The sequence below is a fragment of the Haloarcula sp. CBA1131 genome, assembly GCF_008728975.1.
Classification (GTDB): Archaea; Halobacteriota; Halobacteria; order Halobacteriales; family Haloarculaceae; genus Haloarcula; species Haloarcula hispanica.
This window is the reverse complement of record NZ_RPCY01000001.1, coordinates 664,832-721,511: the sequence shown is the minus strand read 5'-3', so window position 1 is coordinate 721,511 and position 56,680 is coordinate 664,832. Positions and strand designations below refer to the sequence as shown.

The following is a 56,680-nucleotide window of genomic DNA, read 5'->3' as shown; positions in this document are numbered from 1 at the left end:
ACCATTCAGATTATGAACCAAAATCTTTGACTAATCGAGTTGGTTCTAAAACACCAAATCAAACCTATGAAGCTGTTTCTGGCTTAAATAATGGCAAATCTCCTGTTGAACCAGAAGAGGTTGATATTATTCAGCGGACGCAAAGCACCTCAGATTACCCAGTAGAGTTTGATGATTCGGCTGGAAATATTGTGATTAATGAAGAACATAGCCTATACAAATTGCTTGTTGAAGATCAGGATATTGAGCCAAATTTAAGAGAGACTTTCGGAGAAGTCTATGCCAGTTCTTTACTATTACTGGGATATCTAAGATTCAATCTTTCTGAGGAGGACTATGGCACCATTGATCAAGCTGAAGAATTCTTTGATTATGCATTACGCAGTGCTGCCGACAGTTTCCGACCACATGTGGATTATCTTAAGACCGAAATAGAAACTGCAGTGTACGAAGATGATCGGTCCATAATTGAAACTGTAGCTGATGCATTCCAACATATTCGTTTTGGAAATGTGAACCGTTCGGCAGGTGGTGAACATCGATTTATCGAGATTCCTTTATCTTCGACCAATCCTGAAATCAAAATCCAGTCGATAGGGGACCGTGGAAAGGTGAGGATAGATGACGACCTATCTATTTTAGCACCTGGTGAGCGATTTGATCGCACATTCTGTGTTGCCAGAGAATACGGAAAAGATTCAGATGAACTCGATCAAATCAGGTCTGCCTCACCTGACGGTGTTACTTTTGCAACAACCGAGGCAGTCAAATATATTATTGAATGCCATTACAAACGACGTTTCACCTACTCACAAGTGGTCGACATCCTGCATTATGAGGGGACTCCTGACTCAATGATTAGTCACATTGATGATGTTTGGGGCCAGACTCCTGAACAGAAACTGGTTCTCAAGGTGTTGAAAGAAGCACATCGTATCCAAACTCAAAGAGAAAACGTGACCCCATCAGTGGGTGCGCTGACTATTGCAGATAGTTTGAGTGAGTACAACAGAGAGGACATTGAGAACACCGTTGAAGCCTTATCAACCCTAACAAACCGAGTTAGACAATCCAGCCAATCGGACGAATTTTATCTTAACTCTTCACCAGACGATATACTTCAGGAACTCGGGAATACTACCGGTATCACAGGAATTGAGAATAAGAACGCACAACTTTCTGACTATTAGTCATCAGAATAGTTGTCTATACCTGTAATTTCAGCAATTTCATTGTCTATACTTCTAACTATCTCGGAGATTTTTGACTCCGATTCATTTCGAGATGCATCACATAAATCCTCAAATAGCATCGATAGACGCTTTGATGTTTCCTCATGTAGATCTCGTGGATCGACCACTGGAATTCGTTTCAATTCATTTGGTTCCACTTTGCGCAGCTCTTCTGAATAGGTTCTTCCACTCTGCTGTATGATTTTGTTCACCAGCTCGCTATTTAGATACGCTAATAAAGCTCTCCTGTGTTCTTGAGTGAAGCTATCATCAAGATAGATGTTATGTAGATTATTCAAAGATCGGACTCCCGAGTTATTTTCATAAAACGAAAAGCCGGTCTGAGACATATAGTCACAGAGAATATCGGGGATTTCTCGACGCTCAACCTTGTACCATGTCCCTCGATTACTGGTGAGATATCCCTGATCAACACCTTCTCTTTTTCCACGGTCTATATATTCCCAAAGTAGTTTCTTCTCTTCATCCATCTCATCTTCGAGCCCCTCTCCTGTATTCCAATCCACATGGTCAACATTGTAGAGTAGATAAACTTCTTCGCCATTCTCTTTCCACTCTTCCCAGTCGTCATCAATTATATCGTGGTACTCTAAACCATGGGTTCGTCGAATAATCGGAACCAACTCTCTCTCTTCCACTAAACCATAGCATTCCGCTTCATTCTCGGAAAGACAAAAGAAATCGTTGTTGCCCGTTGCGATGCCTCGCTTGATAGTAGCTATATCACTGAATTGCTTCAGCTCTGGAAGATTATCGATAGATTCGGGGTCCATCATATTAGTCCAGTTTTCGTCTGGGTCAAGGTCATCTTGATCCACCTGATTTACGTATGCCCAATCCGGAGAACCCTGTTGCTCTGGAGTGATTACGTCAAGCAATTCTTTGACATCCGGCCATGAACCATTGGAGACGCTGATGAAGGTCGTTCGTGATCCCTCTCGATCCTCACATTTTTCCAACAGACAGATACATGCTGTAGTCCGCCCTGTATCGAAAATTGAGGAATCTCGGCTTGGCATTACTACCGCACGAATATTGAATCTGTCCTGCAGGAATTCTTTGAGATACGTCCCATATTCCGTTTCTAAAAACTCGGAGGGGGTCAAGAATGCCATCTTTCCGCCTTCACGAAGCATCTCTGCTGCATGAATGTAGAAATAGACGTACATAGGAGAACGAAGAGAGATATCCAAGGATGAGCTAGCACGGGCTCTCTCGTTCATTCTCTCTTTTTGCTCGGAGAAGTTATTGTGTTGTGAGTACGGTGGATTAGAAATTATAGTATCAAACTGCTCGGCAAAGAATTCACTGGGCTCAGTGTCGAGCTGGGAATTCCTTTGACCCATGACCTGTGTATCGAGAAAATCACTACAGCGGAGGTCTGGAGAGCCTTCGCCATCCAGTATCTTGAGTGCCGTGGCGGACATGAGGATAGCCAGTTGACTGAGATCAACCCCAGAAACCTCATCAATGCTCGCATTACCGCTATATCGCAATTTCTCCTGATAGGCCCGTGTTGTCAAGATCCCTGCGCCCATACCAGGATCAAGAATACGATCTGTTCCTTCGTCGACAGCCCACTTTACCATGAAATCCGCTACATTATCCGGTGTGCGAAACTGCCCTAATCGTTTCCGTCCCTCATTGGGGACTAGTGTCTCGAATATACTACCGATAGTCTCACTCACTCCTTCACCCCGAGATAATTCAGCAGTCTGATCAACAACTTCAGTCAAACTCTCAGGATCTGCCTTCTGAGTTGGAATATCCAAAGCATATTCTTCGAAAGCCCTAATTGAGAGTTCAGAATCCATCTGCTGAAACGCCTCAAAATAATCTTCAACTCGATCAATAGGTGGAAAAGGTTGTTGCTCTCCACGATATTCTTCGTACAAGGTTGATTTTAAATAGAGATTGAAGGCTGAAAGATGACAAACTATCTTATGGGTTTGTGAAAGATCACAAAGACCATGTTTGTCTATCCAGTCAACCATATCGGTTTCCTTCTCCAGGGCTTTCTCCCCTCCAATATCTTCATAGATTTTGTCGCCAGCATCCTCTAGGAGCGAGACAATATTTTCTTCATCCATCATTTCTGGCCTAACTGATTCATCGTAGAGACCGGTTGCTGGTGTGATGTGGCGTCCCCTTGGTCAAGAGAATATCGAAAAAGGGCAGACATCAACGCCACCTGCTTTCGATATTCGTCCGATACCGTAACCCGATCACGCTCGTGTTGAATCGCTGGATCGTCTCGGGGTCCAACTCTCCACGCGCGTCGTCGATGTTCTCCTCGCTCTCGACAAGGTGGGTCAGTGCTGCATCGAGTACGTCGGACATCGGTGGGTCGTCGTGGGGGTCGCTGGCGACAATCGCACTCGCCTTGTCCAGTAGTCGCTGCCGTTCGTCAGTGATCTTGAGGCTGGTTCGTCGGGTCATGGTTTAAACTGGTGTATGTACGGGGGGTTGATTCGCGTTGTTCGCGAGTGAGCGAACGGATGGTTCTTGATAAACGGTGGTCGGGCCGTCGACGTGATCGGGTCAAACCCCTGTCCCAACTGGCCCGATTCTATGCACCGTAGCCCACGGCCCACAGCCCACAGGTGCATACATCGAGGATTGGCGTTACATCTGAGTCGAACTCCGTGGGGTCGGGCTCGCATCATGGGCTGACCAACTCTAATCGGTAGTCGCCTTCGTCGTCCTGGTCAAGACTCTCGACCTTCGCCCAGTGGTTGCCCACCAACTCGCCATCCTCGTCGACGACACCGCGCTCGCGGAGATCGTCTATCGGTATCGAGACGGTCACGCACCCGCCTGCCGGAGAGAGTTTTCGCATCTCCATGCCACCGGCGGTGCAGTCCCGATACTAAAATTTACTGAGTCCCGGGAATACCGCGATTCGGTGCTTTCTAGCCAGCAGACTGCACGGCCGGAATACGGTCGTACTCACGGCCGGTGCAACCCATGTTCGGAAAGATAGACATCGAAGACGCCCTGGCCGGTGTGATTTTCACCGCCAGTGCGTTCGTCACCAACGGTATCGCATCGATCAGTCTACTCGGCTACGACCTCGCAGCCTCTGTATTCACTGTCCAGGGCACGAGCGTTGACCTCGCGTTTCTGTTGTCGCTCGCCGCTCTGGCGATGGCTTACGCCACCAACCGCGTCAACGAGAGTCGTAACAAGAACTACCAGCTCGACACCGACCTCGTGGATATCGCCAAGGGCTCGGCCACTGTCGAAACCTACCTCGCACTCGGGACACTCGTCATCGTCCTGTTCACCGGGCTAAACATCCTCGGCGCGCAGGATATCGTGGTCGGTTCGGCCGCTATCGGTCTTGTCGTCGTTGGCGTTGAGGCCGCCGGCTACTACGTCATCAGCTACCTGGGGTGAATCCGATGGACCGCATACTCAGCTATGGGCTTATGGGCGTCATCGGCGTCTCTGGGTCCACAATCGCCGCGGCTGTCATCGGCTCCCCGCTCCCCGTCGTCAGTCCCGCCATCGTCGCCGGCGGCGTGATCGCCGCGCACCACGCACAGCAGAAGGACACCGCAGCTGGCGCTGACGACCAGGAGGTTCGTGCCAGCGTCGAGCAGGTCGAAACCAACGGAGGGTGCGAACAGTGACCCGTGCTCGCTCGGTCCTGCTGGCCGCGCTCATCATCTGTTCCGCCGTTGTCGGGGCCGTCGGTCCCGCACTGGCACAGACAGCCACCGACAGCGGACCAGTCACCTACGAGTACACCGGCTCCCCAACGACGCTGATTGTTGATACCAGCAATCTCGACGGTGGCTCGGAGTTCACCGTCGAGTACACCACGCAGGGCGGCCCATCCACTGGGACGACCGTCTTAGCCCGTGAGACGTACAACACCGCGAACCTCAAAGAAGACCAACTCCTGTTCTTCAACGACGGCGCGTATGAATCCGTGAACGTCACGGTGTCGGACTACTCCGGTGGCGAACCGACGTTCGACTCCAAGAGCGGGCTTCTCGGCGGTGTGAACCTCGTTCGGACCGTCGTCGGGACGACCGGCGGCGACTCTGATTTGACCTGCGACACGTCCGACCGAATCGGTAACATGGTTTCCGGCGTCGAGAATCTGGACTGTACGGCACAGCCCGGCAGTACAACCGTCAACACGACGGGAACGGACGCCGCACAGACCAAACTCGACATCTACCAGTCTGCTCAGAACAGCAAGGCACAGGCTGACAACTACCAGACCACGCTAGAGAATTATCTGTCGGATACAAAGACTCAGGCCCGAATTATCGGCAAGAACGCCTATATCAAGTCCTTGAACAAAGGCAGTAGCAAGTCCGCGGCGAAAACTGCGTCAAAACAGGCCGTAGCGGACTACTACGCCAAAAAGCAGGTCAACCTAATGAACGAGTATGCGGTGCTAGCACAGAACTACGACTACCTCCATGGTATCGCTAACAACGAAAGCAGCATTTCATCGACTCTAGACAGCAATCAGGACACGTTCGTGGGGACGTACCACACCCACCCGTACGGCGACGGCGGTCAGATTGAGTATCAGGGCCTCAATTCGGTGAGCTATACCCTCACGAACGGCAGTAGCCACACGTACCAGGCCCCAAAGGTGTTCGTCGATGCTGGTTACGATAGCGGAGATAACATCAACCCAACACTGACGGCCCACACAGCACCGAACAATGTCGAATCGTCTGCTGGTTCTGGACGATCCAGCGTCCACCTCGAATCGCTGATGATTCGTGCCCCGAACGACAACTATCAGAACCTCAAAGTCGTCCAATGGCAGGAGTTCAACACCCTGAACTCCGAGATTCAGAGCCAGAACAGCCAAGTCCAATCCGACATGGACACGCTGGCAGAGAATACCTACAGCGCCTATCAGGCCGGCGAAATCAACAATAGCGACCTCGTCGATCCCTACGTACTGGCAAACCAGCAGTCCGCCGGCGACGACTTCCAGGGTTGGACTGCCGCACAACTCACCCTGATGGGACAGAACTCCCCGGAGAACTTCGACCAAATCGGGAGCTTCAACATCACCACCGAATCCGGCACGCAGTACGAAGGCGTGCTGTTCTCTCAAGAAAACCCTGCCAGCGGACAGTTCGAGGCGAACAACACGTACAACCCGAACCAGATTGGTGGCACGCAGTACGTCGTCACCAGTGACCGCATCGTGGAACTGGAGAGTAACTTCACGGTGGACGATATCACCACAACGGACGGCCAGACCGTCCAGAACGTCACTATCCAGAAAACCACCTACGAAACCTCGAACGTCACCGAACTCAAGCAACAGTACGAGGATCTGGCATACAAGCGTGCACAAATCGAAGCCCGCGAAAAGGCGCTGAAGCAGTCTGCCGGCGGTGGCTTGCTCGGTGGCGGCAGCGTTCCGCCCGTCGTTGCATTGGCCGTCATCGGCACGCTACTGACTATCGTCGTTCTCCAGAACTAACCCACCCATGCGTTCCATTTTCTTCGTCGCGCTGCTCGTGGTCAGCCTCGGCTGCGTCAGCGCTCCGACCGCCGCACAGTCCGCGGGCAACCTCCCCGCCGAAACACCCGGCCCACAGCCCACAGCCAACGCTACTGATACCACGCGCATCGACGGACAGACCGAGATCGTCGGCTCGGAGTACCTACCCGAAGAGGGTATCGCTCGCATCACCCTCCGGTCAAGCGCAGTCCAGACCGTGACGATCTCCGACGCCGGCCGCTTCCAGGAAGGCGGGAAGATCCCCGTCCGCACGGTTGCCATGCGCTCGGACGACACCGCCACCATCGAGATTCCCGTCACCGAGAAGGACGGCTACGTCGGTGTCGCCATTTCCACGGCGAACACGCCACTGTACGCCGAAATCGTCCAGCAGCCCTCCGGTGGCGGGCTCGACATCCTCCGCGCGCTCTCGTCATTGCAGGCGTGGCTCGCCGGGGCAACTGTCGCGTTCATCTGGATGATCGTAGCTGGCTACAACGTAATCCGCGGCGAGAACGGCCGTCCGGAGGTAGCATGAAGCCCGCACCGACCTTCCAGAACAACCGCGACCGGCTTGTCTACCTGCTTGCCGAGTACAAGCTACTAATCGGCGGGATGCTCGTCGGTGCGGCCGTGCTGTTCGCCTACTACCAGCCGCAGCTGCCGACCCTGCCGACGTGGATTCCCGCCATCGCCGTCGGCTGGCTCGTGCTGGCGATCCCCTGCTATCTTGTCGGTGCGAAGATCGCCCGCTGGCTCCGTCGACGTAACTGGGTCGAAGTTCACCACGTCAACGCCGTCGAGGACACGACCGAGAAGTACTATGTCCCGCCGGAACTCTGGCGCGAGAAAGAGATCGACGGCCCCGATCCGTACCCCGTCAACGGTGGCAGTGCGTGGGCCGTCCGCGAGTACGAGTATCTCGAAGACATCGGCCAGCTCCGTGTTGAAGGCGTCTGGCTGGAAGGCTGTCAGGACACCCAGCTGATGACCAGCAAGAAACAGATGCAGGACATCCATGGCTGGCTCATCGACCGCGCTGAGGAACTCGCCGCAATCCGTGGTCGGTGGTCCCGTGGGTCCGTCGAGTTGCAAAAGAAGCTCGTCACCGCCGACGCCGAAGCCAACGAGCGCGGCCAGATGATCCAGAAGACAGCGGCCAAGGAGACCTTCGGTGATCTCATCGAAGACGGCGAAAATCCAGAAGACGCACCCACCATCCACGACCTCACCGACGCACCCGATCCCACAGCAGACGCCGCTGTGGGCTATGGGCAGGACGAACCGACCAGCGAGCAACCCCAGGACCCACGACTAAACGATGACTGACGACGGTAACGACCTCTACACGCCCGCACAGTTCCGCGAGTATCAGGACGGCTACGGCCAGCGTGATCCCGACGAGGTTCACCAGCACGCCGGAATCGTTCGTGATGAGAAACTATCGCGCTACCTCTCGATTCTCGAAACCCACTACGACCCGCGACACTGTGACCGGCCAGAGAAGATGCCGGGACAGGCGAAGGACCTCTCGCACGTTCGGGAGATCGTCCGCATCGAAGGCACTGAAACAGCACGGCGGGCCATGGCGAACGGTGATATGCAGTCGCTGAAGCATTTCACCGGGGACGCCGGCCAGCGAGCCGATATCTCGGGAATCAAAGCTATCGACCAGCTCCGTGCCCAGATGACCGGCCCCGCACCAATGTTCTACGAATGGGCAGAACCCGGTACAGGAAAGTCGAACTTCGCCTGTCTACTCGGACAGCTCTGGAAGGAACAGCAGCCCTCGGAAGCTCTGGTTGCATCGAACATCCGGACGCTCGAAGAGACCGACGAGTGGGCCGACTCGGACGGAGATCGTCGTGACGGCTGGCTGGCGAACTACGGTGAGCTGAATGAGTGGCTGAAACAGGACGGTGACCCGATGCACAACGAGCAGGTCCCGAAACTGTTCATCTTCGACGAGGCCAGCAGCAACGCGGGCGGAAGCGGGAAAGACGGCTACGACACAAAAACCAAGCTCGGGCCGCTCACGTACAAGATCCGGAAGTACGGCGGTTCGCTCATCATCATCGGCCACGACGGCCGCGACGTCCACCCGCTCGTTCGGGAACTCGGCGTCTGTGTCCACAAGGAGGGCCTGAAAGAAGCGACCTTCTACGAAGACGTGCGAAACCGGAAGGGCGTCAACCCGATCTTCTCCGTGTCCGGTATCCCCGAAACGGACTGGCGATATGACGACAAGGAACCGACTACGTGGTCGTGGTCGAGCGGCGAGGATGACGGTGACGAGGTAGACCCGGAAGACCTCTCTCGGAAGCTCGCGATCTACACAGTCATCACGGCAAAGGAGTCTGAACCGGACAGACCAAACCACGAAATTGCCGATTTCGTGCCGTACAGCGCCGAATGGGTCCGTCAGCGCTGGAACGAGTATCAGGACGATGGCAAGCATCGAAATGTAGTTGGTGAGGTGACGGAGCTAACCGCATGACAGCGGAAGGATTCGACCAACCCAACAACAACCAACCCCCCGGCGTAGCCCTGTTGTTGGCCCATGGCGTGCGCTCGCGGTGCGAGCACGCGCGAGCCATGGGCAACGGCCGGGAACAGCCCGGAGGAGTATCTATATATGACGCACGCGAGGTGCGCGAATGAGTCGAAGCCACAAAGCCAATCACTACGGGACGCTCGTCGAGCGCAACGCCGCTGACCGGTACAATCTCGAACTAGATCGATGCAGTTGGCACGACGCGAAGCGGCCAGACGGAGCCCCGGTCGAAATCAAGGCCGCTATGCACCGCCATGCCGACGGCCAGCCCGGGACGTTCAAGCTCTACGACCAGTATCACGAGAAGCTACGGGCAGCGAACGGATGGTACGTGTTCGGGGTTTATCGGGTTCGTGGGAAGGGTGTAGAAGTACTTGACTGGGAGATTCGTCATTCATCAAGATTACCCCGCACAGAGTGGCATGGAGGCGGTGCCCACCGAAATGCTCACCAAGCTAAAATTGGGATACAGCAGATTTTCTGAGGCGATAGATTGCATACGCTATTTCAATCCACACATGATTTAATCAGAGGGCAAGAGATCAGGAGTTGTATCTAAATCAGTATGCAGTATTATTTGTTCCACTCTCCGAGGAATTCAACTCTGAGGCCAACCTGTGAGGCGAGATCTTTAATGCGGTCCATCTTTTCCCGCTTGTTCAGGGCTGTGAATAAATAATCACCTGTGGGCAGCTCTTTCTCCCCCCTCATCTCGCGTCCATCAGGCTGTTCAGGGATGGAATTGATACTGCAATTTTTCCGTGCGAAACCTGGACTGTACGGGAGGTCTATCTCCTCGAGCAGACCATGCTCATCGATTAAATAGACAACCGCTTCGTACATATTCTGCTGCTGCTGGCTGTGGGCACCCCCTTCCGGAATTTCTTGAGCATCACCGAATCGGATAGTGTAACCGGAGTGTAAGGATGTGCTACTGTTGTTCTTCGAAGAGGTCACATCTGTCGAATCTCCGGAGGATGGTGTGCTGGGAGTACCGGGATCGGAGTCGCCAGAAGACAGGTCTGCTGCATACAGGGTGACGCTCTCCAACCCGTTTTTATTCGTTTCTCTGCTTAGTCGGACCTGCTCAAGATTGAGTAGTGGCACCTCGTCGTGCTTGAATCGACCTTTTTCGATCCATTCTGGATCTTTCCAGTCAACTGGCTTTTCATATTGGAACAGAATTTCCTCGTCATCAAACATCATCAGTGCGAAGCTATTGAGCGGTACATCGGTTTTTTCAGGAGTCTGTTTCTCTGATTGACTCATGCATCTAGGCCATGCGCCTAAATGCATAAAAAGCCTCTCCTGCATGGCATGCAGGAAATGCATTTGGATCAGAGAGATATTTCAAGGACTGTACGGCCAGTCAACGTCGGATGAATCTACTGGCCCGAAGACTCGTTAGATGAAAACTACGCTCATCGTGATGGCTACAACACTATTTCGACGGTTAGCTAATGCGGGCCGTGCGGTGTATTTTGATGATGTGGCCTTAGCCACACCTCTAAACGGAATCACAACCCCCCGGGTTTGATTCCGTTCGGGCGACGGCCGAGCTATGGGCTCGGTCAAGCCTCGATCACGCCGGCGGCCATGCCGGTCTGGGAGAAAATCGGCAAAACAAGCGGTGTTTTCGGGGTGCTGGACAGTGATGCCTCTCAGCAGGCGGGCCGCTACCCGGTGGCGAGCCAGCGCCAGGCCGTCCCTCGCGAGCCGTCCGCGAGCTGGACCTGGGCCTGCCGGTAGCGCTCTTCGGGCATTCCCGCGTCTTTCCACACCCGGAAGCCTTCACGAATCGCTTTCCCGTGCTTCTCGATCTCTCCGAACCGCAGGGTCATCTGTGCCTCTCGGGCGTCCTTTACATCGATACCATGGCGGGCTGCCCATGCGATGAACGCGCTCATCGTATTCTCCAGCCCACGTTCGGCTGCTTCCGCGGCCTTCGCCGCGGTATCGACAGCACGGCGAGTGGCTTCACGCGCCTCGTCGACGGCGGCGTGAACCATCTCTGCGACGTACTCCGACCGGAGCGACACGTCGGCATAGTCCGATATCACCAAGTCTTCCATCTCTCGAAGCGCTCGACGGACACTCTCGACATGACGGCTGTACTCGTCGGCTATATCCGCCGGAGCAACCTGCCCGCCGTCTGCCACCAACATCTCCAGTGCTTCCCACTGCACCGGCGAGAGCCCGTCTGAGAGATGGCGCACGACGACACTCTCCTGCTTCTGCTCGACTCGCGTCAGATCCAAGCCCACCGGTTCGGGGCCGGAGTGGTCTACCTCCGGCTCGAAGTACGAATCTTCGACAAATGGGCCGGAACCAGATGGTGCGATGTCGATACCCGCATCGGCCAGTACCGACAGCACAGTCTGGTCTAACTCCCGTTCCAGCGTCTCCAAGTCGCGCCACCGGACAGTTTCGTCATCATCCAGCAGCGAGGCCTGCAGAGACGAGCCGACTTTCGGGTGGGATAGCGGATGGTCGTCGGGCACAGACAGCGCCTCGCGGGCGTAGTAGTGCTTCACCTCCTTGGGGAGGTGGTGGTCGGGGAACGCCTCTCGAATCCGCTTCGGGCCGAGTGTGGCCGTGTGGTAGTATCCTGGCAGGTTCCGCCCGCGCTCGTCGTCATCGTTCTGGACGATCTTCCGATAGCCACGACGATCTGACTCCAGGAGGTGACCCATCGCCGCAATCGGCCCATCGCGAGCATGGACCGGTCCACTGGCGTCGCGATGAACCCGGGCATACTTCTCGGCGTCCTGAACGTTGCTGTAGGAATGTGGCTCCTCGAAGTACCGACCGGTGACACCGATCTCGATGGCTGCCCGCTGCAGTAGTTCGGGATATCGGCGAAACTCGATATTCGAACCCTTCACGCGGACGTTCACACCTTCGCCGAAGCCGTCCGGAACGGGAATCTCGATACGGCTGCCGTCGTCACGCTCGCCCTGCATTCCGGGCCAGCGTGGGGCAACATGGGCTACGAAATCCTGCTGACCGACCGAATCCTCTTCGGGATGACGGGCGACCTTCAGCCGGTACTCGCGCATATTCTGCAGCTGCCAGTCCGTGCCCTGTGGCGTCCGCTCGCCGGGGTGAACGATATTGCTGTCCTGGTAGGAGAGGCGAACGACCCACCGCTCGCCGTCCTGCAGGAACTCGCCGCTCTTTGACCCCTCACCAGCCTTGACCTCACTGTCCAGTGCGAAAAACGGCGCAAGGCCGTCGCTATTGAACAGGAGATTGGCGTGGAGTTCGTGAGGGGCCAGCCCTATCGTTCGCATCGCCCCCCGTCAGTTTCGACGGCGGCCACCGCCCGCTCGACCTCGGCTTGACTCTTTGCGAGAGGTTGGAAGTTTGTCCAGTCGAACTGAAGGGGTTCGCCTGCTTCTACGTCATATAATTCCGAAGCACGAACGAACCCAGTCACGCCGGAACCACCTCCAGTTTCTCGCGAGCACGACCAAGGAGGTTGCCAACAGTACCGGGTGAACGGCCAGTCTTGCGGGCGTACTCCCGTGGCCCATACTGGCCCATGCCCACAGCCTCGTACACCTCTCGCTCGGCGTCAGTCAGTGACGACAGGTCTGGTTCGTAATCGAAAAGCGACGACTGTGGACTCACAGACTCTCACCTCCGTCAGTCCGTGCTTCCACTCGACCGCCCTGATTCCGCTGTGGCTGGTCTTCCGGATCGGGGTAGTCGAGTTCCTTCCCAGCTGCAGTACCCCGCGAGATACGGGGCATACAGTCACAGGCTGGACAGCGGTGGGCGATATCATCGCCGTCGCCGAAGGTGCGCCGGAAGTCACGCGAAACGTGTGCCCCGCAGTGCTGGCAGTTCGACTTCTCGATAGTTGCGTTCTCGACAAGTCGGTTACTCAAGAGAAACCACCCCCGCTCGGGAAGCGGCCAAATCCTTCGCAAAATCGCAAGACTGCACCCCAGATGATTCGTAACTGTTCGTGGTTCGATTTGATTTCGAGTTTATACGCAGATGGATCTGCGAGTAAGATTCAGTTAGAAGGGCGTAGCTGACGCTTTTCCGGATAGTTCGCCAGAACGAAGTAACGCCATGGACTCGCCGGGATTTGAACCCGGGGCCTCTTCCTTGCGAAGGAAGCGATCTGCCACTGATCTACGAGCCCGCGTGGTCTGCCACTCGAACGCGGAGTTATAAAAACCCTGCGCGTGAGAGCGGCCTTCGATAGCGATTCACACTGTCCCGGCCAGCGGTTCGGTCGGGCTACACAACGACGCTGTCGCGAAGCGACAGGTCCCGAGGCTCAGTCCTCGAGGACGATCTCGATGGAGACGTCGTTGGGAACCTGGATGCGCATCAGCTGGCGCAGTGCCCGTTCGTCGGCGTCGATATCGATGAGCCGCTTGTGGACGCGCATCTCCCAGTGTTCCCACGTCGCGGTCCCCTCACCGTCGGGGGACTTGCGGGTGGGAACCTCCAGCGTCTTGGTGGGGAGCGGAACCGGACCGGAGAGTTCGACGCCGGTCTTGTTCGCGATCTCCCGCACGTCGGCGCAGATGTCGTCGAGGTCCTCGGGGCTTGTGCCCGCGAGCCGAACGCGTGCCTGCTGGGACATACGTTATCGCTCGTTGACGCTGAGGACTTTGCCGGCGGCGATGGTCTGACCCATGTCGCGGATAGCGAACGAACCGAGCTCCGGAATCTCGGAGGACGGCTCGATGCTGAGCGGCTTCTGTGGGCGGACCGTCACGACGGCGGCGTCCCCGTTCTGGATGAAGTCGGGGTTCTCCTCGGCGACCTCACCGGAGGACGGGTCGATCTTCTTGTCGATGGACTCGACAGTACAGGCGACCTGTGCCGTGTGGGCGTGGAAGACCGGCGTGTACCCTTCCGTGATGACGGACGGGTGCTGCATCACGACGATCTGGGCCTGGAAGGTCTCGGCGACCGACGGCGGGTCGTCGGCCGGACCGCAGACGTCACCGCGTCGGATGTCGTCCTTGCCGACGCCGCGGACGTTGAAGCCGACGTTGTCACCGGGCTCGGCCTTCGGGACTTCCTCGTGGTGCATCTCGACGGTCTTCACTTCACCGGAGACGTCAGACGGCTGGAAGCTGACGTTGTCGCCCGTGTTCAGGATACCCGTCTCGACACGGCCGACCGGGACCGTACCGATACCGGAGATGGTGTAGACGTCCTGAATCGGCAGTCGGAGCGGCGCGTCCGTCGGCGGCTCCGGAGCCGGCAGGTTGTTGAGTGCTTCCAGCAGGATTTCGCCGTCGTACCAGTCCGTGTTCTCGGACTCCTCGGCGACATTGTCGCCTTCGAACGCCGAGAGCGGGATGAACTTGGCGTTGTCAGGGTCGAAGCGGACCTGTGTGAGGAGGTCCTTGACCTCTTCGACGACCTGCTTGTACTCGGACTCGCCGTAGTCGACGAGGTCCATCTTGTTGACACCGACGACGAGCTCGCCGATGCCCAGGGTGCGGGCCAGGAACACGTGCTCCTGAGTCTGCGGCTGAACGCCGTCGTCCGCGGCGACGACCAGGACGGCGTTGTCGGCCTGGGACGCGCCGGTAATCATGTTCTTCACGAAGTCGCGGTGACCAGGACAGTCCACGATGGTGAAATCGTAGGCGTCGGTGCTGAACTCCTGGTGGGCGATGTCGATGGTGACACCGCGCTCACGCTCTTCGGCGAGGTTGTCCATGACGTAGGCGAACTCGAAGCCGCCCTTGCCCTTCTCCTCGGCTTCTTCTTTGTGCTGTTCGATGACGTGCTCCGGTACCGATCCTGTCTCGTACAGGAGTCGGCCGACGAGCGTGCTCTTCCCGTGGTCGACGTGGCCGATAATGGCCAGGTTCTGGTGTTGTTCGTCGCTCATTGTTATCTCTCACGCGCAGAGGCGCTGTATCGGGTTTATTAGCTGGTGGTTCATAAAACGATTTCGAAAGCGTGTAAGCGTCAGCCCGTCGCTTTCTTGCGATTCGGCACGACATGGCATGGTAGTGTGGCACCCAATAGCTTGGTCAGGGAGAACGACCGATACCGGCAGTCACGGCCGGGTTTGTGTCCTTCGGAGTGACAAACGGGACTGCCAACTGAGGGAAGCACAGTGAATAAGAGAACGATACAGGCGCGTCGGAAATCCCGCTATCTCGTTACAGTCGGCCGATATCGGCAAGCACCGCGCTCGCGGTTTCCGGGCCGCCGGCACCGCGCCCGGAGATGTTGAGCTGGCCGGCGTGTTCGGTCTCTAGCTGCGCGATGTTCCGGGTCCCGGAGACGGCAAGCGGCGCGTTGTCCGGAACGAGCCGCGGGCCGACGCGGACGGAGCCCTCGACGACCTCGGCGATGAGCCGAACGGTCCGGCCGTCAGCCCGTGCGAGTTCGAGCGCACTGCCGGAGATATCCTGAATGCCCTCGACTTCGGCGTCATCGAGCGTGTATTCCGTCTCGTCATCGGCCAGGACGTTCGCGACGATGACGCCTTTCAGCGCCGCGTCGGTGCCGTCGACGTCGAAGGTCGGGTCAGCCTCGGCAACGCCGAGGTCCTGCGCCTCCGCGAGGACGTGCTCGTAATCGAGACCCTCGGTCGCCATCCGGGAGAGGATGAAGTTCGCCGTCCCGTTGAGCACCCCGCGGACGGCGGTAATGTGGCTCGGGTCGAAGTCGTCGATGGTCGAGAGGACCGGCATCGCGCCGCCGACGGTTGCCTCGAACAGCACGCTCCCCTCGCTTTCGCGTTCCAGCGCGCGAACGTCGGCGTACCGCTCTGCGACCGGGCCTTTGTTCGCCAGCACGGCGTGGCGGTCCCGTTCGAGTGCGGCCTGAACGTGGCTGAACCCCGGTTCGGCGTCGCCGAGCGTCGTCGGCGTCGCCTCGACGAGTACGTCGTACTCGGCCGAAAGCGCGTCTTCGGGTGCGGCACTGCCGACAACGCCGTCGGTTCGCTTCCGGTCGAGCACCTCGGCAGTGTCAATGCCGGCGCTGTCGATGACGGCACTACTGGAGTCAGCGAACGCGGTGACCGAATGGCCGTGGTCGCTCGCTAATTCGACGACGCTGGAGCCGACTGCACCGGCTCCGATGACGGCGAGCCTCATGCCTCACCTCCCGCAGCGAGCGGTTCGATGACGTGGAGCCCCTTCTCGTCGGCGACAGCACGAATCGAAGTCATCGTCTCGTCGACTGCCCCTTCCTCGGTCGCCAGTCGGATGCGCGCGCTGGAGGCGTCGTCGGTCCCCTCCGGTGCCGACAGCGAGAGGTCGGTCACGGTCGCGTCCGTGGACTCGTGAATCCGCGAGAGCGTGTCAGAGAGGTCTGTGTTGACGAGATGGCCGGTGAGGATGATCGTCAACGCCTCGCTGTACTGCTCGGCCCCGGCCTGGATGACGTTGATGCCCGCGTCCCGAAGTGCGTCGACGATTCCGTCGAACCGCTCGGGGGTCGCCTCCAGGTCGACCTCCACGGGGATGTGGCCCCGCGGGGTCACGTTCCCCCGCTCGTGGAAGATAGAGAGGAGGTTCCCGCCGTTCGTGGCGATGGGCTCGAGCGCCCGCAGCAGTTCGCCCGGTTCGTCGACCAGCTCCAGCCGAACTGTGTAGGACCGTACCTCGTCGGTCGAGTCGCTCATCGCCCGCTCACCTCCTGGGTATCTCGGCTCATTGTGGATGACTCAGCAGGGGCACGTATAAGAAACCGTTCGTTTGGTCTCAGGGCAGAAAGCGGTCGTACAGGTCGTCGATCCACTCGTTGTACGCCTCGCCGCGAGGCGACCCCCAGGGATTGCGTGAAAAGTAGTACATCGCCGCGAACATCCCCGCAAGCGTCAGCGCCAGCCCCGTCGGCAGGACGAGATTCCAGATGAACGTCGACGTGCCGGCGATGACAGCAGCGACGAGAAGGTCCACAATCTGGTGAAGGCGGTCACTCATACCCTGCCGTTCGGTTCCGGGTGACCTAAGCGTGGGGCTCCGCCGTCGTGACAGTCGCGGGCAGGGAACGCTACGTTTTTTTCCTACCGGTGAAGCGTGTCGTATGTGCACGCCCTCCAGTCAGCCCCGATAGCGATAGGTACGGCGGCGTTCCTCGTCGGTGTCCTCGCCGTCGTCGGAGCGGGCATCGGCGCGCTCGGAAGCGCGGTCGTACGACGACTCTCGAACCCCGTCGCCAGATACCGGCAGTTGTTCCTCGGCATCATACTCCCATTCACGCTGCTGTCGTACGTCGTCTTTCTGTTGCTCGGACTCGGCCACTTGATCGCCGGCGGGCAGACCGGAGTGGTCGGAGCAGTGGTAGCGACGTTCGCCGAGCTGCTCGCCGCCGGCACCGTCGGACTGGCCGCCTACGCGCCGACTGTCCCGGGTATCCGCAGCGTTCGTGACATCGAACTCTCGACCGGTCGGGCGGTGGTCCGGATGGGACGGTACGTCCTCGGAATCACTGCGTTGGTGACTGTCGTCGTGGTACCGCTCGAAACCGGGCTGTCGCCCCCCGGACTGCTGGCTCTCGTTACCGTTTTCGCTGTCACCGTACAGGCTGTCTCCCCGTGGTTCATCCCGCTAATCCGGTCGGTCGATAGACCGGACGAACCGACAGCGGAGACGCTGGAGCGACTCAAAGAGCGTGCGGGACTGACTGTCCGAGACGTCCGGGTGTTCGACACCGAACAGGAGAGAACCGCGAACGTGACCGTGCGCGGCTTCCCCGGGTATCGCCGCCTGTTCCTGACGAGCACGTTCCTCGACGTGTTCGACGACGAGACGGCGACGGCCCTGCTCGCAATCCAGGCCGGCCGCCAGAACGCCCGAGTCCTTGCCCGGGTCGTCGGCGGCCTGCTTGTCGCAGTAGTTCCGCTGTTCGTGGCACTGGCCGACGTCGGCCCGCTGTGGCCGCTTGCCGGCGCAAGTCTCGGACTCATCGTCGCCAGCCTGTGGGTCACCCGCCGCGGTGTCCGGGCAGCCGACGACTACGCGGCCGACCGCGTCGGCCCCGATGCCGTTGCCGACGCCCTCGAACGGTACGCTACCGTCCACGAAATGGAGCCGTCGAGACGACGACTCGCGAACCCGTTCTCGAAATCGCCACCGCTGGGGAACCGAATCGACCGGTTGCGGGAACAAGCGGGAGAATGAGAGCAGTCCTGTAGCGGGGCAGAGACAAGAGAAAGCGGGCAGACAGCATACCGCGCGCCGGCGGCGCGCGGTTTCACTCCGAGCGCGCTCACAGAGCGCGACTTGGAGGTCGTTTTTAGCGTAGATTTTTACGAGGAGTGGTTCCCGCAGCGCCGCCATCGGCGGCGCGAGGAAACCCGACGAAGTAAAAAGGTACTTAGAAGTAGTCGATAGCCGGGTTCAGTTCCTGCTTCATGCCCTTGCGCTCGCGGATCTCGCTGATCTTGTCGGGCTGGAGGTTGTCGGCAAGGACCTGGAAGCCGGCGTTCTCGGTGTTCCAGGAGGCACGGCCCTCAGTGGCCGAGCGGATGTCTGAGGAGAAGCCGATCATCTCGTCGACCGGGGCGACGCCTTCGACGACCATCAGGTCGCCTTCCTGGTACATATCGTCGACGCGGCCACGGCGGCCCTGAATCTCGCCGCTCGCAGCGCCCATGTGGTCGTTGGGCACGTCGATGCGGACCTGCTGAATCGGCTCCAGCAGCTTGATGCTGGCGTCGATGAGCGCGTTGTGGACAGCCTCGCGGACGGCCGGGATGACCTGGGCCGGGCCGCGGTGGATGGCGTCCTCGTGGAGGCGGGCGTCGTGGAGACGGATGAGCGACCCCTGGACCGGCTCGGACGCGAGCGGGCCGTCGTCGAGGGCTTCTTCGAGGCCTTCGATGACGAGTTCCATCGTCTCGTTGAGGTGCTGGATACCCTTCGTCTCGTCGAGCAGGATGTTGGTCCCGTGGATGTGCTCGATGTTCTGGGAGTCGTCCTTGTCCATGCCGGCTTCCTGCAGCGCTTCACGGCGCTCCAGTTCTGGCATGTCCATCGACGCCTCGCCCATCTTGATGGTCTCGACGATGTCCTCGCCGAGCGGCTCGATGCTGATGTAGAAGCGGTTGTGGTTGTTCGGCGACCGACCTTCGACTTCGCGGCTCTCGTTCTGCGGGGCCTCGCGGTAGACAACAATCGGCTCACCGGTGTTGATCGGGATGCCCTGGTTGCGCTCGATACGCTGGCCGATGACTTCCAGGTGGAGTTCACCCTGCCCGGAGATGAGGTGCTCGCCGGTGTCCTCGTTAATTTCGACCTGGATGGTCGGGTCTTCCTTGGCGACCTGCTGGAGCGTCTCGATGAGCTTCGGCAGGTCGTCCATGTTCTGTGCCTCGACGGACTTCGTGATGACCGGCTCCGAGATGTGCTCGATGGACTCGAATGGCGTCATCTCCTCGCTGGAGACGGTGGAGCCAGCGATGGCGTCCTTGAGGCCCGTGACGGCGGCGATGTTCCCGGCGGGAACGTGCTCGACTTCCTCGCGCTCGCCACCCATGTAGATACCGACGCTCTGGATGCGGTTCTTGCCCGCAGTTCCGGAGACGTACAGCTCCTGCCCCTTCTCCAGCGTGCCGGAGAAGACACGACCGGCGGCGATTTCGCCAGCGTGGGGGTCGACACCGATGTCGGTGACCATCAGGACGACTTCGCCGTCCTCGTTGACCATCGCCATGTCCTCGGCGAGCTGGGATTCGGCGTCGCCACGCCAGATACGCGGAACTCGCATCGGCTGGGCGTCGACAGGGTTCGGGAAGTGCTCACACACCATGTCGAGCACCACGTCGGACAGCGGCGTGCGCTCGTGGAGTTCTTGGCGGTTGTCGTTGCGCTCGAGCTCCATGATTTCGCCGAAGTCCATGCCGGTCCGCTGCATCGACGGCATCGAGACGCCCCACTTGTACAGCGCGGAGCCGAAGCCGACGGTTCCTTCCTCGACGGAAACCGTCCAGTCCTCGATGTCGTCCATCTCCTCGGTCATGCCGCGGATGAGGTCGTTGACGTCCTGAATGACCGCGAGCAGGCGCTCCTGCATCTCCTCGGGTCCTTCCTGAAGCTCGGAGATGAGGCGGTCGACCTTGTTGATGAACAGCGTCGGCTTGACGCCCTCGCGGAGCGCCTGCCGGAGCACCGTCTCGGTCTGGGGCATCGCGCCCTCGACGGCGTCGACGACCACCAGCGCGCCGTCGACGGCACGCATCGCACGGGTCACGTCGCCACCGAAGTCGACGTGGCCAGGGGTGTCGATAAGGTTGATGAGGTGGTTCTGGTCCTCGTATTCGTGGGTCATCGAAACGTTAGCCGCGTCGATGGTGATCCCACGTTCCTGTTCGTCTTCCTCAGTGTCCATCGCCAGCTGTTCGCCGGCGGTGTCGTCGGAAATCATGCCGGCACCGGCCAGCAGATTGTCTGTCAGCGTCGTCTTTCCGTGATCGACGTGAGCAGCGATGGCGATGTTCCGGATGTGCTCCGGATCGTCCATCAGTGTCTCACATTCTTGGACGATTTTCTTACGTCGGCCCATTATACAGCTTTCTATCAACAGCAGGGTCAAAAGGATAGTGTTTCACTACGGCCGTGACCGCTCGAAATCCGGCCGTTCGCGTGTCATGGTCTGGCATTCCGAACGGTCGGTGCACTGCTGGCTGTGTCTTCGTGCAGATAGTCGCTACCTGTGGGGCAACCCCTCACGGGAGAACAACCGACAGTATAGTCACGGGAGTATACCCAGCGATTATAATTATTTGCAGTCGGATGAGTAATGATTGCAAAGGTATTAGCGCCAGCCAGCAGACGGAAGCGTATGACTCGGCGTCCACACCTCGACACGATTGCAGTCGATACCGAGACGGCGTCAGCAGCAGGGGATGTCACGCTCCCGATACACCTCTCGTCGACCTACGAACTGGCCGGGCTCGACACGGACCTCTCTCTGGAGGACGTCGACCCCGGTGAAGGCGAGTTCCTCTACTCGCGGCTGTCGAACCCGACACGACACGGCCTCGAACAAGAGTTAGCCGCGCTAGAGGACGGAGAGCGAGCCTATGCCTTCAGTTCGGGGACAGCGGCCGTTGCAACAGCGGTGCTCTCACTGGTCGAACCGGGCGACCACGTCGTTGCGTTCGACGACCTGTACGCGGGCACGCGACGGATGTTCGAAACGCTGTTCCGGGACCAGCTTGGCGTCGACGTGGAGTTCGTCGACGCGACTGACGCCGACGCTGTCGCGGCCGCGATGACGCCGGCAACGGAGTTAGTCTGGGTCGAGACCCCGACAAATCCGTTGATAAAACTCTGTGACATCGACGCGATTGCGGCCGTCGCTGCCGACTACGGCGCGACGGTCGGGGTCGACAACACCTTCGCGAGTCCGTACTTCCAGCAGCCGCTGGCCCTCGGCGCGGACCTCGTGGTCCACAGCACGACGAAGTACCTCAACGGCCACAGCGATGCCGTCGGCGGCGCACTGATTACTAACGACCCCGAGGTGGCCGAGCGGGTGGAGTTCCGCCAGCAAATCGCGCTCGGGAACATGCTCGCCCCGTTCGACAGCTATCTCATCTCGCGGGGCATCAAGACGCTGGGTGTCCGGATGACTCGCCACGAGAACAACGCCATGGCCCTCGCGCAGTACCTCGACGACCACGAGCGCGTCGAAACGGTCCACTACCCAGGGTTAGAGAGCCACCCACAGCACGACCTGGCTCGCGAGCAGATGCAGGGCTTTGGCGGCGTGCTCTCGTTCGAACTGGCCGGAGACATGGCCGACGCCAAGCGCTTCCTCGAAGCGTTAGAGACGGTGACGCTGGCAGTCAGCCTCGGCGGCGTCGAGAGCCTGGCGGAGCTCCCGGCGGCGATGACACACGAACCCCTCTCACCGGCTGCGCGGGACGAACTCGGCATCTCTGACACGCTTATCCGCCTTTCGGTGGGTATCGAAGCCGTCGAGGACCTCCGGGCCGACCTGGAGCGCGGTTTCGCGGCGATTGAGTCCTGAGCACCCGCTCTGTGCGAACGCTGCCCCCACCCGTGGATTAATAGCTCTGCGACCCATGAGAAGGTGACACATGGACGTGCACGTGCAGGGTGGGCCGGCCGAACCGTTTCTCGGGGCGCGGGACCTCTTCTCGACGGAACACGACCTGAACCGACCAGTGACTGTCCGGATCCGGGAGGACCCCGACGAGCGCACCCGCGTCAGCCACAGCGACGATGCCCACCGGCTGACAATCTCCCGCCAGGCCGCGACGAGCGCGATGGCCCGCGAACTGGCGTTACACGAATACGCGCACATGCACCATCACGAACGGGAGCATCCGTCACACACCCAGTCGACGCGGGAGGCCATCTACCTCGCGCTGGCGGGGCGCTCGGTGGAACAGCGAAAGCTCACGCACTGTTACCAGATCGCCAACCACATGAAAGACGTCTACGCCGACGACATCTGGATGCCGGTGGTGCCCGGCGACAAACTGGTGCCGTTTCTGGAAGCCAGCCTCGCGGCCGCCGTCGCGGACCGCCCCGGCGACCCACCGACCTGGGACCGCTCGACGTCACCGACCCGAGTGCGCCACCCCAGCGAACCGGCCGCACGGCTGACGCCGGCTGCAGACCCGGATATCACGGCCGTCAATGCGGCGTTCGCCCTTGCGCTGTGTGAGCGCCACGACCTGGTCGAACCGGACCACCGGCTGTACGACCTCGCCCACGCCGCGGCCCAGGACGCCGAATCGGTCGACCTCACGGAGTTCAAGCGCCACTTCGCCTCGCTGTCGCCCGAGCCGAACGAGTCCGAGTTCCGGAAGGCGCTCGTCGACGTGACTCGCGCGTACGCCGGCGGCGGCCGAGCGGCAGACTGAAACCGAATGTCCCGGGAAGACCGGCTCACTGACGGCCGGGTGTTGTCACACGCAGGCGATAGCCTCGTCGCCACCGACTGCCGGCTTCGCTTGCGCGCGAACACAAATTAACTGGCAGAACTGTTTTTGCGTGGACTTGTGAACTAGTTGACTATGACCGAGGCGCTTCGCGGCCGGCATCTCGACGGGGAAACCGATGTCGTCGGCGAACGGATTCAGGTGTTACACATCGACGACGACCCTGATTTCGTGGCTGTCGCAGCGGATTCCCTGGAGGCTGCGGACGACCGGATCTCCGTCGAAACCGCGACCAGCGCACGAGACGGGCTCGACCAGCTCGCCGAAAACGGATTCGACGCCGTCGTCTCCGACTACGATATGCCGAAGATGAACGGCATCGATCTGCTCGATGCGATTCGGGAGACGAACCCGGACCTACCGTTCATTCTGTTCACCGGCAAGGGCAGCGAAGAGGTGGCCAGCGAAGCTATCTCGATGGGCGTCACCGACTATCTACAGAAGTCGTTCGGAGTCGAGGTGTACGAGCTACTGGCCAACCGCATCGAAAACGCGGTCTCCGAGTACCGCGCGAAGCGACAGGCCGCCGAGTCAGAGCGCCGTGTCCGGGAGCTCACTGAGGCAACCAACGATATCCTCTGGGAGTTCACAGCCGACCTGAGCGAAGTCCTCGTGATCAACTCCGCCTACGAGGATATCTGGGGGCGGTCAGTGGCCAAGCTCCGTGACAACCCCTACGATTTCCTGGACGGTATCCATCCCGAGGACCGCGAGCTGATGAAAGACGCGATGCGGCGTCTCATGCACGGCGAGTCGGCCGACGTCGAATGCCGTGTCAACGCAACGGAGGAGTATCAGCGCTGGGTCTGGATACAGGGCGAGCCAATCACGAACGACGACGGCGAGGTCGTTCGCGTGGCCGGGTTCGCCCGTGACATCACCGAGCGGCGGAATCGCGAGCGCGAACTCGAAGCCACCAAGAACCAGCTCACAGAGCACAACCAGACGCTCCGGAAGCTCTACGAGATCAGCGCCGACCCCGACGCCTCGTTTGAAGAGAAGATACAGGCGGTTTTGGACCTTGGTCGGGAGCGCCTTGGGACCGCTGGCGCGTTCCTGTCCGCGAACGATACTGACCGCGACGAGTTCACCGTCCGCTATGCGAGCGGGAGCGACGAACGGCTCAAGCCAGGAACCGTCACACCGCTGTCGGAGGCGTACTGCCGGAAGATGATCGACACAGGGAGCGTCATGGCAATCGCCGAAGCGTCCGATGAGGGGTGGGCCTCGGACCCGGCATACGACCGCTGGGAATACGAGACGTACATCAGCGCCGAGGTCCGTGTCCGTGACGCACATTCAGGGAGCCTCTGTTTCGTCGACCGGGAGGCCCGCAAGACCCCCTTCACCGAGGACGAGAAGACGTTCGTCCATCTCGCGACGCAGTGGGTGAGCTACGAACTCGAACGCCAGCAGCGCGAACAACGCCTCGAACGGTACAAGGAGTACACCGACGACATGCTGGACGCCATCGACGACGTGTTCTACGTCCTCGACAGCGACGGCCGCTTCCGGCGCTGGAACGAGAGTCTGCTGAACGTAACCGGCTACTCGGCCGCCGAAGTCGCCGGGACCTACGGAGCCGAGTTCTTCCCGGCGGAGTATCGGGACCTCGTTGGGGCCGCTATCGAATCAGTGTTCGAGGGCGACACGACCCGGGTGGAAGTGCCGTTTATTACGAAATCGGGGGATCAGATCCCCCACGAGTTCACGGCGACCCGCGTCGAAGACCCCGACGGGAACCCGATGCTGGCCGGCATCGGCCGGGACATCACCGAACGGAAGGCACGCGAGCAGGAGCTTACGCGAACGAAGGAACTCCTCGACCAGGCCCAGCGGATCGCGAGCGTCGGTGGCTGGGAGATAGACGTGACGAGCGAGCCGCCGGAGATGACGGTGACAAGCGAGTTCTACCGGATACACGGGCTGACTCCGGACGACGAACTGACCGTCGAGTCTATCGTCGACCTGTACCACCCCGACGACAGGGAGACCGTCATGACCGAGTTCGAGCGGGCGATAGAAACAGCAGAGGGATACGACATGGAGGTGCGTATCGGCGACGACGACCACGACCGATGGGTCCGCGCACTGTGTGAACCAGTCACCGAGAACGGCGATGTTGTCAAACTCCGGGGCTCTGTCCAGGATATCACGGACCGAAAGCTCCGGGAGCGCGAACTGGAAGGGACTCGCGAGCGGATGGAAATCGCGCTAGAGACCACTAATACGGTCGTCTGGGACCGCGAGTTCGAGTCCGGCGGCCTGTCGTACTACCCCGGGTCCGAGACGCTGTACGGCACCGACATCGAGTCGCTGGACGAGTTTTTACCGCTGGTCCATCCCGAGGACCAGTCGGAAGTCGCGGCCCGAATCGAATCAGCGACCGAGACCGGCACGTACGAAGCCGAGTTCCGAATCGTCCGTGACGGCGAGGTCCGCTGGATGGAGGCAAAGGGCCGCGTCGAATCCGACAGCGACGGGACGCCAGTCCGGGCAATCGGTATCGACCGTGACATCACCGAGCGCAAGCGCCGCGAGCAGGAACTGGAGGACACGAACGAACGTCTCGAAGAGTTCACGAGCATCGTCAGCCACGACCTCAGGAACCCACTATCCGTCGCCGAGGGACGCATCGAACTGGCCCAACAGGAGTACGACAGCGAACACCTCGACAGCGCCAGCGACGCGCTCGCGCGGATGCGGACGCTCATCGACGACCTGCTCGCGGCCGCTCGCGACGAGCAGTCAGCGGTTGACGCCGGCGTAGTGGCGCTCACGGACACGGCCGAACAGTGCTGGCACAACGTCGAAACCAACGACGCCGAACTCACTGTCGAGACAGACGCCGTCGTTCGTGCTGACAGGAGCCGATTGGAACAACTGCTCGAGAACCTGTTCAGTAACAGTGTGGAGCATGGCTCCACAAGCAGTCGGCCGGGGGCCGGCGACAGCGTGGAACACGGCAGCGACGACGTGACGGTTACCGTTGGAGAACTTGACGACGGCTTCTACGTCGAAGACGACGGCGATGGCATCGACGAATCGGAGCGGTCACGCGTGTTCGAGACCGGCTACTCGACGTCAGACGCCGGGACGGGGTTCGGGCTCTGGATCGTCGCGGAGATCGCCGACGCCCACGGCTGGACGGTAACTATCGACGAGGGGAGCGAGGGCGGCGCACGGTTCGAGATTACCGGTGTCGATATCGTGGAGTGACAGAATAGCGAAACCACCATCCACCGTTGTACTCGGGCGCACACAGGCGACCGGCTAAACCGGAACGAGCGGCGACACCGACAGCGCGATGCCGACGGCGAGCACCGGGTAGTCACGACGCTCGAAGGCAAGCGGCGGCAGCGTCGGGTTCCACGCGAAACAGCGGGCCCGCAGGGCGACGGAGAGCCGGTCCGAGCGGTCGAGGGTCCGTTCCAGCGACCGAACGGCAAGCAGCCGAACGCGGTCCCGTAGCGGGCGGGCCTCACCGCCGCGAGCGTGGATCGCATCGCGCACCTCCCGAACGTCCGCGAGTACCAGCGGGAACAGTCGGACGACGAGCGCCATCCCGATACCGAGGATCTGGCCGGGCTTGCCGGGGATCAGGCGCTGGACCGCCGCCCGGGTATCCCGGACTGGCGTCGAGGTGAGGTAGGCGGCGCTGACGAGCAACACCGGGAGGATGCGCCCGACGTGCAGGGCCGAACGGAGCGCCGGGTCGACCCGAAACCACGGCGGGCCGAGCGCCACGCCGGCGACGACCGGTGCCAGCGCCAGCACGGCGAGGACGACCCGGTAGGAGCGGAGGACGGCCAGCGGCGAGAGCCGTGCCGCCGCGAGCGTCCCCAGCGCGAACGCGGTCGTCCCGACGAGCCACGGGAGCGTGGGGTGTGCGACCGCGGCGATGGCGAGCCCGAACTGGACCAGGAGCTTCGACCGCGGGTCCAGCCGATGCGCGAACGTCGAGCCGGGCCGGTAGCTCAACATCGTGGGTCGCGGATACCGAGGTCCGTGAGGGTATCGAGCGCTTCGGATGGCGACGCATCGAGCACGACCTGCCCATCCTGCAGCGCGACGAGGCGGTCGGCCCGCTCGTGGAGGTCCCGGAGGTCGTGCGTGACGACGATGATGCCCGTTCCATCGGCGGCCAGCGCGTCAAGGTGGTCGAGCACCGACTCCCTGGCCGGCCAGTCGAGGCCGACGAGCGGTTCGTCGAGCACGAGGTAGTCCGGTTCCATGGCGAGCGCCCCGGCGATGGCGACGCGGGCCTGCTCACCGCCCGAGAGAGCGTCGATGCGGCTATCCGCTGCATCGCCGAGGTCGACGGCGTCAAGCGCCGTTTCGACCCGGCGGTCGATCTCGTCCCTGTCGAGGCCGAGGTTCTCCGGGCCGAAGGCCACGTCAGCCGCCACGGTCGCGGCGACGAACTGGTCGCGGGGGTGCTGGAACACCATCCCGATGCGTGTCCGGGCGACGACCGGGTCGTCCGTCACGTCGGTCCCGTCGACGGTGATCGTTCCGGCGTCGGGCGTCAGCAGGGCGTTGAAATGCCGGACGAGCGTCGTCTTGCCGCTCCCGTTCGGTCCGACGAGCAGGCAGTACTGACCGTCGGGTATTGACAGCGTGAGCCCGTCGAGGACGTCGACGTCGCCGTACCGATAGCGCAGGTCGCTGACCGCTATCATCGACCGTCGAGATATCCGCCCTGCACAACGGCGACTGCGATACCGAGCTTCAGGAGGTCAAGTGGTATGTACGGAGCCATCAGAGCGGTGGCACGAGTGAGCGGAAGGCCGGCAACGAACGACATCCACGGGATGCCGATAGCGTACACGACGGCGATCGCCGCGGTGAGCGCGACGACCTGCACCGGGACAGAGAGATCAGCGACCGGTTTGGGCGCTATGCTTCGGTGTGCGATAGCGCCGGCGACGACCGCGCCGACGAGGAACCCGACGAGGAAACCGCCGGACTGGCCGGCGATGACATACCCGATACCCGCGTTCGCGTTCGAGAACACCGGCGCACCGGCGATACCGACCAGCAGGTACAACAGGAGCGCGACGCCGCCCCACAGCGGTCCCAGTAGCAGTCCGGCGAAGAACATCCCGAACGGCTGCAATGAGAATACCACCGGCAGTCCCGGAAGCGGGATAGATATCTGTGCGAGCGCCGCGGTCAGCGCCGCGAGCAGCACCGCCTTCGTGAACAAGCCCACAGTCTCGTCGTCGACGAGGTCGACAGATTGCTCTGTTGCCATGGGTCTCCCTCTCTCGTCAACCGAAATATAGCCAGTGGTTCACAGAGCGGGTGCCCGCCCGCGCTGGTCACTCGGCCGGCGTGATGCGGGCGAGCACGTCGTCGCGCTCCCGCGGGAAGCCGTCGCCGGCCCGTCCGTCGCGGTTCGACGTAACGAGGTAGAGGCCGCCGTCCGGCCCCTGCTCGACGTGTCGAATCCGGCCGACTTCGTCGGCCAGCAGGGAGTGGGTCGTCGCGGTGTAGGCGTCGTCGGTCCAGTCAGCGTCGTACACCTCGGCGTCGTCACCCGGTGGCAGGTCCCCACCGGCCGGCGTCAGCGTCGTTGTGAGGAGTTTCTGGCCCTTCAGGCCGCCAGTGAGCAGTCTGTTCCGCAGCGACGGCACGGCGTCGCCGGTGTAGAACAGCGACCCGGAGGGAGCCCAGCCGCCGGCGTTGCCCGTGTTTGCGAGCGGGCGGCGGACCTCGGGGCCGGCGTCGGCGTACTCCTCGTGCTTGCGGGTGTCTGGCCAGCCGTAGTACCCACCAGCCACGAGGCGGTTGAGTTCGTCCCGCCCGGTCGGGCCGTGTTCGGAAGCAACGACAGTGCCGTCCGGAAGCCACGCGATCCCCTGTGGATTCCGGTGGCCGTAGGTGAACACCCGCGGGTCACCACCGAGGTCCGGGTTCCCCGGAGCGGGGTCGCCCGCGGGCGTCACGCGAAGGACCTTCCCGCCGAGCGAGTCGGTGTCGGCGGCCAGTTCGCCGGACCCGGCGTCCCCGGTCGTAATCCAGAGGTAGTCCTCGGGGCCGAACGTGAGCCGACCGCCGTTGTGTATCTTGCTTCCGGGAATGGCGTCGACGAGGACGGACTCCGTGGCGGCCGGGTCCTCGGCCGAGACATCCATGGCGACGACCCGGTTGACCCGCTCGTCGTCGGTTGTCGTCGTGTAGTAGACGTACACTACCGGCGGCTCGGGGTAAGTCGGGTGCGCGGCGACGCCGAGCGTGCCGCCCTCACCGCCCGTTACCCACCAGCCATCGTCGCTCGATTCCGCGTCGATGACTGCCGCCGGTTCGGTGACTGTTCGGACGCTGCCGTCCACAAACGAGAGGACGCGGCCGACCCGCTCGGTGAGAAACAGCGTTCCGTCCGCGGCAAACGAGAGGTCCCACGGGATCTCCAGATCCTCGATGAGTGGTTCGGTGGCGAGCGGTGTGTCTGTTGGCGACGCGGTCGGAGCCGCCCAGTCGGTGTCGGGTGACTGGCTGCGCTCGTGGCTAATGGATACGTCGTAGCGGTCCAGCGCCCGAGCCGGGTCTGCCGTCGTTGTGGTTGTCGGTGTCGGGTCCGAGCTACCGTCCTGTGACCCGGACTCACCGCGACAGCCGGCCAGCGCGGTCGCTCCGGCGGCGGCGAGTGCGGCGAGATACTGGCGGCGAGACCCGCCGTCCCGGCACGGTTTTCGCATAGATTTCACTGCAGAACAAAGAAGAATAAAGATGTCGGAGACAGCCGTGTTAGCGAGCGGCGGCCGCGACGCGTTCTTTCTCTTCTTTCTGGTTGACCGCGTAGGCCTGGACGTCGTCGTTAGCAGCGCCGATGAGCTGCTGTGCGAGCGCCTCGGCGGCGCTGGTGGTGGTCTTGAACGAGCCACCGTACACGCCCTCTGCGATGAACTTCAGGGCCTGGTCGACGCGGCGCTGTGGCGCGACGTCGACGGCCTTCGGGACCGAGATACCACCGTATTTCAGGCGGACGGTCTCCTCTCGCGGGGCGCTGTTCTCGACAGCACTGACGAGTACCTGAATCGGGTTCTCGTCGGTGCGCTCGTGAACGATTTCGAACGCCTCAGTGACGATGGAGGTCGCGAGCTGCTTCTTGCCCGTGTTCTCGTCGGTCTGCATCAGGCGGTTGATGAGCCGCTCGACGATGCTGATCTCGCTTTTCTTGAACTGCTTGTCCGCGTGTCGCCCCATCGTGTGGGCGATCGGCGTGACAGTGATGTAGCGCTCGGTCGAGGGGTCGGAGTACTCGATGTCCGCGATCTCCCACTCGCCGAACAGCTTCGCACGGGCCGTCTCCGGCTCGCTTTCCGCAGCCTCGTCAGCGTCAGCCTCGGGTGTGTCTTCGGCACTCATGGTTATCGGACCGGTTTCTCCGCGTTCCCGCGAACAAGTTCGATGAGAGAGACGCCGTTGACCTTCTCGACCTTGTAGTTGACACCGGAGAGGTCGCCCATCGCGCGGCCCTTCGCCCCGCCGATACCCGCAATCGTGACCTCGTCGTGCTCGTCGATGAAAGAGATAGCGCCGTCACCGGGACAGAACGCGGTGACCTGCTTACCGTTCTTGATGAGCTGGACGCGGACACACTTCCGGATAGCGGAGTTGGGCTGCTTGGCCTCGATGCCGACTTTCTCCAGTACGATACCTCGTCCCTGGGGCGCACCCTCGAGCGGGTCGGACTTCTTGCCCAGGCCGCGTTCGCGACGCGCGTAGTCAGTGTCGGACCACCGGTGCTTCTGGCGGTCCTTCTTGAGCTTGCGCGCGGCGTACTTGCCGTTCGCCATAGTAGGCACTGGTACCTTTCGGAGGTACTTAAGACTCCTCTTTCGGACTCAGCCGGTAGCGCTTCCGTGTGTGGCGTTCTGTGCCATAGACGGGGAAATCAGGTGCAGAACTGGGTTAGATAACGCGAAGAGAGGCCACGACAGCGGGAAAGAAACGGGTAACAAGGTGTTTCGGTCGGCGTATGACGCGCAAAACAGTTCCCGGCGGTCCTTCGGGAACCCATATTCGATGATTTCAGGCTTCACAGAGCATTCTGACACTATTTCGGGAGACCCCACTAGCATCGGTCTGCGGAATTCGTCACAGCCGACAGTGTACGTATCAGGAGTCACAGACACCGGTCCCAGTCCGCCAGGCCGGGAGATAGCCCGGCCACATGGAATCAGGTGTGATAACTGGGCAGATGGTTTCTAGTACCGGCGCTTGAGTTATTCAGACAGACCTGCGGGTAGTATCTATGAAACTCGAACAACGTCTCCCAGACATCGTCCGGCGAACGTACCTCCGGAAGTTGACGCTCATCATTCTCTGTATTGCCCTGCTCGTTGCGGGTGTCAGCGTCACTGCGGAGCGGACGGTCGCAAACGAACTGACTGAACAGCGCGAGAACGAACTGCAGACGGGCACCATCCAGACGGCCACGACAACAGCGGACTGGGTCCGTAGCCAGCGAAACGCCGCACGAACTCTCTCAACGCTGTCCGACGTTCAGGAGGGGAGTCCAACGATGATCCGTGGTGCGTTACAGCGGCAAGCGTTCTACCAGCCGGAGTCCGTGTATGCCATCCACTACGTCAACGAGGAGACCCTGGAAATCGAGGAGTCGTCGCTGAGCGACCGACGCGACACGTCGCTCCGGACTGACGACTTCGAGTGGGAAGGTGGGGGCCTCTCGGTCACCGGGTCGAACTCGGTCGATATGTCGACAGTGTACACTTATGACGGGGGCAAGTACATCGCCTTCGCGAGCCCGGTCGCCCGGAGCGACAAGCTGGTCGTCGTGGTCCACAACGTGACCGCGCGGACGGCCCAGTTCCGCAACTCCATCGACGGCGGTGAAACGCGGATTATCCGACAGGACGGCACGGTCCAGTTCGCCGAGGACGCCTCGACTATCGGGACACAGTACAACGTCTCCGCCAACCTGACCGCACTCACAGCGGGAGAGAGCGACGTGGCCCGGAGCGGGCCGTACCTGATCGCCGCGGAGTCCGTCGATGACACGCCGTGGATCGTCGTCAAGCAGGCCCCGAAATCGACCGCCTTCGCGTTACGTGACAGTATTCAGGGGAGCTTCGTCGCCATCATCGGCGTTTCACTGGCCGGGTTCGCCCTCATCGGCGTCCTCGTCGGTCGCGGCATCATGCAGTCGCTCAGACGGCTCTCGACACAGGCGGAAGCCCTTGCGGTGGGGAACTTCGACACCGACATCGAACAGTCTGACCGCCTCGACGAGATCGGCGACGTCCAGAACGCCTTCTACGAGATGAAGACCTATCTCGACACCGTCGCCGCACAGGCCGACGCACTCTCCAGACAGGCGTTCGACGACCCGGTGCTCGACGAGGACATCCCCGGCCAGCTCGGAGCGTCGCTATCGAGCATGCACGGCAACCTCGAATCGTTCATCAGCGATCTCGAACAGGCCCAGCAAGAGGCCGAAGAGTCCAAAGAGGAGGCTGAGGAGTTGGCCGGAACGCTCGAACGGCAGGCCGAGGAGTTCTCGGCCGTGATGCGGAAAGCGGCCGACGGCGACCTCACCCAGCGACTCGACACCGACACGGACAACGACGCGATGGCCGACATCGCCGCCGCGTTCAACGATATGCTCGCCCAACTTGGCCAGACGGTCATGCGTATCCGGGAGTTTGCCGACGACGTTGACGGCTCCGCCGACCAGATCACCGCGAGCGCCACGGAGGTCCGTGACGCCAGCGAGGAGGTCAGCGAATCCGTACAGGAGATCGCCGACGGCGCGGAGACGCAGTACGAGAACATCGAGGAGACGGTCGACGAGATGTCCGGCCTCTCCGCGACGGTCGAAGAGGTCGCGGCACAGGCCGACGAAGTCGCGACCACGTCGAACGAGGCCGCAGAGATCGGTGAAACCGGCAGCGAGCGCGCATCGGAGGCTATCGAGGTCATGAACGACATCGAGACGCGAGCCGACGAGACTATCGACCGCGTCGAGTCACTCGACGAGGAGATGGAACAGATCGGCGACATCGTCGACCTCATCGACGACATCGCCGAGCAGACCAACATGCTCGCCCTGAACGCCTCCATCGAGGCCGCACGAGCCGGTGAGGCGGGTGAAGGGTTCGCCGTCGTCGCCGACGAGATCAAAGGCCTCGCACAGGAGACGACCGAAGCCACCGAGGAGGTCTCGACGGTTATCGAGGAAGTGCAGGACACCACCGGTGACGCCGTGACCGACATCAGGCAGATGGGCGACTCCGTCACGGACGGTATCGACACTGTCGACGACGCGATCAAATCCCTCGAACAGATCGTCGACCGCGTCGAAGAGGTCAACGACGGTATCCAGTCCATCAGCGACGCCACCGACGAGCAGGCCGCGACGACGGAGGAAGCAGTGGCGATGACCGACGAGGTCGGGACAATCAGCGAGGAAACCGCTTCCCGCGCCGAGAACGTCGCCGCCGCCGCGGAGGAACAGACCGCGACGATCAACGAAGTCACCGGCGGCATCGAGTCCCTCTCGGATCAGGCCGGCGACCTCAGCGAACTCCTGCAGACGTTCGATGTCGACAGCGGCACCACGCACAGCGATACCGACGTGTACGAACACGGCGCGGACGACCCGGCCACTGGCGACGACTGAGCGTCGCCTCCTGTTTCATCTGCCACTTACAGTTTCGGTTCGGCGCTCGACGTGACCAATTGGTAGAGGCCATAGCTACCGAAAAGAACCCCGGCACAAACGCCGAGCGCGGAGCCGATATCCTGTCGCTGGCTGAACCGGACGAGATAAAAGACCGCGGTTAGTCCGCCACCGACGAGCGGGTACGCCGGTGACGCGAGCAGTCCCTCGACGAGACTCGTGGCACCCACCAACACGAACAGCGCGAGCATAAACGCGCCTTCGAGTCCGGACGGGGGGTTCCCAGAACGTGTGCGTGATACAGGTAAATGCCGACGATAGTCAGCGGAGCCAGCAGGTCGCCGCCGTCTGGACGCCGGAGTGCAGGCATAGCAGTCGGTTCACGACCAATCAAAAAAGCGGTTTCTGTCAGTCTCCACATCGACTGCCCGAGCAGGCGGGTCCGTGGACCCGCTCGAATCGCCTCGCTCAGGTCAGTTCGATGCCGTCGATTTCGAAGTGTCGCTTCGCCAGTTGCCGGGCGGCGTCGATGTTTCGGCCTTCGCGGCCGATAGCAGCCCCGCGGTCTTCCTGTGCAACTTCCACGTAAGCGACGGTGTCGTCGTTCTCCGAGACGGTGACGTTGTACACCGCGGCCGGCGCGAGCGCGTTGGCCACGAAGTCCTCGGCCGTCTCGGCGGCTTCGACGAGTTTGACCTCGCGGCCGAGGCGCTCCTCGACGCGCTCGACCGTCTGACCGCCCGGGCCGATAGCGTCGGCCATCTCCCCGCGCTTGACCAGATACACCACCTGGTCGTGGTCCTCGTCGACGACGCAATCCCGGACGGTGACGGCTGCCTCGTCCTCGAAGAGGGCGACCAGTCGACGCGCTTCGTCCGAGAGTTCGACCCGCATCAGTCCTGGGTCGTGCCCATCCGGAGGTTGACGTCGCCGGTGCCGAGCTTGATCGGCTTCCCGACGATGACGTTCTCCGTGACGCCGTCGAGTTCGTCGACCTCGCCGTGGATGGCGGCGTCGAGCAAGTGATTGACCGTCACCTCGAACGCTGCACGGGCAAGCACGGAGTCTTTCGACCCCGAGATGCCGTGGCGGCCGATGGACTCGATGGTCCCCTCGTTGGTCATGATGTCGGCCACGAGCATCAGGTGCCGGACGTTCACGTCGTCGAGCCCCTGCTCTTCGAGCGTGTTCATCGTCTCGTTGATGAGCGTCTCGCGGGCCGCTTCGACGCCGAGTTCCCGGTAGATCTCGTGGATGTTGTTACACGTCGTCCGGGAGGCGTCGACGCCCTCGATGTCGAGCACTTCGCCGAAGTCCGACCCCTCGGTGTAGAGGACGAACTCCTCGCCGTTGTCAGTCTCCTCCTTGCGGATGACGACGCGGGTGATCTCCTCGATCCCCTTGAAGACGATCTCCCGCAACTCCTCGACCAGTTGTAGGAGGTCGCGGTAGCTGGGTTCCTCCGGGCCGAACTCGATGACCGTGCCGGCCTGCCGGGTCGAGACGCCGAGATTCGATTCGATGGTCTCGGCGATCTCCTCGGCGATGGCGTCCGTGTCGTTGACCGTCGGCCACCGCTCCAGCAGCGTGTCCTCGTTGAGGTCGATCTCAACGAGCATATCCGCGACGTTCGTCGAGATGTCACCCAGCGCGAGGATGCGCGTCGCCTCGATCTTCCAGACGACCTCGTGTGCGCGTTCGCGGTCATCCGCGTACTCCTCGTCGAGGTGAACCGTCATCATCGGCGTGTCCGGCGTCTTCCGGGCGTCCACCAGCTCGATGAGCCGTGGCAGGCCCTGGGTCACGTCGATCTCGGCGACCCCCGCGTAGTGGAACGTGTTCATCGTCATCTGCGTTCCCGGTTCGCCGATGGACTGGGCCGAGACGGTCCCGACCGGGTCCAGCGGGTCGACACGCGTGTCGAGGTAGCGGGACTCGACGGCCTTGGCGATGCGGTCGGCGTCGTCGACGCCGACGCCCCGTTCATCGATGGTGCTGTACACTTCGTCTTTCAGCCGTCGCGGCAGCTCAGTGTCCTCGACGACGGCTTCGATGTCTGCTGATACGTCGTGTGCTGTCATTGTTAGTCGTCACCCTCGGCCATCCACCAGTCGTCCGCATGCTCCGAGAGGTTGGTCCGCTCGGTCCGCGTGCCGAGGAAGCTCTCTTTCTGTTTCTCGCTCTCGAACTCCTCGTCGAGGACGCTGTCGGCGATCTGCTCGACGTCGACGATGTCACCCTCCTGGTTCGAGGACACGTCGACCGGCGACGTGCCGTCCTCGCCGAACTCGAACTGGACGATGGTGTCCGAGGTGTCCCGGACGGTCCCGTCGTACTGCGTTTCGAGTTCTGACAGGGCGTTGATGAGCCGGCGCTGCAGGTACCCGGACTTCGATGTCCGGACAGCCGTATCGACCAGTCCCTCGCGGCCACCCATCGCGTGGAAGAAGAACTCCTTCGGGCCGAGCCCGGAGCGGTAGGACGCCTCCACGAAGCCGTGGGCGTCCGCCGAGAGGTCGTTCTCCTCAAAGTGGCTAAGCGTGCGGTTCTCGTAGCCGCGGTTGATCCGCTCGCCACGGACTGCCTGCTGGCCGACACAGCCGGCCATCTGGGTCAGGTTCAGCATCGACCCACGCGCGCCGGACTCGGCCATGATGACGGCCGGGTTGTCCTCGCCGAAGTGGTCCTCGGCGATGTCACCGGCGGAGTCACGCGCCTTGCCCAGCGTCTGCATGATCTTCATCTCCAGCGTCTCGTCGACGGTCCGACCGGGCAGCGATTCGAGTTCGCCGCGGTCGTAGGTCTCGATGAGTTCCTCGACGCGGTCGTAGGCGCTGTCGATGGCGTCGTTGATTTGCTCTTCGGCCTCCCGCGGGATGGACTCGTCGTCGATGCTGATGGAGAACCCGAAGTGCATGATCGACCGCATCGCCAGCGCCGAGACCTCGTTGACCAGAATCCGGGCGCGGGTCCGCGAGTAGTCCTTGGCGATGGTGTCGACGATTTCGCCGCCGAATGCGCCGACGGCGTCCTCGTCGATGGTGCCGCCGGTCATCTGGCCGTCCTCGACGACGACCGTGTCGCCGGCGGAGGACGTGAACTCCAGGTTCAGGTCGTCCGGCAGCAGTTCGGAGAACAGGGAGCGGCCGGTCCAGTACTCCTCGCCGTCCTCATCGACGCCGTCGGCTTCGGGCAGTTCGTCGATACGCGTCGCCCGGAGCAGGTCAAGCGCCTGCGTCTCGTTGAACTTCGGATTGGTGTGGGTCAGCAGGTAGGTCCCGCTGATGTGGTCCTGAATCGCGCCGATGATGTTCTCGCCGAAGCGCGGGGAGAGCATCTGTTCCTGCACGCGCATGAGGACGCGGGCTTCGGCCCGGGCCTCCTCGTTTTGCAGGGCGTGCATGTTCATCTCGTCCCCGTCGAAGTCAGCGTTGTACGGCGGACAGACCGTCGTGTTCAGCCGGAACGTCTTGTACGGCATCACGACGACCTCGTGGGCCATGATAGACATCCGGTGCAGCGACGGCTGGCGGTTGAAGATGATGATGTCGCCGTCGACCAGGTGGCGGGACACTTCCCACTCCGCTTCGACCTTCTCCGCGAGTTCCTCGCAGTTTTTCTCGGTCACCTTCAGCCGGCGGCCGTCCGGCCGCTTGACGTAGTTCGCGCCGGGGTGGGCTTCAGGCCCGTTGGAGACGTAGCGCCGCGCTTTCTCCAGGTTTCGCTCGGTGACGTTCATCGTCTGGGTCATCTCCTTGGCGACCCGGTCCGGCACGCCGACCTCGTTCAGCGAGAGCGTCGGGTCCGGCGAGATGACGGTACGAGCGGAGAAGTTGACACGCTTCCCGGACAGCGAGCCACGGAAGCGGCCCTCCTTGCCTTTCAGGCGCTGAGAGAGGGTCTTCAGCGGACGGCCGGAGCGGTGTCGCGCCGGCGGCGTGCCCGAAATCTCGTTGTCCATGAACGTGGTGACGTGGTACTGCAGCAGTTCCCAGAGGTCCTCGATAATCAGCTGTGGCGCACCCGCCTCGCGGTTCTCCATGAACCGCTGGTTGATGCGGATGATGTCCACAAGCTTGTGGGTGAGGTCGTCCTCGGAGCGCTGGCCGTTGTCCAGCGTAATCGAGGGGCGAGCGGTGACCGGCGGCACCGGCAGCACCGTCAGAATCATCCACTCCGGTCGGGAGCGGGCCGGTTTCATCCCCAGCACTTCGATGTCCTCGTCCGGGATGTCCTCGAACCAGTCCCGGATGTCGCTGGGCATCAGCTTGTTCATGTCCTCCTCGGTCAGGTCAACCGACAACGCCTTTTCCAGAGCGCGGCGGTCCTCCTGCCGGGGTCGGAACTCGCCGCTGAGAATCTCCTGCACACGGCTGCTGTCGATGCCGGTTTCTTCGGAGAGGTCGATCGGCGAGATCGGATCCTCGGACTCCTCCATCGCGGCGGCGATCCGCTCGGGGTAGTCTGAGGCCAGCACGTCCTGCACCTCGTAGTACGTGGTCGGCTTCTCGTGTTTGATGTCGTACTGCTTCTCGCCGCAGAACGGACAGCGGTCCTTCTTGCGGGCCTGCCGGATGGCGGCCTTGGTCACGTCGTTGAGGTCGCGACCGAGGTCCTGGGTCCGTGTCAGTCGGTCAGCGAACTCGTCGCGCTCGTGCTCGTCGAGACAGAGCCGGGAGCACTCCCGGCAGGTCCCGCGCAGGAGTCGGCGGATGAGCTTCGCGAACCCGACGTGGATGACGGGCGCAGCGAGTTCGATGTGGCCGAAGTGGCCGTTACAGGAGCCGCTGTGTTTCCCGCAGGTCTTGCACTCCAGTCCGGGGTCGATGACCCCAAGCCGCGGGTCCATCAGCCCCATGTCGATGGGGAAGCCGTCGTCGTCGTACGTGTCGGCCGTGATCACTTTCGTGGCCGACATCTCGCGGTACTCCTCTGGGTCCATCAGCCCGAAGCTGAGCTGACCGATTTCCTGGGGTGTCTGTTGTGAGCTCATACTGCGTCCTCCAGTTCGATCCGCGGGGCGATTCCGAGCGCCTTCATCTCGTCGAGCAGGAGCTTGAACGCGTAGGACATCTCGACCTCGTGGATGTCCGTCTCCTCCTCGCAGTTCGGACAGTAGATGCGCCGTTGCTCGACGTTCTCGACGGCGGTCATCCCGCACTGCCCGCAGACGTTGATCCACTCGCGGTCGGACTCGTCGAGCAGACGCTCCTTGAGCGCCATCGCCGCGCCGTGCCCGATGAGCACGTCCCGCTCCATCTCACCCACGCGCAGGCCACCTTCGCGGGCGCGTCCCTCGGTGGGCTGGCGGGTGAGCACCTGCACCGGCCCGCGCGAGCGGGCGTGCAGCTTGTTCGAGACCATGTGGTACAGCTTCTGGTAGAAAATGTCGCCGACGAAGATCTCCGCATCGATCTTCTCGCCGGTAACGCCGGAGTACATCGTCTCCTTGCCGCTAGAGTCGAAGCCGTGGTCTTCGAGCGAGCCACGGAGCTCCTCCTCGTCCTCGCCGGTGAAGGCGGTGCCGTCGACGCGGCGGCCTTCGAGTGCGCCGACCTTCCCGCCGATCATCTCGAGGATGTGGCCGACGGTCATCCGCGACGGCAGTGCGTGCGGATTGATGATGAGGTCCGGAACGACGCCCTCCTCGGTGAAGGGCATGTCCTCCTGGGGGGCGATGTGGCCGACGACGCCCTTCTGTCCGTGGCGTGACGCGAACTTGTCCCCGAGTTCGGGGATGCGCTCGTCACGCACAGAGACCTTCGAGAGCTTCGAGCCGTCCTCGCCTTCCATCAGCGTGACCGTATCCACGACGCCGGATTCGCCCGAGCGCATCGTCACGCTCGTCTCCCGGCGCTTCTGGGGCGAGAGGCCGCCCATGTCGTCCGGCTCTTCGAGGAACCGGGGCGGGCTCGTCTTGCCGAGCAGGACGGCGTTCTCGCCGACCTTCGTCTCGGGGTTGACGAGGCCATCGTCGTCGAGGTGCGTGTACGCTTCCTCGCCGCGTGCGCCACGAACCTCGTCGTCAGGAATCTCGAAGCGGTCCTCCTGACCACCGGGGTAGCGCCGTTCCTCACCCTCGTACGTGCGGAAGAAGTGCGAGCGGGCGAGCGCGCGGTCGACCGACCCCTGGTTCATCACGAGTGCGTCCTCGATGTTGAAGCCTTCATAACTCATGACGGCGACGACGAAGTTCTGCGCCGCGGGGCGGTCGTCGTAGCCAATCTGCTCGGTGGTCTGGGTCTTGACCATCGAGAGCTGCGGGTAGTGCAGCAAGTGCTGGCGCGTGTCCGGGCGAATGCGGTAGTTCGCCGACGGCAGGCCCAGCGACTGTTTAATCATCCCCGACCCCATCGTAATCCGGGGCGAGGCGTTGTGTTCGGGGTAGGGAATCATCCCGGCACCGATACCGAACATCAGCTGCGGGTCGACTTCCAGGTGCGTGTGCTTCTCCGTGAGTTCGTCCTCGTCGACGCCGACGAGGATGTCCTCTTCCTCCTCAGCGTCGATGAACTCGACGAGGCCACGCTCGACGAGTTCCTCGAATTCGAGCTCGCCGCTTTTGACCTGCTCGACCTCCTCGTCGGTCATCAGCGGCTCGCCGTCCTCGACGACCAGCAGCGGGCGGCGAGCACGGCCGGCGTCGGCGTTGATGATGACTTCGCCGGTCCGGTTCTTCACCGAGACGTTGACCATCTGGGAGACGTCCCCCCGTCGTCGCGCCTGTCGTACCTGTTCTGCGAGCTGTTCCGGGTCGGGGTGTGTCCCGACCAGACTACCGTTTACGTATACTTTGGCTTCGCGTCCCTGACTCATATTAATCGTCCGCGGGCTGCTGTTCTATCGACTCGATACCGGGGATGCCCTGGACCCCCATCTCTGCGAGTTCCTGTTTGAGACCCTGCGGGTCCGACACGTCCTGTGACAGCTCCATCGCCTGGGCGAAGTTCTTCACCAGCCCACAGTTGGGGCCTTCAGGCGTCTCGGAGGGACAGATACGACCCCACTGGGTCGCGTGCAGGTCCCGCGCTTCGAAGTGCGGCTGGGAACGACTGAGCGGCGAGCGCAGTCGCCGGAGGTGTGACAGCACCCCCATGAAGTCGGTCCGGTCGACCAGCTGGCTCACGCCGGAGCGGCCGCCGACCCAGTTCCCCGTCGCAATCGGGTGTTCGAGCCGCTCGGTCAGCACGTCCGAGCGAACGACTGTCGACACCGACAGCTGGCGGTTCCGCATGTTGGCCCGTTCGAGCTGGTACTTCACGTCCCGGGCGAGCTTGTTCAGCGCCGTCCGGAACAGGTCGGTCATCAGGTCGCCGCTGACCTTCAGCCGCTTGTTGGCGTAGTGGTCCTTGTCGTCGGATTCGCGACGGCCCAGTGCCAGTTCGAAACACGCCTCGGCCATCCGGCAGAGGTAGAACGCCTTGTTGATACGGACTTCCTCTTCCTCGACGCCTTCCTCGTGCAGATGCGGGAGGAGATAGCGGTCGATGACGTAGTTGGCCCGCTTGAGCTGGTAGTTCTTGCCCTGCCCGGAGGCGACACGCTTGCCCAGCGTCTCGATGGCTTCCTCGGTCGTCTGGACCTCGGCCTCCTCCAGGTTCTCCAGCATGAACTTCACGATTTCCGGGTCCTCGCTGACGCGGTGGACGATTTCCTCGTCCGATTCCAGCCCCAGCGCGCGGACCAGCGTGACGAAGTCGATGCTGCCCGAGACGGACGGGAACGAGACTTCCAGCAGCCCATCCCGCGTCCGTTCACACAGCACCAGTGCGCGGTAGCCCCGGCGCTGGGAGAACGTCTTGGCGACCTGCACCTCGTCGCCGTACTTGGTGTCGTACTCGGCCAGAATCTTGTTCGGGGCGAGGTCCTCGCTGGTCATCAGCACCCGCTCGGAGCCGTTGACACAGAAGTAGCCACCGGGGTCTGCGGGGTCCTCGCCGATGTCGATGAGCTCCTCGTCGGTGAAGCCCGCGATGTTGCACTTGTTCGACCCGACCATGATGGGCATTCGCCCGATCTTGGTCTCGGTCCGGTCGACGACTTCCTCCGGCTCCTCCTCGCCACCGCGGACGATGGCCATCTCCATGAACACCGGCGCGGAGTAGGTGATGTTGCGGAGGCGGGCCTCCTGTGGGTACAGCAGTTCCTCGCTGCCGTCTGCTTCCCGAACCCGTGGGGTGACGACGCGGACGTCGCCGAGTTCGACCCACACCGGTTCCTGCCCTTCCTTGTCACCGATGTCGGTCTCGATGGTCTCTTTCTCGTCGACGACCTGCTGCATCCCCCGGTCGAGGAACGCGTTGAACGAGCGGAAGTGGTGTTCGGCGAGCCGTTCCTTGGCGAAATATTCACGCGATATAGCGCGGCGATCTTGTGTGTCCATTATTCTACCACCAGTCGGTACACGACGGCTTCGTCCGTCGTTCTGGAGTCGCGGACGATCCGAACCACGTCGCCGACTTCGGCGTCATCGGGCAGCGCCTTGTCGGTGCGCTTGATCTTCGGAAGGTCCGTCTTCTTGATTTCATACTCCGTGAGTACTGCTTCGAGGTCGTCCTCGTCGACGACACTGTGGTCTGGGACGAGGTCGTGTTGGCTTACATCTACCATGTGTGTGCGTGTGCGTTTGGCCTGCTGCTGGAGAAGGTGGCTGTCACGAGATACTACAGGGCCGTACTGTCGGGGTGCATATAACACTTACCAAGTCGCTCTGCTGTGGCTATCGGACCCGCCCACCCTCGCGGACTGCGGGCGTGGTTGCTCCTACCAATCACATGAAGCAGACCGGACATAGAACTTTGGGTCCCGTCATGTGCACTCATCACGGGGCGGATTTCTTTGGAAAGTCTTAATACCGACACCAAGGTACGAAGAAATGCAACGAAGGCCCGGATGGTGTAGTGGCCCATCATACGACCCTGTCACGGTCGTGACGCGGGTTCAAATCCCGCTCCGGGCGTTCCTATTGCGACCCAACTGACGAGCACCGTGCAGTGTGTGCTCGTAGGCTGCCCGGATGGTGTAGTGGCCCATCATACGACCCTGTCACGGTCGTGACGCGGGTTCAAATCCCGCTCCGGGCGTTTCTATTTCGAACGATTCCGACGAGCACCGCTTAGCGTGTGCTCGCCATCGTGAGCGATGAAACGCACAACAGGGATTTGAACCCTGGAAGTCGCAGCGCCGAACGGAGTGAGGCGACCGTCTTCCGTCGGTTCAAATCCCGCTCCGGGCGTTTCTCTGAATTTGACTCGGTGAGCGACGCGTTTCATCGCGTCGTGATCGCTCACTCCGTTCCGGGCCCCCGTTTCAGTGGCTGTCCAGCAAGCAGTAAACACCGCTTACTGGTCGATAAAACGGCATATACTGATATTACACGCCCGGCACAATAGCAGACGTCCGGGGAAGTGCCCCCTTGGCCTGTCATAGTGTCCGTCCACCGGGGTCGGACGTGCTATCACTTCACGCGGGATGGCATATGTTTTGTGTTGGTTGTAATACTGTCGGCTGTAACTATTTCAAGATATTCGCCACCTCAGGGTGGCGAAATTCTTCACAGACGTACAGCCGACAGTATAAGCCGTGCGGATTAGCGGCTGCCAGCGACAAACTGTTTACGAGGCCCCGCAAAAGAGGGGCCATGGAGGACGTGGATGGCGAGGAAATGCCCGGCGCGATCGTCGAGGCGTTCCTCGAACGCGAGGAGGGCGTCCGGGCGCTGCTTGAGGAACTGGAGAAGCTCACTATCGAGGGCCGTCACGAGGAGGTCCGCGACCGCGTTCGCAATCTGGCCGACAGCGACGAGTCAGTGTTTTACACCGTAGCGTTTAGCCTCACCAACTCCCGGCAGTTCTTTGGCGACGTGGAGGCACAACTGGACGTGACCGCCGCGGACCGGCTTCGGGACCTCGCCGACACGTTTCCCGCGCTGGCCGAGCCGTTCAACATCGTCCGAACGGAGCGGGCGGACGACCGCCTCAATCCGGTGACGGACACGAGCTACGCCGTGAGCTACCACCGCGGGGTCGAGTCGCCGATGGTGACATACAGCCCGCTGTCGGGCGAACAGGAGCTGTACGAGTCCCGCGGAACGCCAAGCGAGGTGTTGCGGGTGGCGTCTGACCTCACGAGCGCGACGACCGACGCGCTGGACGTGGCGATGGATAACGACTACTCGGTCAACACGGAGGAGCTGAGCGCGCTCATCGACCGCCGTGAAGAACTGGAGACGGAGCTGAGCAAGCTCCGGGACCAGCTCGACGAGCTTCGCCGGACGCCGGTCTCGGACGAGTAGCGACTGATGGTTCACATAGGTAGAGAGCGGTACAGAGGGACAACCCGCGTCGCAGTGCCGCAACTGAGGCGTTTATGTGTCACGACCCTAAATGCACAGATACGATTTGCTATGGGAATGGACCGACTGGAAGATCAGGTCGAGAAGGAGGGGCGGGACCTGTCGATCCTCGAAGCCGTCATCGAGAACGGGCCGATCGGTATCGTTCGGCTCGCCGAGGAGACAGGGGTCCCGAAACACAAGGTGCGGTACTCGCTGCGGATGCTGGAAGACGACGAACTCATCGAGCCGACGCCGCAGGGAGCGATTCCGGTGGACAACATCGACGAGCGGGTCGCAACAATCAATGGCGGCATTGATCGACTGGTCGAGCAGTTGGACGGACTGCGGGACGTGTTTTCGTCCACAGAGTAGCGCCGCCACAGCGATCGGTCGGCACCCGTTTCCGTGGCAGAAACCCTTTTTGAACGCCGACGCGATGGATTTGTATGGATGTCGCTCTCATCAGCGATTCGCACATTCCCTCCCGGGAACACGAAATCCCGCCGTCGTTCCGGGAGCGCATCGAAGTCGCGGACCACGTCATCCACGCCGGTGACTTCGACAGCAAGGGGGCGCTCGCTGACATCCGCCACATGGCGACGGGGCTGACCGCCGTCTCGGGCAACATCGACCCACAGATCGGATTGCCGGAGCGGGCGACAGTCGAACTCGGCGGCGTCACGTTCGTCGTGACACACGGCACCGGGTCGCCGCGGGGCTGGGCGGACCGTGTCGCCGCTGCGGTCCGCGACGAGGCCGACAGCAGTGCCGTCGGCGTCGCCGGCCACACCCACGAACTGACGGACACTGTCTACGAGGGTGTGCGGCTCCTGAACCCTGGCAGCGTCACGGGCGCATCGCCGGCCAGCCGACCGACGATGCTGACGGCGACGGTCGAGGACGGCACGCTCGACGTGCACCAATACGAGCTGTAAGGCCTCGGCTGTCGCGGTTCGCTCCCGCGTACCGGCAGCTGTTGCCACTGTTGGCCGGCTTTGCAGCGAACGCGGGTCTTTTTCCCGCAGGGACCGCAGGAACGGTATGGAAGTCTTCGCGGTCGAAGGGTTGCCCGAGGTCCGCCCCGGGGACGACGTGGCAGGGCTGCTCGTCGAGCAGGCCGACCTCCGGGACGACGACGTGATCTGTGTCGCCAGCACTATCGTTTCCAAGGCCAACGGACGCGGCCGGTCGCTATCGTCGTACGAGCCGAGCGCGCGTGCCGAGCGCATCGCGGCGACCATCGAGGACATCGCCGGTGAGGAGAAAGACCCGCGAATGGCACAGGCGATTCTCGATGAGTGTACTGAGGTGCTGGTCGAAGCCCCCTTCATCCTCGGCGTGACGGAGTTCGGGCATATCACCGTCAACGCGGGCATCGACCGCTCGAACGTGCCCGGCGCGGACCTCCTCTTGCTCCCCGAGAATCCGACGGCCGAGGCCGAAGCCATCCGTGCTGGCATCCGCGAACAAGCGGGCGTCGAACCCAGCGTTATCGTCACCGACACGTCGGGGCGGCCGTTCCGACTCGGCCAGCGCGGCGTCGCACTGGGCTGGGCCGGGCTCCCTGCCTCTCGGGACTGGCGGGGCGAACACGACCGCGACGGCCGCGAACTCGAAGCCACCGTCCAGGCCGTTGTCGACGAACTCGCCGCCGCGGCCAACCTCGTCACCGGCGAAGGCGACGGCGGAACGCCCGTCGCAGTCGTCCGCGATTTCGACTTCGGCGACCACGCGGGCAGCGAGCAACTGTTCCGCGACCCGGAGAAGGACGTAGTCAGACAAGCACTCAGAGACTGGTCTCATGTACGCGATTGAACTCACCCCGGAACACCCGGTCGCACAGCTCGCCTCGCTTGCCGAACAGGCCGAATCGAACGCGCTCGACGCCGTGTACGTCAGCCATCACTACAACAACCGCGACCAGTTCATGTCGCTGACCGCGATGGCCGAACGGACCGAAGAGATACTGCTCGGTCCCGGCATCGCCAACCCCTACGAGACGCATCCAGTGACGCTGGCCTCGCGGGTGGCGACGCTGGAGGAACTGAGCGATGGCCGGGCCGTCTTCGGTATCGGGCCGGGAGACAAATCGACGCTCAGCAACCTCGGCTTCGACCACAACGACGCCCTGCGTCGCGTGCTTGAGACGTTCACGACGGCCCGGAAGCTCTGGGACGGCGAGCGGGTCGACCACGACGGGACGTTCGAGGCCGTCGACGCCGGGCTGAACTACGAGGTCGGCGATATTCCGGTGTACGTCGGTGCACAGGGGCCACACATGACCCGGATGGCGGCGAAACACGCCGACGGCGCGCTGTACAACGGCGCGCACCCGAAAGACCTCGCGTGGGCACGCGAGCAAGTAGAAGAGATGGCCGACGAACGGCCCGAGGAGTACGGCGAGTTCGACCTCGCGGCCTACGCCAGCGTCTCGGTCGCCGAGGACGAGGCCGAGGCGCGGGAAGCCGCCCGGCCACCGGTCGCGTTCGTCGCCGCGGGGTCGCCGCCGCCGGTGCTCGACCGCCACGGCATCGACCACGACGCCGCCGCCGACATCGGGGCGGCGATTTCGGCCGGCGAGTTCCCGGCCGCGTTCGAGGGTGTGACGGAGGCGATGCTGGACGCGTTCTGTATCGCCGGAACGCCGGAGACGGTGGCCGAGCGCACGGCAGAATTAGAAGAATATGCCGACAGTATCGTGTTCGCGTCGCCGCTCGGGCCGGACGTCGAGACGGCTATCGATTTGCTTGGGGCGGTCCTCGACCGCCGGAGCCACTGAACAGCGACAGCACGGCCCCCAGCGACAGGTACCCGAAGAAGACGACCGAGACGGTCGTGATGACGGCACCGACGGCGAGCATGAGTGCCGCCAGCGGGTCGTTCAGTGCCACGTCGATGAACCAGCCGGGCATGTCGATGATGCTCTGGAGCAGTTCCGACAGCAGTCCTTGCATTACCTGAACGTTAGCGTGGCCCTACTTTGTGTTTGCGTTCCCGGCCACAACGTGGTTGCTCGTGGGTCGCTGTCGTCCGGGGCCACGGGCGAACGACCCTACGCAACGGGCTCGAGTTCCGCTGAGAAGTGTCTGAGTTCTTCCATCGGTGGCTCCCAGACGATTTTCAGGCCAGTGTACTCGTCGCGACAGTCGCGAACGCGAGCAGCGGTCTCCGCGATGTGTTCGAGGTGTTCTCGCCAGTACGTCCGGCGAGGAAGGGCAAGCCGAACGAGTTCTGGGCGGTCGGTGCCGGGGAAGGCAAACGAACCGAGTTCGACTGTCCGGACGCCGCCTTCGCGGTAGAGTTCGCAGACGAGCCGCTGCCCGGGGAACTGGTCGGCGGGGATGTCCGGGAGCAGGGCGGCCGCATCGATGTAGACGGCGTGGCCGCCGGTCGGCGTGACGATCGGGATATCGCGCTCACGCAGGAGGTCGCCGAGGGTCGCGACTTGTTCGATCCGCTCGGCGACGTACGGCGGTTGGACCGCTTCCCGCAGACCGGTGGCCATCGCTTCGAGGTCACGACCTGCGAGACCGCCGTATGTCGGGAACCCTTCGTAGAGGATCGCGCGCTGTTTGCACTGTTCGAACAGGGAAGTGTCGCGGACGGCCGTGAACCCGCCGATGTTTGCGAGGGCATCCTTTTTCCCGCTCATCGTGATTGCGTCCGCGGGGCGTAACTGCTCGCGAGCGATCTCACTGAGGGGCGTGTCGGCGTATTCGGGGTCCCGTTGCTTGATGAACTGTGCGTTTTCGGCGAACCGACAGGCGTCAATGACGAACGTTGCGTCGATTTCCGTGGCGAAGGCGGCCGTCTCGCGGATGTTCGCCATCGACACTGGCTGGCCGGCGGCGGAGTTGTTCGTGATCGTCAGGACGACAGCCGAGACGGCGTCCTGCCCGTACTCCTCGACAGCGTCCCACCCTCGCTCTGTGGCGAAGTTGCCGGCAAACGTCCCGACGCTATCAGTGGTCAGGTCCGTCTCTGCCGGGCAGTCGACTGCAGTAGCGCCTTGATTCGTTACGTGTGCGCGGGTGGTGTCAAAATGCGTGTTGTTGAGCACGACGTCACCCTCGTCCAGTAGCGCCCCGAACAGGACGTTCTCCGCGCCGCGGCCCTGATGTGTCGGCACCACGCGGTCGAATCCCATCACGTCAGCGACCGCCTCACGGAAGCGTTCGAACGAGCGCGAACCGGCGTAGGCCTCGTCCCCGCGGACCACGTCCGCCCACTGGTCGTCGCTCATCGCGCCAGTCCCCGAATCAGTCAACAGGTCGATAAAGACATCATCCGCAGCGAGGTTGAAGACGTTGTGTCCGGCTTCGCTGAGCGCGGTCTCACGTCGCTCACGGGGCGGAAGCTGTATCGACGTTACCGATTTAGCCTTGTACGAGCGCATGCTGTGTCGCAGTACGCCGATTGACTTATTCCCCATCTGATATTTTGTGTACAGAGGTGGGCTGAGATGTCCATCACCAGACGGGTACGGCTATCGGTGGACACGTCTTTCTGGCAGGCCAAAATAGCGGGCATTTTGAGGCCAGAACTGCTGGAGGGACGTATGAGCGTTCGCGAGGAATTCGACGCGTGGGCGGCCGAAGGCAAAGACAGAGGGATGGAAGACCGGCACTGGCACACCGCCAAGCACGTCCTCGCCCGGATGCCGGTCGAACCGGGCGACACGGTACTCGACCTCGGTACTGGCTCGGGCTACGCGCTCCGTGCGCTCCGTGACACCAACGACGCCGGTCCCTGCTACGGGCTCGACGGGTCACCGGAGATGCTCCGGAACGCCCGCGAGTACACGGACGACAACGGTATCGGGTTCCTGCGTGGCGACTTCGACGCGTTGCCGTTTGCGACCGACAGCATCGACCATGTGTTCTCGATGGAGGCGTTCTACTACGCCAGTGATCCGCCACACACCCTCGAAGAAATCGCGCGAGTGCTGCGACCGGGCGGGACCGCCCACATCGCGGTGAACTACTACGAGGAGAACGTCCACTCCCACGAGTGGCAGGAGTTCATCGACATCGAGATGACCCGCTGGAGCGGCCCGGAGTACCGCGAGGCCTTCCGCGAGGCCGGCCTAGCCGTTGCGTCGCAGGACACGATCCCCGACCGCGAGGTGGAGATTCCGCCGGCAGATGCGTTCCCCACGGACGAGTTCGAGACCCGCGAGGCGATGGTCGAGCGCTACCGCGAACTGGGGACGTTGCTGACCGTCGGCGTCGCCACCGAATAACGAGGTAGGCATCAGAGCACGGCGTCGGAACGACCGACAGGGTATTTTGTGACCGCAACCAAAACCAGGGTGTATGGCCGAAGACGCCTCGCTGGAGGACTTTCTCGACGATAGCAGCGAGAGCGAGGACGAGGGAGCGGACGGCATGTCGGCGAGAGACGATACTGCAGAGACAGAAGGCGAAACCACCGACTCCGCAGCCTCGTCCGAGGCGGTCGACCCGGCCGTGACGACGTACGCGTGGTCGCCCGAGGGAGCGGCATGTGACGAGTGTGGCGAGGTCGTCGAGCGCCGGTGGACACAGGACGGGCTCCTCGTCTGTGGGGCCTGCAAGTGCTGGTGAGCCCCGCTACCGGCCACAGAGCGGATGTGTGTGGACCTCACGCATCCACAGAGTTACATGCCATCACGCCGTAGACGCGGCTACAACTGAACGGCCCGGAGGATGTGGCACCCACACAAGACACTTACTGGTCGACAGGGCAGACTATCCCACCAGTCCCCGTGCCAAGGCGTCGTCCCACGAGATCGCGACTATGACAGATACTGACACCTCACGCAGTCAACAGTCGGACAGTCCCCTCCGCGACGCCACACGCGTCGCCAATCAGGTGATCGAAAACGTCGAGCAGGTCATCGTCGGGCAACACGACGCAATCGAGCACATCGTGACGGCGGTGCTCGGCCGCGGACACATTCTACTTGAGGACGTCCCCGGCGTCGGCAAGACGATGCTGGCCCGCTCCGTCGCGGCCTCCTTCGACGGCGAGTTCAAGCGCGTCCAGTTTACGCCCGACCTCCTGCCGACCGACGTGACCGGTGTCAACATCTACAACCAGAAGACACAGGAGTTCGAGTTCCGGCCCGGCCCCATCTTCGCCAACGTCGTCCTCGGCGACGAAATCAACCGTGCACCGCCGAAGACGCAGTCGGCGCTGCTTGAGGCGATGGAGGAACAGCAGGTGTCCGTCGACGGGACCACACATCCCGTGCCACAGCCGTTTACCGTCATCGCCACGCAGAACACGGTCGAGCAGAACCGGGCCTACGACCTCCCGATGGCTGAACTCGACCGGTTCATGACGAAGCTCCATCTGGGCTATCCGAACGAAGCGGCAGAGACGGAGATGCTGGGTGACGTCGTGGGGCAGCACCCCATCGAGGAACTCACGTCGGTCGCCACCCTCGAAGCGCTGTCCGCCGCTCGGGAGACGGTGGCCGACGTGACCGTCGAAGAGCCCATTCGCTCGTACGCGACCCGGCTGGCGCGGTACACGCGGGAGAACGCACAACTTGGCGTCAGCCCGCGAGGGAGCATCTCGCTGCTGCGGGCGGCACAGGCCCGGGCCGTCCTCGACGGCCGCAGCTACGTCATCCCCGACGACATCCAGACGGAAGCGCCGGTTGTCCTCCCGCACCGGATCCGCACTGAAAGTAGCGAGCAGAACGCCCGGGAACTCGTCGCGGAGGCACTCGATACCGTCTACGTCGAATGAGACCGACGCGCCGCGGTTTCGCCGTCCTCGCCGTCGCCGTTGCCGCCCTCCTCGTCAGTGCCAGATTCGGCCAGCCTGGGCTCACTGCTGTCGCCGGCCCGCTGTTCGTCGGCGTGTTCGCCGCCGCCGTCCAGGTTCGCTGGAGCGGCGCGCCGACCGTCGAACGGAGCCGACTCCGCCGTGGCTTCCCCGGCGAGACGAAACCCGTCGAGTTCCATGTCGACGGCAGCGGCATCGCGACAGTCACCGACCGGCTCTCCGAGGGGTTAGAGGGGGAGACGACAGTCACTAAATCCCTGCCCGCGACGGTGACCTACCGAGTCACCTACACGGCCCGGGGCGAGCAACAGGTCGGCCCCGTCGAAGCGACGGTGACGGACGCACTGGGACTCATCAGAGAGCGCTACACCATCGAGAGCAAGGCCGACGTACTGGTGTATCCGCCCGTCTACCGACTGGGCGGCACGGACGCGTTCGCGCGGACGTTCACACCGGAGAACGAGGACCGGCAGTCGTTTGACCGACTGCGAGAGTACGTCAGCGGCGACTCCTTGCGGAACGTCCACTGGAAGTCAAGCGCCAAGCGCGAGGACCTGTTAGTCAAGGAGTTCACTGACAACCGGAGCGACCGGACCCTGCTCGTTGCCGCGGAAGCCCAGCGGGGCCACGCCGACGAGATGGCCGCCGCGGCGGCGACGATCACGATGGCCGCGCTGGAGAGTGGTCTCGCCGTCGAACTCGCCGTCCCGAACGGCGCGGTCGAACAGGGGTACGGCGACACCCACCGAACGCGACTGCTCGAACTGCTGGCCCGGGCTGACGCGGGCCAGACCGGCCGGACAGACGACGCCGACGTGATTGTCACAGCCAACGGCGACGGGGTCACGGTGTCGGTCGACGGCCGCCGCCAGTCCTTCGCTGCTGTGACCGCCAGTCGGGACAACCCCATCGCAGGCGAGGTGAACGGATGAGCGCCGTCGTCGTGGAACGAATCCGCCGCCGAGTCCCGTGGAGCGGGTCACGAACGTTGGCGCTGCTTGCGGCGGCGCTGGCCATCGGTGCGCCGCTGCGGACGATGTACTATCTCAGCGACGTAGTCGGCGACCCGACTCTGTTTCTGGCGCTCACCGCGCTCTCGCTCGTCGGTGCGACGCTGCTGGCTCGCGTGCTCAGACCGCCCCTCGCGGTCGCTGTCGGCGCAGTGCTGTTCGCCGGCGGTCTCGGTGCGTACATCCTGAACCTCTCGACGAATCCGGCAGTGACGGAGCTGTTGGCCGACACCGCCGCTCTGCTGACCGGACGGTCACTGCTCCAGATTGCCAAGGTCAGGCTGTGGGTGCTGTCGTTCGCGCCGGCACCGGTGTTTCTGACCTGGTACTTCGCCTTGCGGCGCTGGTACGTGACGGCGACGGTGGCGGCCGGCACGGCGCTGGCGTTCTTCGCCCTGACGACCGACGCCGGCGTGGTGACGACGCTGCTGGGCGTGGTCGGCATCGCGGCGACCATCGGCTTCGGGACGCTCGATACGCTGTCGGCGGACGAGCCGGCGGACCTGACGAAGCGACCCGATGCGATGTCCGGCAGCAGCGAGACGGGACAGACGGACGACGACAGCGAGGGCATCGACGCCGGGCGGCGAGCCGTCCTCGAACAACTGGCGGCGATAATCGTCGTCCCGGCGGCGCTCTCGCAGGTCCCGATCACCCGGGATAGTTTGCTGTCGTACGATGATGGGTCGGACGGCCAGACCGTCGAAGGGAGCCTCTTCGACGCCGGGGAGTCCCTCTCGGTGCTCGGGAGCATCTCGTTGACGCCGGAGATACGGTACACGGTCGAAAGCGAGGAACCGCGCTACTGGCGGGTCGCCTCCTACGACCGCTACACCGGCAACGGGTGGGTGCGGACGGGGAACCCCACCCCGTACGACGACCAGCGCCTCGACTCGCCTGAGGGAGAGACCCGGACACTTCGACAGGAGTTCCGGGCGGAGTCGACCATCGGGACCGTCCCGGCCGCCTGGAAGCCCGTTCGCTACTCAGGGGAGCCGTCGGTACTGGTCTCCAGCGAGGGCGGGTTCCAGCCTAACGGTACGCTGTCGACGGGCGACAGCTACGAGGTCAGGAGCGAACTGCTCGTGGCGACGCCCGACGGACTGCGCGGGGCCGGCACTGACTACGACGACGCGACCGCGGAGCTGTACACTCAACTCCCCGACAGCACGCCGGATCGGGTCGCCGAACGGACGTCCATCCTCACCGCGAACGCCGAAAACCCCTACGAGACGGCACTGGTCGTCGAGCGGTGGCTCCAGGAGAGCAAGGGCTACTCGCTGGAGGTCGACCGACCCGAGTTCAACGTCGCCGACGCCTTCCTCTTCGAGATGGACGAGGGGTACTGCGTCTACTTCGCGACGACGATGGTGACGATGCTCCGGACACAAGGCATTCCAGCGCGCATGACCGTCGGCTACACGTCCGGCCAGCGAATCGACGAGAACCAGTGGGTTGTGCGCGGGCTCAACTCCCACGCCTGGGTCGAGGTGTACTTCCCCGACCAGGGCTGGGTGCAGTTCGACCCGACGCCGTCCGGGCCGCGCGAGGCGGTCAGGCAGCAGCGTATCGAGGAGGCGAGTTCGGACGAATCGTCACCCACTGTCGGCGACGACAACCCGGTCGAACAGTACACGCCATCCGACACGTCGACACCCGCCCCGCTGACCGAGACCGACGAAACCGAGGCCGAGCCGACTGAGACACCAACGGCCACAGAAACCGACACGCCAACCGGCACTGCAAGGGAGCCGGGCACGGGCGACGATGCGGGGCCGAGCCTGCCGGACCTCCCGTCACGCGAGGAGATGACGCTCGGCGTCGTTGCACTGCTCGGTATCGCGGCGGGCGCGCGTCGGTCCGGCCTCAGCGGGCGAGCCTACCGGGCAGTGTGGCTGCGCTACCAGCGCCGCGTGGACCCCGAGACCGACATCGAGCGAGCGTTCCAGCGGGCCATGTACGTCCTTGCGACGGAACACCGGGACCGCGAGAGCGGTGAGACAGTCCGGGCGTATCTCGACGCGATAGAGGCCGACGACCGGGTCCGTCGGCTGGCGGCGCTACGGGAACGACTCCGGTACGGCGGCGAGGTCGACGAAGCGGTTGCCGACGAGGCCGTCGAAATCGCTGATAGAATCGTCTCCGCCCGGTAGTCCCCGACAGTGTTTAATAGGTCGTGTTCGTAGGCGCGATTGTAATGTCGGAAGTCTGCTCGACGTGCGGGCTGCCTGAGGAGCTCTGCGTCTGTGAGGACGTCGCTAAGGAGTCCCAGGAGATTAACATCCGCATCGACGAGCGCCGTTACGGGAAGGAGGTAACGATTATCGAGGGATTCGACCCGAAAGACGTCGACATGGACTCGCTGTCCTCAGACCTCAAATCGAAGTTCGCCTGCGGTGGCACTGTCGAGGACGGGCAGATAGAGCTCCAGGGCAATCACACGGGCCGCGTCGAGGATTTCCTCCGCGACAAAGGTTTCAACGTCGCCTGAACTCCTGACTGCCAACGGTTCTCGTGAGAGCGCCGTGGCAAGCCACTGCTGTGACCTGCTCGCCAGCTTTTCAGTCTGGTCTGCTCGCGAGTGTTCGCTGCGGCCGGCCACGAGTGGTTCAGGTCTGGCTGTTTTTTTACCGTCGTGGGCGCTTCTGGTAGCGACCGGTCGAGACAGATATTGTTGCATGATACCAGCACCCATAATCGGCGGTCAACTATTTCAACCACGGGGAGGTAACTGTTTGCAATGTTCGTTGTACCCCGACGGGTGGTGGCCGTCGGACTCGTGGTCCTTCTCCTCGGTGGGGGATTCGCGTCGCTCCCGGTGGCGGCGAGCGCTGACCACGGGGCGGTGACCGGGGCCAGCGTCGACACAGCAGTCGGCGGAGCCAGCGAGAACAGTACGTATCAGGCTGATAGGACGTCAGAGCAAGATAGTGGTGGGACAGGCGAGACAGCGGCCACTGCCGAGGCGAGCGGTTCGCTAGCCCGGGTCGGAAGTGCCGATACACACCGTCGACGGCCGCGGCGACAGGGTGGGAACACTGCCGGAGGGGCCGTCGCGATGGCGGCCAGCATTGAGACAGGGACAGCCACGTCGGGTGCGACACAGACCGACGACGGCGACGTGATTCAGCAGACACAGACCTACGCGCGCATACCGGAGGAGCCGGGCGAAGTCGCGGTGACCCTGACCTACGAGGTTCCGGACCGGGTCGTCGACCTCGAAACACACGTCCCAGCGGAAGCGACGGTGACTGACACCGACGGGTTCGAGCGCGTCAACGAGTCCGTCTACGAGTGGGAAGAAACGACGGATACGGCGACGGTCAGCTACCGCATCAACCCGAACCGGACCATCGAGAAGAGCGGTCCGGAGGGGGCCGAGGGCCGCTATCTCAGCGTCGATACGGGCGACTGGGCGCTGCTCACGCGGTCACGGACGCCGACGCGCTGGCGCTACACTGGCCAGGACCCCGTCAGGTACAACCGGACACTCCGGACGGCAGGCCCGGGTGCGGCGGGCGAGGAGATCGTGTACCTCGGCGAGGTAGCGACCTTCGAGGAGACGGCGCACAACCAGACGTTCACGCTGGCTATACCGGAGCGGGCGACGATGACGGCCTCGCCGATTTCGGTCCTCGACTCGATGGCGAACGCGTCGAACGCCCTCCGGGTCGGTGACCGTGACGAGCAGGTGTTCGTCGTCGCCGCGCCGTCCGAGGCCGTCGAGTGGGGCGTCGAGGGGTATCAGATCGGTGACGCAGATATGTGGGTCCAGTCCCGGCAATCGCTGGATACCGCCAACAACGTCTGGCTCCACGAGTACGTCCACAGCCGGCAGGCCTACGAGACGACGCGGGAGACGCGGTGGACGGTCGAGGGCTGGGCGACGTACTACGCCGCTGTCCTGACGCTGGAACAGGACCGGATCGGGTTCGACGAGTTCCGGGCACAGCTCGCAGCGGGCGGACGCCCCGTCTACAGCGACGTGGCGCTGACGGACCGGTCGAGTTGGACGAACGACGCGAACTACAGGAAGGGCGCGCTGGTAGCCGGGCGGGCAGACGTCCATATCCGCTCGGCTACTGACCGCAACAAGACACTCCAGACTGTGTTCCAGTCGCTAAACGGCTACCGCGACCCGGTCACGCAATCGCAGTTCCTCAGCGAGGTCGAGGCCACTGGCGGGGCAAGCGTTCGGAACACGACCGCGACGGAGACCGAAACGACAACAACGGTGGCGATGTGGAACGAGACGACGCACCGGCGGTTGTTCGGTGCGATCCCCGCCCGTATCGGCTACAGCCTCCCACCGGTCGACCGCGCGGACGCCTACCGTGCAGACAGTCTCTACCGGTCGGACGCACCCGTCGGCGGGAGCGAACCGATCCGGCTGGCGACCAACGAGACGCTCGCGGTCGACGCGGTCGTCGAGAACGCCGGCGGTGATGCGGGAGCGTACAACGTGACGCTCGCGGTCAACGAGACCGTCGTCGCCGCGAAACAGGGCCAGATCGAACCGGGGGAGCGGACCGAGGTCGAAGTGACACACACGTTTGCCGACCCCGGCCGATACGTGATCAGTGTCGACGGCGACACCGTCACTGTCGTGGTGACGGAACCGGCAGCGGCCAGCGTCACTGACGTCACCGCGAGTCCGCAAGAAGTCAGGCAGGGGGACAGTGTG

53 protein-coding genes and 3 tRNA genes (2 of these 56 cut by a window edge) are annotated in these 56,680 nt (G+C 62.4%); 27 read left to right on the top strand and 29 right to left on the bottom strand.

What is annotated here, in order from left to right; translation table 11 throughout:
- Window positions 1–1,190, top strand: the end of a protein-coding gene (locus Har1131_RS03705) for an ATP-binding protein (protein WP_151145113.1). Its footprint begins 1,297 nt before the window's first position; only the last 1,190 of its 2,487 coding nucleotides appear in the window; the start codon falls outside the window, past its left edge; its stop codon occupies window positions 1,188–1,190.
- Here the strand turns inward: Har1131_RS03705 and Har1131_RS03700 are convergent.
- The 3 genes from Har1131_RS03700 to Har1131_RS03690 all read right to left on the bottom strand — a co-directional run bounded on the left by Har1131_RS03700 (window position 1,187) and on the right by Har1131_RS03690 (window position 4,098).
- A complete protein-coding gene (locus Har1131_RS03700; RefSeq protein WP_151145110.1) occupies window positions 1,187–3,346 on the bottom strand; it encodes an N-6 DNA methylase in 2,160 nt (719 codons plus the stop codon). The two genes, Har1131_RS03705 and Har1131_RS03700, sit on opposite strands and share 4 nt — an antisense overlap.
- Window positions 3,347–3,434: 88 nt before the next feature.
- Entirely contained in the window at window positions 3,435–3,692 is a 258-nt protein-coding gene (locus Har1131_RS03695) for a hypothetical protein (RefSeq protein WP_151145106.1), read from the bottom strand.
- Between the two features lie 223 nt (window positions 3,693–3,915).
- Window positions 3,916–4,098, bottom strand: coding sequence for a hypothetical protein (locus tag Har1131_RS03690; protein ID WP_005537171.1), 183 nt, complete (start codon window positions 4,096–4,098; stop codon window positions 3,916–3,918).
- A gap of 122 nt (window positions 4,099–4,220) precedes the next feature.
- Here Har1131_RS03690 and Har1131_RS03685 point away from each other — a divergent pair, with 122 nt between their 5' ends.
- The 7 genes from Har1131_RS03685 to Har1131_RS03655 all read left to right on the top strand — a co-directional run bounded on the left by Har1131_RS03685 (window position 4,221) and on the right by Har1131_RS03655 (window position 9,782).
- Window positions 4,221–4,652, top strand: a complete 432-nt coding sequence (locus Har1131_RS03685; RefSeq protein ID WP_151145104.1) for a hypothetical protein — start codon at window positions 4,221–4,223, stop codon at window positions 4,650–4,652.
- A 5-nt stretch (window positions 4,653–4,657) separates the two neighbouring features.
- Window positions 4,658–4,888, top strand: a complete 231-nt coding sequence (locus Har1131_RS03680) for a hypothetical protein (protein WP_151145101.1) — start codon at window positions 4,658–4,660, stop codon at window positions 4,886–4,888.
- Entirely contained in the window at window positions 4,885–6,723 is a 1,839-nt protein-coding gene (locus Har1131_RS21620) for a hypothetical protein (RefSeq protein ID WP_191907463.1), read from the top strand. Before Har1131_RS03680 ends, Har1131_RS21620 begins: the two co-directional genes overlap by 4 nt.
- A 7-nt stretch (window positions 6,724–6,730) precedes the next feature.
- Window positions 6,731–7,282, top strand: coding sequence for a hypothetical protein (locus Har1131_RS03670; RefSeq protein WP_151145098.1), 552 nt, complete (start codon window positions 6,731–6,733; stop codon window positions 7,280–7,282).
- Window positions 7,279–8,073: a hypothetical protein gene (locus tag Har1131_RS03665; RefSeq protein ID WP_151145094.1), complete on the top strand. Its 795-nt coding sequence runs from the start codon at window positions 7,279–7,281 to the stop codon at window positions 8,071–8,073. Before Har1131_RS03670 ends, Har1131_RS03665 begins: the two co-directional genes overlap by 4 nt.
- Window positions 8,066–9,241 carry a hypothetical protein gene (locus Har1131_RS03660; RefSeq protein WP_151145091.1) on the top strand — a complete coding sequence of 392 codons (1,176 nt, stop codon included), beginning with the start codon at window positions 8,066–8,068 and terminating at the stop codon, window positions 9,239–9,241. Before Har1131_RS03665 ends, Har1131_RS03660 begins: the two co-directional genes overlap by 8 nt.
- 160 nt (window positions 9,242–9,401) lie before the next feature.
- Window positions 9,402–9,782, top strand: coding sequence for a hypothetical protein (locus Har1131_RS03655; RefSeq protein WP_151145088.1), 381 nt, complete (start codon window positions 9,402–9,404; stop codon window positions 9,780–9,782).
- A gap of 89 nt (window positions 9,783–9,871) precedes the next feature.
- Here the strand turns inward: Har1131_RS03655 and Har1131_RS03650 are convergent, their stop codons facing one another.
- From Har1131_RS03650 to Har1131_RS03605, 10 genes are all read right to left on the bottom strand, one after another.
- A complete protein-coding gene (locus Har1131_RS03650; RefSeq protein WP_151145085.1) occupies window positions 9,872–10,567 on the bottom strand; it encodes a hypothetical protein in 696 nt (231 codons plus the stop codon).
- Between the two features lie 407 nt (window positions 10,568–10,974).
- Window positions 10,975–12,591 carry a MarR family transcriptional regulator gene (locus tag Har1131_RS03645; RefSeq protein WP_151145082.1) on the bottom strand — a complete coding sequence of 539 codons (1,617 nt, stop codon included), beginning with the start codon at window positions 12,589–12,591 and terminating at the stop codon, window positions 10,975–10,977.
- Window positions 12,592–12,733: 142 nt separating this feature from the next.
- Complete coding sequence (locus Har1131_RS03640; protein ID WP_151145079.1) at window positions 12,734–12,931, bottom strand: sigma factor-like helix-turn-helix DNA-binding protein; 198 nt, start codon at window positions 12,929–12,931, stop codon at window positions 12,734–12,736.
- Window positions 12,928–13,191, bottom strand: coding sequence for a hypothetical protein (locus Har1131_RS03635; RefSeq protein WP_004590698.1), 264 nt, complete (start codon window positions 13,189–13,191; stop codon window positions 12,928–12,930). Before Har1131_RS03635 ends, Har1131_RS03640 begins: the two co-directional genes overlap by 4 nt.
- A 191-nt stretch (window positions 13,192–13,382) precedes the next feature.
- Window positions 13,383–13,454: transfer RNA gene (locus Har1131_RS03630), tRNA-Ala, on the bottom strand.
- 138 nt (window positions 13,455–13,592) lie between these two features.
- Complete coding sequence (gene rpsJ, locus Har1131_RS03625) at window positions 13,593–13,904, bottom strand: 30S ribosomal protein S10 (protein ID WP_004515425.1); 312 nt, start codon at window positions 13,902–13,904, stop codon at window positions 13,593–13,595.
- Between the two features lie 3 nt (window positions 13,905–13,907).
- Window positions 13,908–15,173, bottom strand: a complete 1,266-nt coding sequence (gene tuf, locus Har1131_RS03620; RefSeq protein WP_005537153.1) for a translation elongation factor EF-1 subunit alpha — start codon at window positions 15,171–15,173, stop codon at window positions 13,908–13,910.
- Window positions 15,174–15,450: 277 nt separating this feature from the next.
- Window positions 15,451–16,395 carry a homoserine dehydrogenase gene (locus tag Har1131_RS03615; RefSeq protein ID WP_014041478.1) on the bottom strand — a complete coding sequence of 315 codons (945 nt, stop codon included), beginning with the start codon at window positions 16,393–16,395 and terminating at the stop codon, window positions 15,451–15,453.
- Window positions 16,392–16,925, bottom strand: coding sequence for an amino acid-binding protein (locus tag Har1131_RS03610; protein ID WP_008307542.1), 534 nt, complete (start codon window positions 16,923–16,925; stop codon window positions 16,392–16,394). Before Har1131_RS03610 ends, Har1131_RS03615 begins: the two co-directional genes overlap by 4 nt.
- Window positions 16,926–17,004: 79 nt before the next feature.
- The gene (locus Har1131_RS03605) at window positions 17,005–17,226 is read right to left on the bottom strand and encodes a hypothetical protein (RefSeq protein ID WP_014041479.1); all 222 of its coding nucleotides are present in this window, start codon (window positions 17,224–17,226) and stop codon (window positions 17,005–17,007) included.
- A gap of 105 nt (window positions 17,227–17,331) precedes the next feature.
- Here Har1131_RS03605 and Har1131_RS03600 point away from each other — a divergent pair, with 105 nt between their 5' ends.
- On the top strand, window positions 17,332–18,426 hold the full coding sequence (locus tag Har1131_RS03600) for a peptidase (RefSeq protein ID WP_014041480.1): 1,095 nt from the start codon (window positions 17,332–17,334) through the stop codon (window positions 18,424–18,426).
- Window positions 18,427–18,622: 196 nt separating this feature from the next.
- On the opposite strand, the gene Har1131_RS03595 is transcribed toward Har1131_RS03600, so the two are convergent.
- A complete protein-coding gene (locus tag Har1131_RS03595) occupies window positions 18,623–20,809 on the bottom strand; it encodes an elongation factor EF-2 (protein WP_014041481.1) in 2,187 nt (728 codons plus the stop codon).
- 279 nt (window positions 20,810–21,088) lie between these two features.
- Here Har1131_RS03595 and Har1131_RS03590 point away from each other — a divergent pair, with 279 nt between their 5' ends.
- The 3 genes from Har1131_RS03590 to Har1131_RS03580 all read left to right on the top strand — a co-directional run bounded on the left by Har1131_RS03590 (window position 21,089) and on the right by Har1131_RS03580 (window position 26,441).
- The gene (locus tag Har1131_RS03590) at window positions 21,089–22,282 is read left to right on the top strand and encodes a PLP-dependent aspartate aminotransferase family protein (RefSeq protein WP_050037154.1); all 1,194 of its coding nucleotides are present in this window, start codon (window positions 21,089–21,091) and stop codon (window positions 22,280–22,282) included.
- 70 nt (window positions 22,283–22,352) lie between these two features.
- Window positions 22,353–23,144 carry a DUF5781 family protein gene (locus Har1131_RS03585; RefSeq protein WP_151145076.1) on the top strand — a complete coding sequence of 264 codons (792 nt, stop codon included), beginning with the start codon at window positions 22,353–22,355 and terminating at the stop codon, window positions 23,142–23,144.
- A gap of 153 nt (window positions 23,145–23,297) precedes the next feature.
- Window positions 23,298–26,441 (top strand): PAS domain S-box protein, encoded by a 3,144-nt coding sequence (locus Har1131_RS03580; protein WP_151145073.1) that lies wholly within the window; start codon window positions 23,298–23,300, stop codon window positions 26,439–26,441.
- A gap of 54 nt (window positions 26,442–26,495) precedes the next feature.
- Here the strand turns inward: Har1131_RS03580 and Har1131_RS03575 are convergent, their stop codons facing one another.
- From Har1131_RS03575 to Har1131_RS03550, 6 genes are all read right to left on the bottom strand, one after another.
- Complete coding sequence (locus Har1131_RS03575; protein ID WP_050037157.1) at window positions 26,496–27,206, bottom strand: energy-coupling factor transporter transmembrane protein EcfT; 711 nt, start codon at window positions 27,204–27,206, stop codon at window positions 26,496–26,498.
- Window positions 27,200–27,904, bottom strand: coding sequence for an energy-coupling factor ABC transporter ATP-binding protein (locus tag Har1131_RS03570; protein ID WP_050037158.1), 705 nt, complete (start codon window positions 27,902–27,904; stop codon window positions 27,200–27,202). The genes Har1131_RS03575 and Har1131_RS03570 overlap by 7 nt, the downstream gene beginning before the upstream one ends.
- Entirely contained in the window at window positions 27,901–28,479 is a 579-nt protein-coding gene (locus Har1131_RS03565) for a biotin transporter BioY (RefSeq protein ID WP_050037159.1), read from the bottom strand. Before Har1131_RS03565 ends, Har1131_RS03570 begins: the two co-directional genes overlap by 4 nt.
- Before the next feature lie 67 nt (window positions 28,480–28,546).
- Window positions 28,547–29,926 (bottom strand): PQQ-dependent sugar dehydrogenase, encoded by a 1,380-nt coding sequence (locus Har1131_RS03560; protein WP_151145069.1) that lies wholly within the window; start codon window positions 29,924–29,926, stop codon window positions 28,547–28,549.
- A gap of 49 nt (window positions 29,927–29,975) precedes the next feature.
- Window positions 29,976–30,596 carry a 30S ribosomal protein S7 gene (locus tag Har1131_RS03555; RefSeq protein ID WP_014041489.1) on the bottom strand — a complete coding sequence of 207 codons (621 nt, stop codon included), beginning with the start codon at window positions 30,594–30,596 and terminating at the stop codon, window positions 29,976–29,978.
- Window positions 30,597–30,598: 2 nt separating this feature from the next.
- Complete coding sequence (locus Har1131_RS03550; RefSeq protein WP_004515440.1) at window positions 30,599–31,027, bottom strand: 30S ribosomal protein S12; 429 nt, start codon at window positions 31,025–31,027, stop codon at window positions 30,599–30,601.
- A gap of 458 nt (window positions 31,028–31,485) precedes the next feature.
- Here Har1131_RS03550 and Har1131_RS03545 point away from each other — a divergent pair, with 458 nt between their 5' ends.
- Window positions 31,486–33,873, top strand: a complete 2,388-nt coding sequence (locus Har1131_RS03545; protein ID WP_050037160.1) for a methyl-accepting chemotaxis protein — start codon at window positions 31,486–31,488, stop codon at window positions 33,871–33,873.
- Window positions 33,874–33,899: 26 nt separating this feature from the next.
- On the opposite strand, the gene Har1131_RS03540 is transcribed toward Har1131_RS03545, so the two are convergent.
- The 7 genes from Har1131_RS03540 to Har1131_RS03510 all read right to left on the bottom strand — a co-directional run bounded on the left by Har1131_RS03540 (window position 33,900) and on the right by Har1131_RS03510 (window position 42,483).
- Entirely contained in the window at window positions 33,900–34,124 is a 225-nt protein-coding gene (locus Har1131_RS03540) for a hypothetical protein (protein WP_225308073.1), read from the bottom strand.
- Between the two features lie 217 nt (window positions 34,125–34,341).
- Window positions 34,342–34,767, bottom strand: a complete 426-nt coding sequence (locus tag Har1131_RS03535) for a NusA-like transcription termination signal-binding factor (protein ID WP_004515442.1) — start codon at window positions 34,765–34,767, stop codon at window positions 34,342–34,344.
- The gene (rpoA2, locus tag Har1131_RS03530) at window positions 34,767–35,954 is read right to left on the bottom strand and encodes a DNA-directed RNA polymerase subunit A'' (RefSeq protein WP_014041492.1); all 1,188 of its coding nucleotides are present in this window, start codon (window positions 35,952–35,954) and stop codon (window positions 34,767–34,769) included. Before rpoA2 ends, Har1131_RS03535 begins: the two co-directional genes overlap by 1 nt.
- A gap of 2 nt (window positions 35,955–35,956) precedes the next feature.
- A complete protein-coding gene (locus Har1131_RS03525; RefSeq protein WP_014041493.1) occupies window positions 35,957–38,866 on the bottom strand; it encodes a DNA-directed RNA polymerase subunit A' in 2,910 nt (969 codons plus the stop codon).
- A complete protein-coding gene (gene rpoB / locus Har1131_RS03520) occupies window positions 38,863–40,689 on the bottom strand; it encodes a DNA-directed RNA polymerase subunit B (RefSeq protein ID WP_050037161.1) in 1,827 nt (608 codons plus the stop codon). Before rpoB ends, Har1131_RS03525 begins: the two co-directional genes overlap by 4 nt.
- A gap of 1 nt (window position 40,690) precedes the next feature.
- On the bottom strand, window positions 40,691–42,256 hold the full coding sequence (locus Har1131_RS03515) for a DNA-directed RNA polymerase subunit B'' (RefSeq protein WP_004959113.1): 1,566 nt from the start codon (window positions 42,254–42,256) through the stop codon (window positions 40,691–40,693).
- A complete protein-coding gene (locus Har1131_RS03510; protein ID WP_004959115.1) occupies window positions 42,256–42,483 on the bottom strand; it encodes a DNA-directed RNA polymerase subunit H in 228 nt (75 codons plus the stop codon). Before Har1131_RS03510 ends, Har1131_RS03515 begins: the two co-directional genes overlap by 1 nt.
- A 276-nt stretch (window positions 42,484–42,759) precedes the next feature.
- On the opposite strand from Har1131_RS03510, the gene Har1131_RS03505 reads away from it, so the two are divergent.
- The 7 genes from Har1131_RS03505 (at window position 42,760) to Har1131_RS03475 (ending at window position 46,988) form a co-directional block, all read left to right on the top strand.
- A tRNA-Asp gene (locus tag Har1131_RS03505) sits at window positions 42,760–42,832 on the top strand.
- A 51-nt stretch (window positions 42,833–42,883) separates the two neighbouring features.
- Window positions 42,884–42,956: transfer RNA gene (locus tag Har1131_RS03500), tRNA-Asp, on the top strand.
- Window positions 42,957–43,513: 557 nt separating this feature from the next.
- Window positions 43,514–44,167, top strand: coding sequence for a hypothetical protein (locus Har1131_RS03495; RefSeq protein ID WP_005537126.1), 654 nt, complete (start codon window positions 43,514–43,516; stop codon window positions 44,165–44,167).
- Window positions 44,168–44,284: 117 nt separating this feature from the next.
- Window positions 44,285–44,581, top strand: coding sequence for a winged helix-turn-helix transcriptional regulator (locus Har1131_RS03490; protein ID WP_170832126.1), 297 nt, complete (start codon window positions 44,285–44,287; stop codon window positions 44,579–44,581).
- A 74-nt stretch (window positions 44,582–44,655) separates the two neighbouring features.
- The gene (locus tag Har1131_RS03485) at window positions 44,656–45,144 is read left to right on the top strand and encodes a metallophosphoesterase family protein (RefSeq protein ID WP_014041495.1); all 489 of its coding nucleotides are present in this window, start codon (window positions 44,656–44,658) and stop codon (window positions 45,142–45,144) included.
- A gap of 106 nt (window positions 45,145–45,250) precedes the next feature.
- Complete coding sequence (locus Har1131_RS03480; RefSeq protein WP_014041496.1) at window positions 45,251–46,024, top strand: coenzyme F420-0:L-glutamate ligase; 774 nt, start codon at window positions 45,251–45,253, stop codon at window positions 46,022–46,024.
- On the top strand, window positions 46,011–46,988 hold the full coding sequence (locus Har1131_RS03475; RefSeq protein WP_050037163.1) for a 5,10-methylenetetrahydromethanopterin reductase: 978 nt from the start codon (window positions 46,011–46,013) through the stop codon (window positions 46,986–46,988). Before Har1131_RS03480 ends, Har1131_RS03475 begins: the two co-directional genes overlap by 14 nt.
- Here Har1131_RS03475 and Har1131_RS03470 read toward each other — a convergent pair.
- Both Har1131_RS03470 and Har1131_RS03465 read right to left on the bottom strand, forming a co-directional pair.
- A complete protein-coding gene (locus tag Har1131_RS03470; protein ID WP_014041498.1) occupies window positions 46,945–47,163 on the bottom strand; it encodes a hypothetical protein in 219 nt (72 codons plus the stop codon). The genes Har1131_RS03475 and Har1131_RS03470 overlap by 44 nt on opposite strands.
- Window positions 47,164–47,261: 98 nt before the next feature.
- Window positions 47,262–48,605, bottom strand: coding sequence for a tryptophanase (locus Har1131_RS03465; RefSeq protein ID WP_050037164.1), 1,344 nt, complete (start codon window positions 48,603–48,605; stop codon window positions 47,262–47,264).
- Window positions 48,606–48,767: 162 nt separating this feature from the next.
- On the opposite strand from Har1131_RS03465, the gene Har1131_RS03460 reads away from it, so the two are divergent.
- The 7 genes from Har1131_RS03460 to Har1131_RS03430 form a co-directional block, all read left to right on the top strand.
- Window positions 48,768–49,451 carry a class I SAM-dependent methyltransferase gene (locus Har1131_RS03460; RefSeq protein WP_014041500.1) on the top strand — a complete coding sequence of 228 codons (684 nt, stop codon included), beginning with the start codon at window positions 48,768–48,770 and terminating at the stop codon, window positions 49,449–49,451.
- Window positions 49,452–49,524: 73 nt separating this feature from the next.
- The gene (locus Har1131_RS03455; RefSeq protein ID WP_014041501.1) at window positions 49,525–49,794 is read left to right on the top strand and encodes a hypothetical protein; all 270 of its coding nucleotides are present in this window, start codon (window positions 49,525–49,527) and stop codon (window positions 49,792–49,794) included.
- A 193-nt stretch (window positions 49,795–49,987) separates the two neighbouring features.
- On the top strand, window positions 49,988–50,947 hold the full coding sequence (locus Har1131_RS03450) for a MoxR family ATPase (RefSeq protein WP_014041502.1): 960 nt from the start codon (window positions 49,988–49,990) through the stop codon (window positions 50,945–50,947).
- Window positions 50,944–51,918 carry a DUF58 domain-containing protein gene (locus Har1131_RS03445; RefSeq protein WP_050037167.1) on the top strand — a complete coding sequence of 325 codons (975 nt, stop codon included), beginning with the start codon at window positions 50,944–50,946 and terminating at the stop codon, window positions 51,916–51,918. Before Har1131_RS03450 ends, Har1131_RS03445 begins: the two co-directional genes overlap by 4 nt.
- Window positions 51,915–54,149, top strand: a complete 2,235-nt coding sequence (locus Har1131_RS03440; protein WP_151145066.1) for a DUF3488 and DUF4129 domain-containing transglutaminase family protein — start codon at window positions 51,915–51,917, stop codon at window positions 54,147–54,149. The genes Har1131_RS03445 and Har1131_RS03440 overlap by 4 nt, the downstream gene beginning before the upstream one ends.
- A 44-nt stretch (window positions 54,150–54,193) precedes the next feature.
- The gene (yciH, locus tag Har1131_RS03435) at window positions 54,194–54,487 is read left to right on the top strand and encodes a stress response translation initiation inhibitor YciH (RefSeq protein WP_004516073.1); all 294 of its coding nucleotides are present in this window, start codon (window positions 54,194–54,196) and stop codon (window positions 54,485–54,487) included.
- Between the two features lie 249 nt (window positions 54,488–54,736).
- Window positions 54,737–56,680: the 5' portion of a CARDB domain-containing protein gene (locus Har1131_RS03430; protein ID WP_151145063.1), read on the top strand. The gene runs 363 nt beyond the window's last position; 1,944 of the gene's 2,307 nt are visible here — the first part of the coding sequence; its start codon is at window positions 54,737–54,739; its stop codon lies off the right edge, out of view.

Excerpts from the sequence above, each read along its gene's own strand:
- Har1131_RS03700 (WP_151145110.1), bottom strand. The coding sequence starts at position 3,346 with ATGATGGATGAAGAAAATATTGTCTCGCTCCTAGAGGATGCTGGCGAC.
- Har1131_RS03695 (WP_151145106.1), bottom strand. The coding sequence starts at position 3,692 with ATGACCCGACGAACCAGCCTCAAGATCACTGACGAACGGCAGCGACTA.
- Har1131_RS03690 (WP_005537171.1), bottom strand. The coding sequence starts at position 4,098 with ATGGAGATGCGAAAACTCTCTCCGGCAGGCGGGTGCGTGACCGTCTCG.
- Har1131_RS03685 (WP_151145104.1), top strand. The coding sequence starts at position 4,221 with ATGTTCGGAAAGATAGACATCGAAGACGCCCTGGCCGGTGTGATTTTC.
- Har1131_RS03680 (WP_151145101.1), top strand. The coding sequence starts at position 4,658 with ATGGACCGCATACTCAGCTATGGGCTTATGGGCGTCATCGGCGTCTCT.
- Har1131_RS03670 (WP_151145098.1), top strand. The coding sequence starts at position 6,731 with ATGCGTTCCATTTTCTTCGTCGCGCTGCTCGTGGTCAGCCTCGGCTGC.
- Har1131_RS03665 (WP_151145094.1), top strand. The coding sequence starts at position 7,279 with ATGAAGCCCGCACCGACCTTCCAGAACAACCGCGACCGGCTTGTCTAC.
- Har1131_RS03660 (WP_151145091.1), top strand. The coding sequence starts at position 8,066 with ATGACTGACGACGGTAACGACCTCTACACGCCCGCACAGTTCCGCGAG.
- Har1131_RS03655 (WP_151145088.1), top strand. The coding sequence starts at position 9,402 with ATGAGTCGAAGCCACAAAGCCAATCACTACGGGACGCTCGTCGAGCGC.
- Har1131_RS03650 (WP_151145085.1), bottom strand. The coding sequence starts at position 10,567 with ATGAGTCAATCAGAGAAACAGACTCCTGAAAAAACCGATGTACCGCTC.
- Har1131_RS03645 (WP_151145082.1), bottom strand. The coding sequence starts at position 12,591 with ATGCGAACGATAGGGCTGGCCCCTCACGAACTCCACGCCAATCTCCTG.
- rpsJ (WP_004515425.1), bottom strand. The coding sequence starts at position 13,904 with ATGTCCCAGCAGGCACGCGTTCGGCTCGCGGGCACAAGCCCCGAGGAC.
- tuf (WP_005537153.1), bottom strand. The coding sequence starts at position 15,173 with ATGAGCGACGAACAACACCAGAACCTGGCCATTATCGGCCACGTCGAC.
- Har1131_RS03615 (WP_014041478.1), bottom strand. The coding sequence starts at position 16,395 with ATGAGGCTCGCCGTCATCGGAGCCGGTGCAGTCGGCTCCAGCGTCGTC.
- Har1131_RS03610 (WP_008307542.1), bottom strand. The coding sequence starts at position 16,925 with ATGAGCGACTCGACCGACGAGGTACGGTCCTACACAGTTCGGCTGGAG.
- Har1131_RS03605 (WP_014041479.1), bottom strand. The coding sequence starts at position 17,226 with ATGAGTGACCGCCTTCACCAGATTGTGGACCTTCTCGTCGCTGCTGTC.
- Har1131_RS03595 (WP_014041481.1), bottom strand. The coding sequence starts at position 20,809 with ATGGGCCGACGTAAGAAAATCGTCCAAGAATGTGAGACACTGATGGAC.
- Har1131_RS03590 (WP_050037154.1), top strand. The coding sequence starts at position 21,089 with ATGACTCGGCGTCCACACCTCGACACGATTGCAGTCGATACCGAGACG.
- Har1131_RS03585 (WP_151145076.1), top strand. The coding sequence starts at position 22,353 with ATGGACGTGCACGTGCAGGGTGGGCCGGCCGAACCGTTTCTCGGGGCG.
- Har1131_RS03580 (WP_151145073.1), top strand. The coding sequence starts at position 23,298 with ATGACCGAGGCGCTTCGCGGCCGGCATCTCGACGGGGAAACCGATGTC.
- Har1131_RS03575 (WP_050037157.1), bottom strand. The coding sequence starts at position 27,206 with ATGTTGAGCTACCGGCCCGGCTCGACGTTCGCGCATCGGCTGGACCCG.
- Har1131_RS03570 (WP_050037158.1), bottom strand. The coding sequence starts at position 27,904 with ATGATAGCGGTCAGCGACCTGCGCTATCGGTACGGCGACGTCGACGTC.
- Har1131_RS03565 (WP_050037159.1), bottom strand. The coding sequence starts at position 28,479 with ATGGCAACAGAGCAATCTGTCGACCTCGTCGACGACGAGACTGTGGGC.
- Har1131_RS03560 (WP_151145069.1), bottom strand. The coding sequence starts at position 29,926 with ATGCGAAAACCGTGCCGGGACGGCGGGTCTCGCCGCCAGTATCTCGCC.
- Har1131_RS03555 (WP_014041489.1), bottom strand. The coding sequence starts at position 30,596 with ATGAGTGCCGAAGACACACCCGAGGCTGACGCTGACGAGGCTGCGGAA.
- Har1131_RS03550 (WP_004515440.1), bottom strand. The coding sequence starts at position 31,027 with ATGGCGAACGGCAAGTACGCCGCGCGCAAGCTCAAGAAGGACCGCCAG.
- Har1131_RS03545 (WP_050037160.1), top strand. The coding sequence starts at position 31,486 with ATGAAACTCGAACAACGTCTCCCAGACATCGTCCGGCGAACGTACCTC.
- Har1131_RS03540 (WP_225308073.1), bottom strand. The coding sequence starts at position 34,124 with ATGCTCGCGCTGTTCGTGTTGGTGGGTGCCACGAGTCTCGTCGAGGGA.
- Har1131_RS03535 (WP_004515442.1), bottom strand. The coding sequence starts at position 34,767 with ATGCGGGTCGAACTCTCGGACGAAGCGCGTCGACTGGTCGCCCTCTTC.
- rpoA2 (WP_014041492.1), bottom strand. The coding sequence starts at position 35,954 with ATGACAGCACACGACGTATCAGCAGACATCGAAGCCGTCGTCGAGGAC.
- Har1131_RS03525 (WP_014041493.1), bottom strand. The coding sequence starts at position 38,866 with ATGAGCTCACAACAGACACCCCAGGAAATCGGTCAGCTCAGCTTCGGG.
- rpoB (WP_050037161.1), bottom strand. The coding sequence starts at position 40,689 with ATGAGTCAGGGACGCGAAGCCAAAGTATACGTAAACGGTAGTCTGGTC.
- Har1131_RS03515 (WP_004959113.1), bottom strand. The coding sequence starts at position 42,256 with ATGGACACACAAGATCGCCGCGCTATATCGCGTGAATATTTCGCCAAG.
- Har1131_RS03510 (WP_004959115.1), bottom strand. The coding sequence starts at position 42,483 with ATGGTAGATGTAAGCCAACACGACCTCGTCCCAGACCACAGTGTCGTC.
- Har1131_RS03495 (WP_005537126.1), top strand. The coding sequence starts at position 43,514 with ATGGAGGACGTGGATGGCGAGGAAATGCCCGGCGCGATCGTCGAGGCG.
- Har1131_RS03490 (WP_170832126.1), top strand. The coding sequence starts at position 44,285 with ATGGACCGACTGGAAGATCAGGTCGAGAAGGAGGGGCGGGACCTGTCG.
- Har1131_RS03485 (WP_014041495.1), top strand. The coding sequence starts at position 44,656 with ATGGATGTCGCTCTCATCAGCGATTCGCACATTCCCTCCCGGGAACAC.
- Har1131_RS03480 (WP_014041496.1), top strand. The coding sequence starts at position 45,251 with ATGGAAGTCTTCGCGGTCGAAGGGTTGCCCGAGGTCCGCCCCGGGGAC.
- Har1131_RS03475 (WP_050037163.1), top strand. The coding sequence starts at position 46,011 with ATGTACGCGATTGAACTCACCCCGGAACACCCGGTCGCACAGCTCGCC.
- Har1131_RS03470 (WP_014041498.1), bottom strand. The coding sequence starts at position 47,163 with ATGCAAGGACTGCTGTCGGAACTGCTCCAGAGCATCATCGACATGCCC.
- Har1131_RS03465 (WP_050037164.1), bottom strand. The coding sequence starts at position 48,605 with ATGCGCTCGTACAAGGCTAAATCGGTAACGTCGATACAGCTTCCGCCC.
- Har1131_RS03460 (WP_014041500.1), top strand. The coding sequence starts at position 48,768 with ATGAGCGTTCGCGAGGAATTCGACGCGTGGGCGGCCGAAGGCAAAGAC.
- Har1131_RS03455 (WP_014041501.1), top strand. The coding sequence starts at position 49,525 with ATGGCCGAAGACGCCTCGCTGGAGGACTTTCTCGACGATAGCAGCGAG.
- Har1131_RS03450 (WP_014041502.1), top strand. The coding sequence starts at position 49,988 with ATGACAGATACTGACACCTCACGCAGTCAACAGTCGGACAGTCCCCTC.
- Har1131_RS03445 (WP_050037167.1), top strand. The coding sequence starts at position 50,944 with ATGAGACCGACGCGCCGCGGTTTCGCCGTCCTCGCCGTCGCCGTTGCC.
- Har1131_RS03440 (WP_151145066.1), top strand. The coding sequence starts at position 51,915 with ATGAGCGCCGTCGTCGTGGAACGAATCCGCCGCCGAGTCCCGTGGAGC.
- yciH (WP_004516073.1), top strand. The coding sequence starts at position 54,194 with ATGTCGGAAGTCTGCTCGACGTGCGGGCTGCCTGAGGAGCTCTGCGTC.